This is a genomic window from Veillonella sp. 6_1_27 (genome assembly GCF_000163735.1).
GTDB lineage: Bacteria > Bacillota > Negativicutes > Veillonellales > Veillonellaceae > Veillonella > Veillonella parvula_A.
In genome coordinates, this window is record NZ_GG770217.1 from 316,895 (window position 1) to 374,565 (window position 57,671).

Here is a 57,671-nt window from a genome sequence, read left to right on the forward strand (position 1 = left end):
CAGACATAAGTACATTAGAAACAGAGGATTTATCTATTTTCTTTGCTCACCCGTACTCGCCTGGGGAACGCGGTTCAAATGAACGACATAACGGACTATTACGCCGCTTTATTCCAAAAGGAACGCCCATAAAGACTGTGTCAGAAGAAACGATTCAGCGGGCGTTAAATTGGTGCAACAATTTACCCCGAAAGCTGTTGGATTACCAAACGCCTCAAGAAGTCTTCATTGAAGAAGTTAATAAAGTTATGGATTTACAGAGTGTTCAATTTCATATTGCAATTTAAGAGATAATTTTGACCTTAAAACTCTACACTAATATATTTATATCCCTCTATTATCAAGAATAAGTATTTCTTAAAATTAATATTTACCACCATGTACAATAAACAATAATTTAATTGTCTGTAGTTCATGTTGATTTATTATATATTAATTTGTGATACATCAAGTTCACCAGACAGAAGACATGGAAGTAAATAATCTCTAAGTTCAGCAAGTTTGGTATTTTCCATTAAATTTGTCTCATACTTTTTCATTAGTTGACCAACAATTGATTCAAACTCCGTGAGTATTTGATTATCAGGAATAAGAATGTCAACTTTATTCATATCTGCTTGAGTGATAAGTGGCTGTGTTGATCCTCGATTCATAGCGTGATAATTAATTTTTTGAAGAATTTGAAAGGTGTACTCATAAAGTTCGCTTGTTATTACTAGTGTGTTATCAGAAGCCCAACATGGAAAATTAATACGTTGAACTATACCATGTGTCCCTACTCGACCAATCACAAGTATTTTATTAGTATAATTTGCTTCATTGGTAAAACCTACAATAGAAGTTGCCCCCAAAAGTGGAATTTCAAAACCATTCTGTTTCTTAGTAGACTTTTTCGGAGGTCTTTTCCCACTCGTTATATTAGCTATATCGGCTAATATACCTCGTTTCCATGTAGGTGGACAAGAACCATTCGATAAAATGAATTTTTCAAACCAAGTTTGATATATCGTTTTTGCTTGCTGAGCTAAATTATTGTTTATCGCATTATTTAACGCAATCTTATCATCCAGTGATTTCAGGAGTCCGGATATCCTTCTCTGCTCTTCATAATCCGGAACCATTATCTCCAAATTCTGAACCACATCCGTCTGAACTCTCTGCCTTCCAGACGATCCTACCATCGACTTTATCGCTGGCTCACGGACAAGTGGGCTACAAACCAGATAATAGATAAAGTCCTCATCCACACTATTTTTAGCACGAAACACTATGTATTCTGTAGAGCCAAAACCTACTTCTCCATCATCAAGAATGCTGACCTTTGCCGTCTTTCCATTCTCCAAGCACGGAGTAATTCTGGCCATAATCGTATCTCCATTGCGGAATTTTGTGCCGCCGGAGAATTGCTCCAGATCATATCCCAGTACATCCCGGCAAAAAGGCTGCAGCTTATCCATACCGATTTTTTTTGCAACTGTCCCTTTTGCAAGGGATTCTCTTGGATTAAAATCCGCTATATCTTTCAGCTTTTTCATTACCCATTCAGCCATATTTTCACCATCCTAACCTATATATTTTCTATGTGCCAATTTTACATTGCTTTGTTTTACCATCGCATATTGTAGCGTCGTATCAATCCGTTTATGGCCAAGCAGTTGCTGCAATTGTTCAATCGGCATTCCTTTATCGATTGCCATCGTAGCAAGTGTGCGACGGAACTTATGCGGATGCACCTTCTCAATATCCAGCTTCTTTCCGAGTTCCCGGAGCCTCCGCTCAACACCACCGCTCTGCAGTCTCTCATGCGGAGCACGAAGCGATACGAATAACGCCGGATTATCATCAGTGCGTTCCTGCAGGTAGTTCTGCAAATGAATTTTAGTCCGTGCGTCGAAGTACACCATCCGTTCTTTACTGCCTTTACCGAACACGACACATTCCCGCTCCTCAAAGTTGATATCATCTCTATTAAGAAGGACCAGTTCTCCAACACGCATTCCGGTTGAAGCAAGCATATCTATCAATGCTAAATCTCTGGGCTCCTCACAGCTATCGCGCATTTTCTCCAAGGCCTCGTCGGTATATGTTTCCTTGATTGTCAAGGCCGCCTTCACCTTATGGATTCTTCGAGCTGGACTCTTCAGAATATAATCCTCATCCTCCAGCCAAGAAAAGAAACTCGACAGTATTCTACGGATGTTATCAACGGTAACCTTGCTGGAGTTTTTCTCCTGTTGATACTCCGTCAGGTATGTACGCAAATCGTCCGTTTCTGTCTCTCGGACGTTCTTTTCCACCTTAGCGGTCATAGCATCAATCGTAGTCCTGTAATACGCCAGCGACTTTTCTGAGCATCCCTCTATTCGTTTTGCCGCGAGGAATCTTTCCAGAAGCTGTTCATTTGTTAGTGCTTCATTGACTTCTTCCTCCGTCTCGCTTATTTGTTTATGGAACAACGCATGTTCTAGTACTTCCTGCAGCCTCTCCAACTGCACATTGTTGAGGCAGCTGAGCATACCCTGCATAACCTCGTTGATTACTTTCTGTTTCATAGTCTGTTCTCCTTTTCTATCGTAGAGAAAGACTACGGAGTGGCAATCCCTCTTTTTAATTCTTGCCACTCGCAAGAGTTATGGTTGTATGTTAAACAATAATTTAGAGTATCAAGCAGAAGCTCTTTTTCACTCATTGTTTGTTGAGAATGTTAATCCAATATGGAAAGATGGTGTACTTTCTGACCTTGGAACTATTGTTGCAGGTGGAACCCCCTCCAAAACAAAGCCAGAATATTACTCCGAGAAAGGCATAGCATGGATTACTCCAAAAGATTTATCTCTTAATAAGTCAAAATTCATTTCTCACGGTGAAATTGATATTTCAGAATTAGGATTCTCCAAGAGTAGTGCAACTAAAATGCCAACCGGAACAGTTCTGTTTAGTTCCAGAGCACCTATTGGGTACATTGCCATTGCTGCCAACGAAGTAACAACTAATCAGGGATTCAAATCGGTAGTTCCAAATGAAAATGTTGGTACAGTTTTTATTTATTATCTTCTAAAATTCTTATTGCCGACCATCGAGGGAATGGCTTCGGGTTCAACTTTTAAGGAAATATCAGGCGCAGGAATGAAATCTGTCCCTGTTGTAATTCCCGATAACGAAACTATCGATAAATTCAATGCCTTTTGTACTCCAATCTTCCAGCAACAGGAAGTGCTTGAAGCAGAAAACTCACGACTTGTTGATATTATAGATGCATTATTACCTAAGCTGATATCTGGCGAGCTTGATGTTTCAGACATAGAACTTTAAGCTGCTAAATTATTGTTTATAGCATTATTTAATTCAATCTTCTTATCTAATAACTTTAATATACTTACTATTTTTTTCTGGATCTTTATATCAAATAACTGTAGTTCATACTGCATTATTGATTTTTTATCCCCTCTTGGCATTTTTGTTCCTTTAGATGTCGCCATTGAGTATGCAAAAAAATCATCATTAGCAAGTATATAGTAAAGGAAGTCTTTATCTACATTCAAGTTTCCTTGAAAAACCAATACATCATTCGAACATCCACCATCATGTTTTGCTTGCCAAACCTTCTTGAAATAAGGCCTTATATTTGAAACAAGAGTATCATGTTCTTTATATTCTTGAACTAATGTAGTAGATGGCAAAGAATTAGCTTCAACAACTCCAGCCTTATCAGGTAACATATTCTCAGTTGATATATATGTTTTTAACGTTAAATTTGAAGTATTCACTTTCCCTTTTCTATACTCACAAATATCCGATAATTTACACTTCATCTCCACCACCTCTATTTCTTAATGGGAAATATATCTAATATCAAATATTTAGAATCCATAGCTAAACTTTACCTATTTAAAATTAATCACCATCTATACGGTAAGCATCTTCTAACATATAAGTACTCTCATCCCATACTGTAACATCCAATCCTACATCTATCTCTTCTGCGGTTTCTGCACCATCCTTGAATTTATATATAAGTTTAAGTGTTAGTTCAATATAATAATTGTGTATTTCCTCATTCGAGCTTAAATATTCAATATCATTAATATTAATTAAATATGCAGACACAGAATTAATCAGGCGTCCCCTTTCAATAAAATCAAAATTACCTTCAGTTATTTGCCTAAAGAAATCCTCAGAATTAAGCCAATCTATGATTTCCTTATTTTCATCAAAACTTTCAATAGGGTGATATGAATACTTATCAATTTCCTGTGCCCACGCTTCTAATCGTAGTTTAACTTTATTTTCATTTTTACATATGAATAACGATGATTTATCTACAACTTCCGAAAACTCTTGAATCAAAAATTCTCCAAAAGCATTATCTTTCGAGTAATATATGATTTCCGATTTAGGTTGATTTAACGCAAATTCTAAAATACTTTCCCATAACAATGCATCCTTAAACCCTTTATCAGACTTCTTATCTTTTCCTTCAAATGGTGGACGCTTGCCAAATGCACGATCTATTATACTTCTAAATCTGCTATTGGACGCATTTTGAATTTCTATTACTTCACTCATACCTTGTTGAATATCATTCTTATATTTTTTAATTTTTGTTTTTATATATTCTGAATAATCTATTGGAGGATTCTCTTTTATAGAATATTCAGGAAAAGCCTTATTTTTTATTGTATTTATATACTTTGATATTAATTCATCATGTTTTTCTATAATCTGTTGTTCTAGTTCTCCCCAAACCACAGAAGGAATCACTAATACTACTTGACTATAAATATCCAATTGATTAATCATATCAATGATATTTTCATATGTTGAATTAAAACTAAATGAGGTAAAATCAGCTTTTTTTTCGTACGCTTGAAATAAAACATTTGTATCAAAAATTAAATAATATTTAACGTCATCATTTAATGTCATATCCAATCGCCCCTAGCTTTTCACGAATTTCCGTCTCTAATTCACGGGATTTTATAAACATTTCTGATAGTTCAGAAGTAAGCCGACTCATTTTTTCCTCAAATGGCTCATTATCTTCCTCAACCGCTTCAATACCAACATATCGACCTGGAGTAAGAATATAATCTTGTTCTTCAATCTTCTTAGTATCAACAACAGCACAAAAGCCTTTTACATCCTCTAAAGTACCATCTTGAAATGACGAGAATGTATCAGCTAATCGTTGAATATCATCATCAGTAAAATCTCTATGTTTACGATTAACCATATAGCCCATATTACGTGCATCAATAAATAGAGTCTTTCCTTTTTGTTTTTTATTCATTGAAATAAACCATAAGGTAACTGGTATAGTAACACTATAAAATAACTGAGTAGGTAAAGCTACAATACCTTCCACGAGATCCGCTTCAATAATATTTTTTCTAATATCGCCCTCACCACTAGTTTGTGATGATAGTGCACCATTTGCCAAAACAAGGCCGATTTTCCCATTTGAACCAAGATGATGTATCATATGCTGAATCCATGCATAGTTTGCATTTCCTGCAGGAGGTAAACCATATTTCCAGCGGACATCATCCTTTAGCTTTTCCTGTCCCCAATTAGAGAGATTAAACGGTGGATTTGCCATAATAAAATCGGCTTTCAATGTTTTATGTAAGTCATTAAAGAATGTATCTGCCTGATATGGACCAAAGTTTGCATCGATACCACGAATTGCCATATTCATTTTTGCCATCTTCCAAGTGTCAGCATTAGATTCTTGACCATAAACAGAGATAGTTCCTCGGTTACCACTATGGGCTTGTACAAATTTCTCACTTTGCACAAACATGCCACCACTACCACAACAAGGATCATATACGCGACAATTATTAAATGGTTTTAAAATAGAGACAATAGTTTTAACGATACTTGACGGTGTATAAAACTCGCCACCCTTAGTACCTTCATAAGAAGCAAACTGAGCAATACAATATTCATATGTTCTTCCTAACAAATCCTTACTCGCCTCGGTACCATCCATTTTGACTTCATTAGTAAAAAGGTCAACAACTTCTCCGAGAACTCTTTTATCTAAATCAGGACTAGCATAATTCTTAGGTAATACATTTTTAAGTGTTGTATTCTCTTTTTCAATAGCTCTCATTGCATTATCAATAACAAGTCCAATTTCAGGTGTATGTGCAGCAGATGCAATTGTAGTCCATCGAGCTTCTTCTGGAACAAAGAAAATATTTTCTTCTGCATATGCATCTCTATCATTTTCAAATCCGTCGCCTTCTTTTATAAGCTCTTCATAGCGTTTCTCAAAAGCACTCGATATGTAACGAAGAAATATTAACCCTACAATGACTTTTCGATATTCTGCAGCAGGAATATGCCCCCAAAGAACACAAGCCGCATCCCATATTTGTTTTTCAAACCCAATATCTGTATTGTTTTTTGCTGCCATAACTTATATACCATCCTTATTAAAACTTACAAGTCAAGATTATTTTTATAAAATCCGTATAATCTAGTAAATATACTATAAATCCTAATATTTTTTATTATAACATCTTAAATATTCAGAATATATCTTTAATTCATTTATTTTTCATAGTACAAAAAACTATCCTACTTCTACCACTGTAATCACTAAGACTAAATATCTATTAACCATTTAAAAATACATACAAAAACGATATAAAAAAGTCATCCAAAGACAGACTCTTTGGATGACTAAATTATATTATGTATTTTTATATGTTACCTATATTAAGCAAACAATCTTATTCCCACTCAATTGTAGCAGGTGGTTTAGATGTAATATCGTACACGATACGGTTGATGTGTTGTACTTCGTTTACGATACGACGGGAGATTGTATCCAATACGTCGTAAGGGATGCGTGCCCAGTCAGCAGTCATGAAGTCTGTTGTTGTTACGCCACGCAATGCCAATGTGTAATCGTATGTACGGAAGTCACCCATAACGCCTACGGTACGTGTAGATGTTAATACTGCAAAGTATTGGTTGATGCTGCGATCAAGGCCAGCTTTTGCAATTTCATCACGGAAGATGTAGTCCGCATCACGCAAAATGTCGAGTTTTTCTTTAGTGATTTCGCCCATTACGCGGATTGCAAGACCAGGACCTGGGAATGGTTGTCGCCATACGAGGTAATCAGCCAAACCTAATTCAGAACCAAGTTCACGCACTTCGTCTTTGAAGAGGTTGCGCAATGGTTCGATAAGACCTTTGAAATCTACCACTGCAGGCAAGCCGCCTACGTTATGGTGAGATTTGATAACTTCAGCTTCCCCAGTACCAGACTCGATAACGTCAGGGTAGATTGTACCTTGTGCTAAGAAATCAACGGAACCGATTTTACGGCCTTCATCTTCAAATACGCGAATGAACTCTTCACCGATAGCTTTACGTTTAGCTTCTGGATCTTCAAGTCCAGCCAATTTATCTAAGAAACGTTTTTCTGCATCGACGCGGATGAAATGCATGCCAGAATCTTTGAAAGCTGCTTCTACTTCGTCACCTTCGTTTTTACGCATCAAACCATGGTCAACAAAGATACAAGTCAATTGGTCGCCTACAGCTTTAGAAATAAGAGCTGCCGCAACGGAGCTATCTACACCACCAGACAATGCCAACAATACTTTGCCGTCACCAACGGTTTTGCGGATGTCTTCAATAGCAGATTTCGCATAGTTTGCCATTGTCCATGTGCCTGTGAAGCCACAAACTTCATACAAGAAGTTGTGAAGCATTTCTTTGCCATGTTCAGTATGCAACACTTCTGCATGGTATTGCATAGCATATAGTTTACGTTCTGTATTTTGCATGGATGCAACAGGGCAATCCTTAGTATGTGCTACGATTTCAAAGCCTTCTGGAACCTTTGCTACATAGTCAACATGGGACATCCAAACAACTTGATCTTCTTCCAAGCCTTTGAACAATGGAGATGTAGTGTCCACTTTAGTAGGTGTTTTACCGAATTCACGGTTATCTGCAGATTTAACTTCGCCACCTAATGTATGCGCCATAAATTGCATACCATAGCACATGCCAAGAATAGGAATACCAAGTTCAAAAATCTCTTTCTCAATTTTTGGAGAGTTTTCTTCATACACGCTGTTAGGACCGCCTGTGAAGATGATACCTTGCGGTTTTAATTCCTTAATTTTATCCAGCGCTTTGTTGTATGGATATACTTCGCAGTATACGTGATTTTCACGAACACGGCGCGCGATCAATTGGTTATATTGACCACCAAAGTCAACAACAATTACAAATTCCTTGTTTTCCATGCCTTCCTCCATATGCATCTATTTGTGAAAGTATATTCACTATTTATTATGCCCATACATATCTGTACTGGGGGTGCGTTTTTCCGAGCCAAACGCTAATTTTTCATTACATTTTATTATACCATAGGAAGTATAACGACTCCATATATTCCGTATATAGATTATAAATAAGAATCCAATGTTCGGATTTCTAGTTATCACTTTTTAGGGTCCTCTCTTTTATACATTTTTACGGCCCCCACGGGACAGATCGAATAGCAGTCGCCACAACTGATACAGCCTTTCCCAATGATAAATCGAGTCTTCCCTTCGGTGATGCATTGAACAGGACAATCCTCTGCACAAGCTCCGCACTTAACGCAAGTATCATCAATATTAAACTTTAGATTTCCCATTATACATCACCTCCTATCTACTGTGTACCTATTAGCCTTTACAAATCTACGTAATCATAAGCACCTATTACGATTCATGTATTTTTGCAATTAAATAACATATATATTTTCAAATACTACCAGTTAAAAGTATTTATTTTTAATTGGTAGTATCTGGAATTTAGCACAACAATAACTATCAAAATTATTTTTTCTTATTTAGTTCACTATTATACGCAATAGCGGAATAGATTGCCTTTGCCACGCCTTGGTGGTTATTGTCTGTCGTTTCGTAACGTGCCGCTTCTTTAATATTCGGCTTGCTATTACCCATGGCTACGCCAGCGCCCGCAAAGCGTAACATAGATAGGTCGTTTTCGCTGTCCCCTAGTGTCATTACCTCGTCAGGGCTTAAGCCCCAATGTTTTGCCAACGCTTCTACGGCTGTGCCCTTTGTAGTATGGGGCAAGACGAATTCTAAATTGCCTTCACTAGAGAGCAGCACATCATAGAATCGTTCACGACCTGTACCGTCGTGGGATAAACCTTGGTATTCATCGCGCAAGTCTTGCAAGATACGTTGACGCATTGGTTCATCACCGTAGAAGATTTGAATCTTCTCAGGCCCTTCGTCTAAGGATTCCATATGGGCTAGTAAATCACATACCATGGTCCGCGTAGCCAAAATAAATGGACGAATATTGGGCCTAAAGAAGAAATTAGATTGCTCTATTTCACATTCAGACATCTTTACCTTTGCTGCTTCATTGCCTTCCGCCAATGCATAATGATCGTACGTTGCTCCTGGCAGACGAGTGTCTCCTATACCAGAAATCTGATTTTTAGTATTAGGCAGATGATTATCCATTATGCCATGCAAAGTCTTTTTATCTTCTCCATTACGTTCACTAGCACATACCCCTAAGCGTTCAGGTGTAATACATCTAGAGGGTGGATACATGCCAAAGATTTGATCTTTCACATAGGCCTCTACATATACGCCATAGGTTAATAGTTTACGTAACAAGTGTAGAGCTTGCTCCTTATCAAAATTTACATGGAATAGACTGCGGTTTTCATCCTTGTCCATCACGTAAGCACCATTGGTGCACATGAAATAGCGTAAGCAAGGCAATTTTTCGATGACATCATTCATCTCATTCCAAGCGCGGCCAGAAGCAATGGCTACGCGAATGCCGCTTTCACGAGCCGCACGAATCGCCTCAATGGCATCCTCAGGAATTGCTTTCGCATCATTTACCAAGGTACCATCTACATCGGATGCGATAAATCGAATGGGCTTATCCCCTGTGAGGCCTATATAATTTTTTATTTCTAATGTTTCAGTCGTGGCCATACATCCTCCTTCTGTTCCTTCTATTCCCTTTATTCTTTCTATTCCTTTTATTCCTTCTATTTAGAATTATTAAATTCGGCTACGATTTCTTCTAAAATTTCTGGGTGTTCTACCAATCGCAATACTGTGCCACCAATGATGTTTGCACCGTCGATAATGGTTTGTTCAATAGTAGGCTCTAACATAGCAGCTGCAAATTCTTTAGAATGGCACACCTTCGGCTCGCCAGCGAGGCGCAATTTAGGATGGAATGCCGCACATTGATAGCTTACATTGCCAATATCTGAGCTACCTCCAAGGGCTGCTGGACCGGGCTCAAAATCGAGGCCCATATTGGCCATTACCTCTTCGATAAGCGCTGTGCCACGATTGTTTTGATTCATATCATCATAAGGATTTCCATAAAACTCTACATCCACAGTTGTGCCTGTACAAAGGGCAGCCCCTTCAAAGATTTTTTTGATTTGCTCAGATAAACCATTCAAATACTCACGCTCCGTATGACGCACGGTAACCTCTAATTCACCGAAGGCAGGAATCACATTGGATGCGGTGCCTCCCGCAATGATCCACGTGCCGATGCGCGTTTCAGGACGCACCTGTTGGCGCATCATATCCATAGCATGGATGGCAAGTTGCACACCGTTTACCGCATTGACACCATTCCAAGGTTCTCCTGCCGCATGGGCTGGCTTACCGTGATACTTAGCGCGGAAACAGTCGAGTGCCAAGAATTGTGAGTTAGGACGCGTTTCCTCGCCGTCGAGGTGGACCATAATGGCAAAATCGTATTCTTTGAACACCCCTGCGTTACACATGTCTACCTTGCAACCCATCGCTTCTTCGTCTGGTGTGCCGATAATATCGATGTCCATGTTGAAAGCTACGCCCTCTTGTTGCATTTTATGTAGTGTCAACGCCGCTAACACACTCATAGAGCCGCTAGCAGAGTGACCGCACGCATGGCCTACCTCTGGCAGTGCATCGTATTCACATAAAATCGCCAAACGACCTTGAGGGTTATCTACTTTCACAGCAGACGCCTTAAAGGCAGTCGGCAAACCACAGAATTCATAGGTTACGTCCATGCCATATTTTTCGAGAACAGCGCCTATGGTTTTGACGGACTCAAACTCCTGACTGGAAATCTCAGGATTCTTGGCTAATGTGTAATTAATGGCAAACGCATCAGGTGCGAAGCTTTTACAAAGATCAGCAAAAGTAGTTGTAAGGGACATATTGCCTCCATGTATATAACCACATTATTGTAAAGGATTATGATACTCTACAATAAAGAATAGAAAACTCGTTTACTCTTAATTATACAATGTTATTGCCTATTGGTGTAAAATTCCGTACAATATAAACAGAAATGTATAAACCATGTATATGGATGTTTGAGGAGGATACTATGTTTAAGTTCAAAAAATTGACAGCCATCGCCCTCGTAGCGATAGCAGCAATGGGTTTATTGGCTGGTTGTGGCAATGACAAACCAAAAATGACACAACAAGAAGGTGTATTGCGTGTAGGTTCTGAAACTACATTCCCACCATTCGAATTCACTGAAGGCGACAAATACGTTGGTTTCGACGTTGATTTGTCCGAAGCAATTGCTAAAAAACTTGGTTTAAAAATGGAATTCAAATCCATGGGCTTCGATGCTTTGATTCCAGCAGTTCAATCTGGCGATATCGACATGATCGCAGCAGGCATCAACGCTACACCTGAACGTGAAAAAGCATTGGACTTCTCCGATGTATACTTCGACCAAGGCGGTTTCATCACAGTTGTTCGTAAAGACAACACAACAATCCACAACATGGATGAATTAGCAGGTAAAACTGTAGGCGCTCAAATCGGTACAATCCCGGTTGAAATGGCTCAAAAAATTCCTGGTACAACAGTAAAACAAATCGATTCTAATGCTAATATCTTCATGGAATTGAAAGCTGGTACAATCGACGGTGCTATCATCGATAATGCAGTTGCTATGTACTACCTCAAACAAGGTGCTGATCAAGACCTTAAACTTGTAGGCGAACCTACACAATCTCCGGGCACAGTGCTTGGCGTGAAAAAAGGCAACAAAGCTTTACAAGAAGCTGTTAACAAAGCTCTTAAAGAACTTAAAGAAGACGGCACTTACCAAAAAATCTACGACAAATGGTTCGGCGATTACAACAAAAAATAATATGTATTGCTAAGAACTAGGATACATAATAACCCCTCTGAAAGATTGCAGACATCACATAAAATTTGTGACAACAGATTTTCTTCAGAGGGGATTTTTTTATCATTTAAATCCAATACATGCTGAAGATTCTGTATTATGCATAGATATAGAGTAAAAATAGGCTAGTATACTATAAAAGCAGGTAACCGATAGCAGTATGATATCAATGGAGAACATACAGATATACTAGTATTTTCTCTTTTACGGTACCTCGCGTTCGTTATATAATAAATATGTATTTACTGTATACATGTATAAAAGGAGGCCTAATGGCACAGTACTTTACGGAACGCCTGCAAAAGGTCTTCCACATGATTTTTACATCCTATAATCAAAACATGGCTCAAGAAGGGTTACGTCAATTAGAGCTCATCGTCAATAATCAGCAAAATCCCAGTCAACTAAAAGATAGAGCCTTACGAAACGACAAGACAAGCCGTCTTGAAAGTGATATAGACACTAAAGAGGATGCTCTCAAGATAGCCAATGATTCAGAGGCTCGAGAGCTAGGTGATGCGTATGCCCTCTTGGCGCGCGTCTATGCAGGGCCTCGCTTTACCTGGGAAGAGTCTAACTTCCCAGAGGACAATATGCGCACTTATCAGTGCTTACACGATAGCATTCGCCGTTGTAGCCCTATCGGTACATTACAAGCCTTGCGTATCAAAGGCTCCATCACGCCTACCGTGGAGAAGGATATGCAAATCTCCTTCGACGATGCTTTCCGCATTGTCTATGACCATGCGAATCGAGGCGATGCCTATTGCCAATATGTTATAGGCAATGTCTTTTTCTGGCGCGATGATAATCGCATCGACTCCGCTGAAGCTATGCTAACACCTCCGCCCATGAGCTGGACTAAACGCATTCAAAGAAGCCTTACAGCAAACTCTGTACGGGATCGTATCGCCGCCTTACAAGGCACCGTGCCAGACGAAAAATTGCAAAAAAATGCATCTAACCTGGCGAAAGAATGGTTTAATAAGGCTCTCGACAACGGTCTTGCCATGTTCCAAGGAAACTTGCGCAATATCTATATCGACGAAGCTGACTTTGCCAATGCGCGCCGCGTCGCCAAGACTGCGGCCGAGCTTGGCAACCCTGCCATGATGCTATATACAGGCCTCGACTGCCATGAAAACGGTAAATTCGAGGATGCTTTCACGTGGTTCACTAAAGGTGCCGCCTTAGGTCAATCTGAAAGCATCGCAGAATTAGCAGATTATTACTATCATTTCTATGATGCCAAAAATTTACGTTGTACTATCCCCTATGATCCGGTAAAAGCCATAGGTCTCTACCGCCGTGCGGCAACGAAAGAGTTTAGTGATGCAGGCTACACCGCCTTACAGGCGGCCTTTGGATATATCTTTCACATAGGCCACCTTTCTCTCGACTGGGGTCTCATTGCAGACTTAACGCATATGGCGGCCACAAAAGATCGCTTTATGTTCGCCTTGCCCTATATCGGTTACATGCGAATCCACGGTTTAGGGGTGACGAAAAACATTCGCTTCGGTGTACAATCGTTACTGCGTGTCTTAGATGAGGAGCAACGAGCCTTTGAAGAGGAGAATCGCGTTCTTTTCTACGATATTACGCGCGCTTTAACACGTGTTGCCTTGGGCTATGCCTACGAAAAAGGCTATGTAACAGGCAAACCAGATTTAGATCAAGCCGTATCCTATTACGAGCAATCCCATCAATATATCTTGTCTCACAAAGCCAATTTGGATCCAGAGATAAAAGATATTCCCATCGATGACGAAGCAGAAGAACGATTAGCGGCCTTTGAAGAGGTTGATGGTCACTGGCAATACAAAGAAGGCATTGCCGAATCCACTACTACGGTGCGCCCTGCACCTGCCGCCTGGCCTCAAGATGCGGCCCGTTTATCTGTGACCATGGACGACTTCCTGTGGGATACGACTTTGTACGACTGGCAAACCATTGAAACCGCCTTAGAGTCACAGGAAGAAATGAAGCTCAGCTTTTACAATCGTTTCCTATCCATTCCAGATGTATTGCGCAATATCTTTAAGCTCGATGTAACGCGGATGCTACGAAATCATTATCAAGTAAGACTGCACGGTTATGATCCAACAGAAGGACAGGAAATCGTCTATAAGGCCCTATTCAACAAAGAAAATACCTTAAGCCTATTAAAAGAGCTTTACCATAATCGTCACTTGCCTAGCCTCGAAGAGAACTGGTCCATCGAAAAGAATGAAGAAAAGCCGACCTGGCACTATGTGCTCGATGTTGATCAACAGCCATTCTTGTTAGAGGAATACGACGATGCGAACGCTATGATTCAGACTGCCTTGCAAGGGTTGAAAGAGAAAAAATACGAACAAATTAATATTCGCACCCATGACTTTGTGGGCCCATCCTATTTTATTTTTAAAGGCAATCAGTCGACCCCATTTAGAGTGCAGCTCTATCTGAAAGAGTCGGCCCGTCACACCATCGATGACGATGGAAACCAACGAGACACGCCTGGTAAGACCTACTTATTCGAACAATATGTAGGAAATGAAGTGTCCTTAAACTATTGGATTCAAAAAACAATAAATACCTTGGAAATACCTGAGCTAGATAATTGGAAACAATTAACGGTGCCAAAGGATTTACAAACATAAAAAGACCATCCCCAGTGAACTGCACCCCAAAAATTGGACACAATTTTTGGAAGTAAAGCTCAGGAGGATGGTCTTTTTTTATTATAGTGTTTTTACAACATCGGCACAGCGTGCACAAAGTGTAGGATGTTCGCTATTTTGGCCTACTGTATCGCGGTGGATCCAGCAGCGTTCACATTTTTCGAGATTAGATGCAACAACAACTGTCGCTACGCCTGTTTCTTCGTCTTTTACAGCCTCTGCCGGTGCAGCGCCGTTCACGATGTGAGCTTCGGATACGATAACGAGTTTAGCCAAGCCTTCTTCACCAAGAGCATTCAATGCATCAAATGCAGCGCCTTCAGCGTATACCGTAACGGATGCATCCAATGGGTGACCAATTGTTTTGTCTTGACGCGCAAGTTCCAAAGCTTTTTGTACGGATGTACGCAAGTCTAACAATTGGTTCCATTTGTCAGCCAATTCTTGATTGAAGTGTTCTGGATGACCTTGTGGCCAATCTTGAAGCATAACGGATTCGCGCATACCCTCTTCTTTAGGCATGTATTTCCAAACTTCTTCTGCTGTAAAGGAAAGCACTGGAGATACCATAGCTACCAATGTTTTCAAGATTTCATACATCGCTGTTTGAGCAGAACGACGAGCTACGTTGTTTTTGCTTTCAGCATACATAGTATCTTTCATTACATCAAGATAGATGGAGCTCAAGTCTACGGTGCAGAAGTTATGAATTGCATGGTATAACATGTGGAATTCATAATTTTCGTACGCATCAGTAACCTTTTGACGCACTTCTTCTAAGCGCAACAATGCCCATTTATCGAATTCGGACATAGCTGCGTAAGCCACTTTATCAGTATTTGGATTGAAGTCATCCAAGTTGCCGAGCAAGAAGCGGAATGTATTACGGATCTTACGATATACTTCAGATAATTGTTTTACGATGTCTTTGGACAAACGTACGTCTGCTTGGTAATCCGCAGAGGATACCCACAAACGCATAACATCAGCGCCGTATACGTCGATGATGTCGCTAGGTGCCACTGTATTACCTACAGATTTGGACATCTTGCGACCTTCGCCGTCCACAACGAAGCCGTGAGTCAATACGGAATTGTATGGTGCTTTACCAGTTGTTGCCACTGCAGTTAACAAGGAAGAGTTGAACCAGCCGCGATGTTGGTCGGAACCTTCAAGGTACATAGCGCATGGTACTTCAAGATCGTTAACTTCAAGTACACCAGCCCAAGAGGAACCAGAGTCAAACCATACGTCCATGATGTCAGTTTCTTTTTTGAACTCATCATGACCGCAATGAGGACATTTGAAACCCTCTGGTAACAATTCTTTTGCACTGTGAGCCCACCATGCATCGGAGCCTTCTAGGGCTACTTTTTCTTGTAATGCTTTGATAGTATCATCGTTGATGATGTGCTCGCCACAGCTTTCACAATAGTAAATAGGAATTGGTACGCCCCAAATACGTTGACGGGAAATTACCCAGTCACCGCGGTCGCGAACCATGTTGAAAATTCGGTCGTGGCCCCATTTAGGAATCCATTGCACTTGATTGTCGATTGCATCAAGTGCTTGTTGACGATATCCATCTACAGAGGAGAACCATTGTTCTGTAGCACGGTAGATTACAGGATTTTTACAACGCCAGCAGTGAGCGTATTGGTGACGCAAGCTAGATTTGTGAAGCAATGCATTATTGTGCGCCAAGATTTTGATTACAGGCACCTCTGCATCGTGGATTTCTACACCAGCCAATGGGAATTCGGTATCGCCATAACGGTTGTCGTCTACTTGTTTTGTGTAGTTACCAGTTTCATTAACAAGAGATACGATAGGAAGTTCAGTTTTGCCTTCCTTGTTATAACGCATAACGATGTTAAAGTCATCTTCACCGTGTGCAGGAGCTGTATGTACGCAACCAGTACCTGCTTCAAGCGTTACATGGTCGCCACATAAAACAGTAGATTTACGTTCTACGAATGGATGTTTAAATTCAGCCAATTCTAAGTCTGCCCCAGAGAAGCGATTTACGATTTCATAATCTTCGATGCCGATATCTTTCATAGCTGCATCAACGAGTTCAGTAGCCATCAAGTAGTATTCTTCGCCTACTTTTACCCAGCCATATTCAAGCTCAGGGTTAACGGAGATTGCTACGTTGGCAGGCATTGTCCAAGGAGTAGTTGTCCAGATAACGGAGTATGCTTGTTTTGGATCTACGCCAGCTGGCAATGTTACCTTTTTCTCGGATACGTAAGGGAATTTTACGTAAATGGAGAAGGATTTTTTCTCAGCGTATTCGATTTCTGCTTCTGCCAATGCAGTTTCGCAGTGTGTACACCAGTATACAGTTTTAAGGCCTTTATAGATGTGGCCGCGTTTTGCCATTTCGCCGAAGATACCAAGTTGTTTTACTTCGAACTCAGGGCGCAATGTCAAATACGGACGATCCCATTCGCCTAATACACCAAAACGAATGAAGTCTTGTTTTTGTGTTTCTACACACTCCAATGCATATTCCTTACATTTATTGCGCAAGTCCAATGGAGCCATTTCATGACGGTTAAGACCTGTGTTTTTGATAACCGCATGCTCGATTGGCAAACCATGCGTATCCCAACCTGGGATATAACGCGTATAGTGACCGGTCATAGTCTTGTATTTCATGATGATGTCCTTCAACGTTTTGTTGAGGGCATGACCAATGTGCAATTTACCGTTCGCATATGGAGGGCCATCATGCAAAATGAATGGCTTTGCGTCTTTACGCAATTCCAAACGTTTTTGATAAATCTTGTTATCTTCCCAGAATTTTAAGATTTCTGGTTCGCGCTTAGGCAAATTGCCGCGCATTGGGAATTCTGTTTCAGGCAAATGTAACGTCTTACCGTAATCCATGATGTGCTCCTTTTACATAAAAAAAATCGCCCGCCCCCCGAAGGGACGGACGTCATATCCGTGGTACCACCCTACTGACTCTCGTTACTTGTGAAAGCTAACGCCACCGCATTTCTGCGATTGTCACACCATGCTAGCACATGATTGTAACACATAAGACGCAACTCATCTCTCATATTGTGAAAGCCACTTAGACATATAACGGTGTTCACCGGCGGCGTTGCCGCTTGCTCCAAAGTGATCCGCACATCTCTAGATTTCCAAACCTTTCAGCCCATGAGTTTGGTCTCTACTAAATCCGTCTGAGACATGCCGTCTTTTTCAACGCAATATTCATATAATAGATAATTATAGGACTCACGAGGGAGAATTGTCAAATACTTTATTTCTAAGTTTAACAAAACTTTTTTCCCCATTAAGCAAAAGAAAAAGCCTACTTATGTAGGCTTTATTGTAGATACAATTATTAGATTGCACTCATGAGAATTAATTCAAGAATAATAATTGCAATGCACACGTACATGAATTTACGATCCATGTCATCAGTTGGAGTTTCTTTAAGACCAGTGCGAGCAGCTTCTTCAGCAGTGACAACTTCATAGCTCATTGGAGATCCGTATTGATTATCACCTTCATCACCCTTTTGAGCAAGTAGATAAATAACATAGATAATACCAAATGGAATCAGGCTAATCAAAAGCATCCAACCACTTTTACCAATGTCATGTAGACGACGAGCAGCAAGACCAATGGAAGGTAATAAAATTGCTAGATTATATACTACAGAAATAAGCCCTACAACACTTGCTAGCGCAGTATCCATTACAAGGGCACTTAATACATTGAAGATACCAGCAATAACAAATAAATTCTACTTGAAAATATTATATCATTACTGTTGACGATTTTGAAAATCAATGTCTATATGTTTTGAGAATAACCTATGCATTATATTTCATTATAGGATACATCATAGCCTACATCGCACTAGTCATAAGTAGTTTATCTACCAAGAACCAAAGCACAAAGATAGCGCAGAATAGTCCTGCAGTTAGTCCCATAGATGGCGTAGTATCAATAAGACCTAATTCACGGGCCATTTGTTTTGTTACAACCACTTGACCTGTAGGGGAACCAAAGCGATTTGATTGGCTTTCACCAGGTAGAGCCATAAGGATCAACAGAATAATGGTCCCTACCGCCGGGATGAATCCAATAAATACAAGTCCGCCTGATCGGCCTTGATCGTGTAAGCGTCGTACTGAAACGGCCACGCCAGGAATAACCATAATCACGGACAAAAGAACAAGAATGACCAAGCCAAAACCTACGCCTACTACACTAGACAGTGGGCTAATATAGCTCAAAAAAGCACAAGTAAATAGAATGGCCACAAACAACAATTGATAGACTAACAAGAAATGCCAATATTCACTACGACTTGCACGACCATCAAAATCAGCATATTTATAAACCAAACATTGTTTAAAGTTTTCAATCAAGCCTAGATTGTATTTATCTAACGAGATTTGTGGTCTACTAACATGCCCACATTCTGGGCAGTAACAATCTGTTTTCAACACTGCATGTCCACAATAGGGACAAGATTTCATAATAAACTCCTTCTAGCTACAAACAGGAATCAGCAAAGATTACGAGGTCCTGCTGTACTTAACACATATAACAACTTAGATATTTTTTATTTATTAATATCTATATTTTTGAATTCATCTTAAATTCATTTTACTACAAAGTGTTATATTGTCTATAAAGGAGATGTTAAACTTTTATAAAATAAAATAATGAGATTGTTAATAAATACAGGTATCTATTACATGTATCCATTCCCATTAATACCATACCATAATATCTCTCTAATGATATCAGCAATAATAATAGATTGGATAATAAAGATGGCAATCCCCATCGCCCAATCTTGATGACGGGATGGAGTTTCTTCTAGTCCTGTAGCCTTGCTAACCTCAGGAGTAATAGGTGTATAGCCGGTTCTTTCACCATATGAATTCTCTCTTTCATCGCCACGACGCAATTCGTAAACGAGGAATATAAAGAAGCCTATAACAGGAATAAATGAGATTAACTGCGTCCAACCACTCCGGCCAATATCATGCATACGCCGTGTTGTGATAGCTATATTGGGAACTATAAAGAAAAGGGATACCCCTACAGTAACATTATCGATAAGCGCTTCATAATTAGGAAAGCCCAAGTTACTACATAGTAAAGCCAAAATCCCAAGTAATCCTTGTATCAACGTAACGCCTGCCACGAATCGCCAATATTCACTACGACTAGCACGACCATTAAAATTAGCATAGTTTCTAATGCCTAATTTGAAGGCATCGGTATAATTCAAATCATATATATTTATGGTTGACATAACCTAATCCTCCTCCGCGGCTTCAATAGCAACAATGCCCCAGCCTTTGCCTTCATTATGCAAACGAACTAATACGGGCTCTAGATTATCTTCAAAGGTAATGGTAAAGCCCATATAGTTTACAACAATATCATCATCTTGGTCTTGGGAAACATAGTCAAGCTGTATCGCTTTCACCTTAGGAACCTCTTCCTTAGTCATGGCTTGTTCCCATAGTTCAAAGGTACCATATCGCTCCATAGCACGAGCACTCAAATAACGATATGCACCATGATAATCCTTTTTGTTGAGGACTTCATAATAATTACTTACCACAGTACGCCCCTCTGTTGTAGCCGTTTCACTTTGTAAAAGACGATTTGCTTGTTTCGTTAACGAACTAGGTTCCAAATTGCCATAAGCAGTCTCTTCTACCATAAAATTATGATTAATCATTGTACTACCTGCACTAGTGGCTAGGCATCCTAATACTAATATGGACACAATAAAGAGGCCCGAAACGGAACGTTTTTCCTCTAATTCATTAGATACAGGCGATGTGCGCTTACAGAATAGATACAATAATGCAAGCCAGCCTAAAATAGGAACCAATAGTAAAATCATCAACGTTGGATCATTATTAGAATCTCGTAACCGTCTTGCCATTAACATAATCTTCGGCAAGCATAACAGGATGGACAATACAAATAATACGCCGCCACCGATAGAGACAGCATAAAGAAATCCATACGGTATGTAGGTTGCAAGACCTGTAATACATATAATTAAGCCATATACAAAGGATATAGCACTTATGGTGAGCCAAAAATCGGCTGTATTGGTACGTCCCTTACTGTTCGCATAGTTTTCCACTAGCTCACGATAGAGGATTTCGTATACTCTCTGTTTCATAAAGCTCCTACTATAATCTTAGATAATATTAAATAATAAACATATATAGATATTCCTATTATACTATGATTTATCAACTTAGTTGATTCATTTTTTGTTCATGAAATCTACCTATACTACAGACATATTTCTTACAACTAAAATTCGTGCAATTAATTATGCAGGAGATAATTATGAAAGCTAAATTAATTAAAGCAGTAGCCTTGGCCAGTTTAGGTGTCTTCTTAACAGTTGGTATTAGTGCCAATGTATCCCAAGCCAAAGATTATCACTTCAAAATCGGTGAAAACCATCGCATGGTAAAAAATGATGATGGCACAGTAGATAGCAGCGATCATCCATGGTACAAAGTAAATGATAAAAAGAAAAAGCACAGAAAGTATAGAATATCTGAACGTGAAAAGCATGATAAAAATACAACAGCAAAACGCAGCGAACGACACCAACGTTCTGAATCCTCTAATGACTAAGCCTTGCGCATAATACATATTACTAGCCCTAAAAACACAAAACTAAATTAACCAACCAATGAAAAGGACGTTATACATTGTATAACGTCCTTTTGTGTTATCCCCTATATAATTTTTCCCAAGGCTATATGAGTTATTATGTTATGCGCCAGCCTTTAGAACAGCTTGTTTCATGGATTGTACGTAATCAAACAACGCTTGATCCGCATGTTCACCGTGTTCTGCCACGATTTTAACGATGGCAGAGCCTACGATAGCACCGTCGGATACGCGCGCCATAGCTTCCGCTTGTTCTGGCTTAGAGATACCAAAACCAACAGCTACCGGGATATCCGTATATTTGCGAATCATTTCAACAATGGATTTAATATCCGTCTTGATTTCACTGCGCATGCCTGTAACGCCAAGTGAGGATACACAGTATACAAAGCCTTCTGCGTCTTTCGCGATCATTTCGATGCGGTTTTCAGATGTTGGCGCAATTAAGGATACAACTTCAACACCATGCTTATGAGCCACACTAGCGAGCTCGCCTTTTTCTTCAAATGGCATGTCTGGTACGATAACACCAGAGATTCCCACCTCTTCACAGAGGGTAAAGAATTTTTCACGACCAAATACATAAATAGGATTCAAATAGGTCATGAATACGAGCGGTATAGTCACCGCATCATCACCTGTACGCAGACGACGCACCATATCGAAGATATCATTGATTTTTACGCCTGTAGATAATGCGCGTGTACTTGCTTCTTGGATAACTGGGCCTTCCGCTGTGGGATCGGAGAAAGGAATACCGATTTCCACCATGTCTGCACCGGCTTTCACCATAATGCGAATATAACGTTCTGTATTTTCAATACCGTGGTCACCAGCACTAATGAACGGGATGAATGCCTTGCCCTTTGTGAAAGCGTCTTTAATGTTACTCATGAAGATCCACCCCTCTATATTTCGCCATAGCCGCTACGTCTTTGTCACCGCGACCAGATAAACAAATAATAATGATGTCGTCCTTGCTCATAGTAGGAGCAATTTTACGTGCATGTGCCACCGCATGAGCACTTTCAATCGCAGGAATAATACCTTCCAAGCGAGATAAATATTCAAAGGCATCTACTGCTTCGTCATCTGTAACAGGCACATATTCAGCACGCCCGCTATCGTGCAAGTACGCATGTTCAGGACCGATGCCAGGGTAATCAAGACCTGCAGAAATAGAATATACTGGAGCAATTTGGCCATCTTCATCTTGGCAGAAGTAAGATTTCATACCGTGGAAAATACCAACAGACCCCTTCGCGATTGTTGCTGCATGTTCCTCTGTATCGATGCCGCGACCTGCTGCTTCACAACCGATGAGACGAACCCCTTCATCTGGAATGAAGTGATAGAACATGCCCATCGCATTGGAGCCACCGCCTACGCAAGCCATAACAGCTGTTGGCAATTTGCCTTCTGCTTCGAGGATTTGTTCACGCGCTTCACGACTGATAATAGATTGGAAATCACGAACGATCATAGGGAATGGATGAGCACCCATAACGGAGCCCAATACATAGTGCGTATCGGACATGCGGTTTGTCCATTCGCGCAACGCTTCGGAAACCGCATCTTTCAATGTACTAGTCCCTGTTGTTACTGGATGCACCTTAGCGCCTAGCAATTCCATACGATATACGTTAAGCGCCTGACGTTCACAGTCCTCTGCACCCATGTATACTTCGCATTCCATGCCCATCAATGCAGCGATAGTAGCCGTTGCCACGCCGTGTTGACCTGCGCCGGTTTCAGCAATAACGCGTGTTTTACCCATCCGTTTTGCCAATAACATTTGACCGATTACATTATTCAACTTGTGGGAACCCGTATGGTTCAAGTCTTCCCGTTTTAAATAGATTTTGGCACCCCCAAGATCCTTTGTCATACGTTCTGCATAGTATAAAAGGGATGGGCGACCTGTATATTTTTTATGTAAATCCTCAAGTTCGCGTACGAAATCAGGATCATCTTTGTACTTGTTGTACGCCTCTTCCAATTCGATGACTGCATTCATCAATGTTTCTGGCATAAATTGGCCACCAAAGGAGCCAAAATAGCCATGTCTTTGTTCACTCATATAACTTACCTTTCTATATACCATTCCTGCTAGCACGCCATACTATGGCATTGCTATTGTTCTCACAATGTTAGTGAAAGCTTTTATCTTCTCATCGTCCTTCACGCCTTCTGTTTCAATGCCGCTACTGATATCGATGCCGTACGGTCGAACCGTACGAATGGCACGCGCCACATTGGTGCTATCGATACCACCAGCCAGCATAAATGGTCGTTCAAACTCGTCTAAGCAAGACCAATCGAACACTTCCCCCGTACCTCCGCGCTCGTCTTTGTGGTACGCATCAAATAATAGCATATCCGCACTGCTATCGATCCACGCCTCTGCATCTGCAGCGCTACGGATTTGAACAGCCTTCCAAACCTCTACATTAGTACGTCCTTTTAAGGATTGGATGAAAGCTTCATCTTCATCGCCATGCAATTGCACCGCATCAAGATTTACTTCTGTGGCAATCGTAACGAGATTATCTAGCGTTTCATTGACAAAAATGCCTACCGTTTTAATAAATTCTTGATGTATAAGTGTCGGACTTATATTTTCTGTACTAGTCAGTGTCCCTTCATGCGCATCACCAGTTGCTGTTTCTTCTTGCAATGCGTTAATTATTGTTCCATCTTGTACTACATCATTACTGTATTGTTCTGCGTTTCTGTTATATCGATTTGCGTACTGTTTATGTAGTTCTTCAACTAAGGTTTTTGCTTGGTCAACAGTGACTTGACGTTTGCTTGGTGCAAATACAAGGCCCATATAATCAGGCTTTGCCTCTACTACAGCAGGGATAGTCTCCACCTTAGAGATACCGCACATCTTAATCTTAGGTGTATAGTATGTCGGTCCATAAAGATAGGCTAATTTTTCAACCTTATTAGGAGAACGCATGAAGGTTTCACCCATCAAGGCTACACCGATATTGTTATCGCGCAATACTTGAATATCCTCCGGCGTTTCAAGGCCACTTTCAGATACAAAGATTACATCGTCTTCAACGAGATTGCGCAAGCGCACACTATTTTGTACATCTACAGTGAAGTCCTTGAGGTTACGATTGTTAACTCCAATAATGCGGGCACCGCAATCGATGGCCATTTGCACTTCTGCTTCGTCATGGGCCTCTACCAAAGAGGATAAGCCAAGAGAATCAGCTAACTCACGGAACTTTGTCAGCGTAGGCACATCGAGGCATGCACAGATTAATAGGATTGCACTAGCGCCCCATACCTTTGCTTGGTAGATTTGGTATTCATCGATGATAAAGTCTTTACGAAGCACAGGAATTTTTACGGTGCTTGCAATTTCTTGCAAATATTTTTTATCACCCTTAAAGAAATCTGGCTCCGTCAAAACAGAGATAGCCGCAGCACCAGCCACTTCATATTCTTTGGCGATGTCTAAATATGGGAAGTGCTCAGCGATGATGCCTTTTGATGGAGATGCCTTTTTCACTTCACAAATGAAATTGAAATCTTGCTGACGAAGGGCCGCTTCAAAAGGAAATCCTGTATCAGATGGTAATGCTAAAGCCACTGCTTTCACAGACTCTGGAAATTCCACCTGTTTTTCTTGGGCTACCCGAATTTTGGTCGCCTCTATAATCTTATCTAAAATCAATGGTCATACCTCTTGGGTTGCTTTCACAAACTGTTCCATTGTCGCAAGCGCCTTGCCAGAGTCGATTATATGTTTCGCCTCTTCGATACCCTCTGCCAATGTAATGCCGTCTTTCGCAAGGTAAATCGCCATGCCAGCATTGAGAAGAACTGCTGTGCGTTTACCACCTTGCTCACCACCGAGAACGCGACGTGTAATCTCAGCATTTACCGTAGCATCGCCACCTTCAAGCTCAGTTTTATCAGCGTATTCGAAACCATATTCCTTAGGATCGAATTCGTAGTTTGTGAACGTCCCATTATTAATTTCACATACGTACGTTTTATTGGTAGCCGTAATCTCATCAAGGCCGTCGAAGCCATGTACCACGGCACCGCGTTTAACACCAAGATTAGCCAATACGCGAGCCAACGGTTCTACCAGAGATTTATCGTACACACCCATCAACTCCACAGTAGCACCTGCTGGATTTGCCAAAGGGCCAAGGATGTTAAACACCGTACGAACACCCAACGCCTTACGTACAGGGCCAGCATACTTCATGGCTTGGTGATATACAGGAGCAAACATAAAGCACATATTGGCTTTGTTAAGAACCGCTTCGTTTTGCTCGCCGTTAAGCTCTAATTTAGCGCCCAACGCTTCAATCAAATCTGCAGCGCCACATTTACTAGATACACTGCGGTTACCATGTTTCGCTACAGGAATACCTGCTGCAGAAATGATAAAACCAGATGTGGTAGAAATGTTGAATGTATTAGCTTCATCACCGCCAGTACCTACGATTTCTATAACAGTGCCTTCGTGAGAAACAGAACCGGCCTTTTCGCGCATAACCTCAGCAAACGCCGTAACCTCATCTACAGTAGGGCCCTTCGCTGCAAGAGCACACAAGAAACCAGCCATAGGAACCTCGGCTACATCGCCGCTCATAATCTTGTTCATTGTATCTTTAGCAAGGTCGTAGGATAAATCTTGACCATGCGTTACTGCATATAATGCGTCTTTAATCATTTTATAGCTCCTTACTTGTTGTTCATTTTCTTTGGTTCAACGTTAATAGGGCATATACCTACTTTAATGCTACATGTGATTCACGTGGACCTATGCCCTCCACTGGCCGGGTCTGACTACGGCCTGCGGCCTTCGCAGGGCCAAAGTCGGGCCTAGAACCCCGTGAACTCACATAAACACTAGAACACTTAATCTTTTATATGCCCTACTCACTGTCACACGCACAATAAAATGAACAACAATTTAATATCTCTTAAATGATCCTGCGCATTATATGGAGTAACGCACAGGTCATTTCTTTATAGGGTGGTGGGAATAGTGGTGCTTTGCACCACCTCTTTCTATATTAGAGGTTCTGATTCGCATATTTCTTTAGGAAAGTATGGCTATAGTTTACGATATGTATTGTAGAGGGGCTATTATAGGTACTGCCAAGATTGAGTTGGCAGGAAATAAGGTCTTAAGGAACGACTTGGCGGCCCCACGTAGTGGGGCATTGTCCACTTGGAGTTCCGAGAGATCTTATTTCTGCCCTATCGTTCAAGGACTTATAAATAGCCCATCGAATACACAACAGTGATTATTTTTCTAAGAAATTGCGAATCATTTGTTCCCCGTTCGGTGTCATGATGGATTCCGGATGGAATTGTACGCCGTAGATTGGGTAGTCTTTGTGTTCTACGCTCATTACTTCGCCGTCGTCTGTAACGGATGTAACGATGAGTTCGCTTGGGATTGTTTCGTCTACAATCGCCAAGGAGTGGTAGCGTGCCACTTCAAATTGTTCTGGTACGCCTTTAAGGATTTTGGATGGGTGTACTTGTTTGGCTACGCTTTGTTTACCGTGCATCACTTGTTTTGCGTAAGATACGGTGCCACCGAATACTTCACCGATGGCTTGGTGACCAAGGCATACGCCGAGAATTGGGAATTCACCTTTGCATTCGCGCAATAGGTCTTCGTATACGCCCGCATCAGCTGGTCTGCCAGGGCCTGGTGAAAGTATCACATAGTCTGGTTTCAAAGCACGAATTTCTTCAACTGTTAATTCATCGCTACGGATGACTTTAATATCTGGATCGATAGAGCCTACTAATTGATATAAATTAAAGGAAAAGCTATCGTAATTATCTATAAGGAGTACCATTATTCTACCTCCTGTGCATCTGTAATTGCGGAAATCATGGATTGGCCTTTGATCAAGGTTTCATTAAACTCGCTTTCAGGAACGCTATCTCGAACGATGCCTGCGCCAGCGCGAACATAGACCTTACCACCTTTATTCATAGCCATGCGGATGCCGATACATACGTCCATGTTACCGGAGAAGTCGATGTAACCTACGGCGCCGCCGTATACGCCGCGCGGGCTTTTTTCAAGTTCGTGTAGAATTTCGATAGCACGAATCTTAGGAGCCCCAGACAAGGTGCCTGCTGGCAGTGTAGCCCCGATAGCATCGAGTGCATCTTTGCCGTCTTGCATGTCGCCGCTTACAGTAGATGTAATATGGATGACATGGGAGAAACGTTGCAACATATGTAACGCCTCTACTTTCACAGTCCCAAATTTAGAGATTTTACCTAAATCGTTACGACCAAGGTCAACAAGCATATTATGTTCAGCCAATTCTTTTTCGTCATTAATAAGTTTTTCTTCAATAGCAAGGTCCTCTGCTTCGTTTTTACCGCGACGCATCGTACCTGCAATTGGGAATGTGTACATTTTACCGTCTGTCAGTTTCACCAAGGTTTCTGGAGATGCCCCTGTGAGCTCTACATCGCCACCAGATAGGTAGAACATGTATGGAGATGGGTTCAACGTACGCAATACGCGGTATGCGTTTAACAAACTGCCTTCAAACTCGGCTTCGCGGCGGTTAGATACAACACATTGGAAGATATCCCCTTCCTTGATGTAGTGCTGTGTCTTTTTAACAACTGCTTCAAACTCGTCCTTTGTAAACTCAGAGGTAAACTCTGTTTTAAGCACGCCTTTTGGCACATCCGCCTCTTTGCCGTTTACAACGAGATCAGCAAGAGTTTTCAATTCAAGCTCAGCCTTGTTGTAGTTGCGTTCTAAATCATTTGTGCTGATGTTAGCGATTAAGTAAATTTTATTTTTATAGTGATCAAAAGCGATTACCTTATCAAAGAGCATAAGGTCTACATCGTTTACCATCACAGAGTTATCATCTGGCGTTGGGAAATCCAATGTTGGCTCGATATAGCGGATGTATTCACAAGCAAAGTAGCCTACAAAGCCACCTGTGAAGGTTGGTAACTCTTCTAAACGAGGACTTTTATATTGGCTCAAAATATTACGAATTTCTGCGGCTGGATTAGAGCACTCAAAGGTACGTGTTGTACCGTCTTTAATAGTCATTTTATGGTTTTTGCAGAATAGCTCGATCTTAGGATCATAGCCCAAGAAGGAGTAACGACCCCAATGATTACTATTATCCGCACTTTCAAGCAAGTACGTATGACTGCTCACTTGTTTTAACGCTTTCAACACGCTAATCGGTGTGCGTACGTCGGATAAAATTTCCATATATACAGGCACGATATCGTAGCCCGGTGCGATAGCTTTCACACGGTCAAGACTAGGGAAAATCATGAGAACCTCCATCTGGCATTTGCCAATAAAAAAACTCGCCCATGACAATGTAACGTCAAGGACGAGTCTATAGTTCTATTTTTACAAGAGTATTAGAAAATACTTGTATTATGCTATAAATCGCGGTACCACCTTGTTTGAATGCAACGCATTCCCCTTTCGCAGGATACTAACATATCCCTCACGACTAACGCTCGTGTGACGTCGCACCATACTAGGAATGAAATTCATTCTTTTCCATGCGCCCTCGGTGGTCCATTTAATAAGCTGCGTACTACGGGTTCTCAGCTAATCCCGCTCTCTGTGAGTGCATTTCCTATTTTTATCTCCACCTCATCGGTTTCTTTAGGCGAGTATAAAATTATAATCTGATTATAATGTTTCTATAGAATGAAAGTCAAGGAAAATCTTAACTTTCACCTTATCCTTAGATTCATCAACCATATAATATCGCTACTTGTGATTAAATAATATATCCCTATTCACCTTAGCAAATTCAGAATATTTATATTGTTTTCCTCTAAACACTAATAGTATACTGAAATTACATATGTTGTCAGCTTCTACTGATTATTATGCGGAGGAGAGAGAATGAGTTTTTATTTTACTGATCAAATACAGCAGTCTTTCAATAAAATATTCCATCAATGTAATAAAGATATTGCTTGGGCGGGCAAGGCTGAGCTTGATGCCCTTGTGAAATTGGACGAGGAAGGTCAAAAGATTCCAGGTATCGGCGATGTGTACGCTATTTTGGCGCGCGTCTATTCTGGACCTCAGTTCACGTGGATTGAAGCAGGCTTCCCTGAGGATGACACAAAGGCGTATAGTTATTTACATACGGCTATTCGCAAAGGCAGTGCCATCGCTATTTTACAAGCTATGCGTACCTCTGGTGCCCTTACACCAACTATTGAAAAAGAGTTGCCTATGACGAAGGACCAAGCATTCCAGCGCGTCTATGAGGGCGCCCAAAAGGGTTGTTCCTACTGTGCCTACGCCATTGCCAATGTATACCAATGGGGGGATTACCACATCTTACCATCGGCTCGAAAGGTGGCTAACGAAGGTGAACCATCTACCTTTGTCCGTTTCTTAAAAAGCTTATTTGTACAAGCAGATCAACGTAGATCGACCAATAAAATAAATGCTATTGCTCAACAATGGTTGCGTAAATCTGCCGATGCAGGCCTTGTTATTGCATACCGAAACTTGCGCATTACCTATGTAGAGCAAGATAATAGGGCAATGGAAGAACAAGTCATTTTTGAAGGTGCCAAAGCAGGTTTGCCACTCATGATGTATTTAGCAGGCGATATTTGTAAGTCTCGCGGGGAGCATGAACGAGCTCTCGAATATTTTGAGCGTGGTGCGGCCATGAATAATGGCATGTGTTTGCGTGAAGCTGCCGAGTACTATGCAAAACCATGTGAGTCTAACAAAAGAATTCCTCAGAATATTCAAAAGGCCCTCAAATACTATGAGCGTGCTGCTATAAGCCCAGATTATTTAGACTTTAACGACCACGCTTATGCTACCATGCAAGCCATCATTCTTCGCACCTTGAATATCGATGGTCAGTCTCAAGACTGGTCTCGCATCGCTCACTTATTGCAACAACCAGCTATTTACACGCTCGATGCTATTTGGCCGTATCTCGCTTATGTATTTACTTTCAAAAAAGGTAATACCCCTGCTATAAGAACCGCCATAGAGTGCGTCAATCAGGCTAGCAAATGTTTCGATAGATACGGTAGTTATGACTATGCGGACCATCTATGGCAACTGGCCGCCGGCTATTGCTACGAAATTGGTGCCATTACAAAAGAACCTGATTTAGACCAAGCCGTTACGTTCTACGAGCATGCTCGTGAAAGCATCAAACGTCTCAACACAAGAAACGATAATTGGTTAGGTACTGGTGAGCCGTTGGCAATTCCTGACGAAGCCTCTGAGCGATTAGAGGCCTTTGAACTCGTTGATGGACATTATCAGTACAAAGAAGGGATAACGCAATCTTCTACAACATGTAACCCTATGCCACCTGCATGGCCGCAAAACTCTGTCGATGTATTAGAAATCTTCGAGAATTCTACTACTGGTTGGCGCACGAATAAATACGACTGGAATTTCATTCAACGGGAATGGGATACACAAAAATATCTCAGCTTTATCATCTATGATAATCGTCAATCCATAGAAAACATCATTTACGATGTGTACAGTATCGTTATGTTCCACAATGAAGACAAAAACTCTTGTACTATCTATCTATACGGCTACATTGAGGAGCCTAGCGAACTAGATGAAAACGTGGATCCTAGGGTATATGAAATAAGATACTTTAAAGAAATGTCCATTCCTGCAGGTCTCGCTTTAATTAAAGACTTCTATGATAATGCTACATTGCCTGTGATTGATGAAAGCTGGGAGAAACAGTACAAAAATACTACGCCTCCTAGAGAATATGTATTAACTTGTGACAACGATATCTTCTACCTCAATCAATATGAACTTTCCAATCAAATGATTAAGGATGCCTTAGAAGGCGTAGCCAATGGCAAGTACGATATCATTGCGGTTCGCCCATCTAACCTCGACGATCCGGGTATTAGCTACTTCATCGAGCGCGGAAAAGGTAAAAACTTACATATTTCTCTCTATATCACTATAGAAGACGACGTAGAAGATGACATCGTATATGGCTTTAAACGGGAATCTAGCAACTTAACCTCCATTAATTACTGGATCCAAGAATCTATAGCAAGCAATAAACTTCCGGACTTAAGCGATTGGGAAGAAGTTAAAAAGAAAGACTAAAGGAGGGATACTTTGGAAACGTGGAAACGAACGGTGTACATTTGCGCATTCTGCATATTCTTCATGTCCCTCGGGATTAGTCAGGTAAGCCCTATTCTCCCTCTATACTTCCATGAAATGGGCTTAAGCGATACAGGATCGATAGCACAATGGTCCGGTGCCTCCATGGGCATCACCTTCCTCATTGTCTGCTTAGCAGCTCCCTTCTGGGGCCGATTAGCAGACCGTAAGGGACGTAAGATTACCCTCATACGCTCTAGTCTTGGTATGGCTATATGTAGTATATTATTGGGCTTTCAGACTACACCAGAAGGTGTGTTCCTCGTTCGTACATTGCAAGGGTTAGTAAGCGGTTTTTACCCCGCATCGGTAACACTTATCGCGTCAGAAACACCGCAAAACCATACAGGTTGGGCTCTAGGGATTATAGGATCCTTTAGCCTTGCAGGCTCACTAGCCGGTCCGCTTGTAGGAGGGTATCTCAGTGATGTAGTAGGTATTCGAAATGACTTCTTTATCATCGGGGCCCTTATGCTTATCTCCTTTGGCTTGACGGCAATGCTGGTACATGAAAACTATGTTCCAAAGCCACTTGTTGAGAAGCAAACCTTTAGAAATCTAAAAACTCACTTACCTGAGTTTTCTAGTTTAGTCGCTTTATCTGCAACCTCCTTCCTGTATGCCATTTCGGTTACCGCCATCTCCCCCATTATGACGGTTTACATTAAAGGAATGCTACCAAGCAATACGGAAAATATAGCCTTCATATCTGGTGCTGTGTTCTCTGCCATGGGTATCGCCCAATTCTTTAGTAGCTCTCCACTCGGGAAATTAGTAGACCGTATAGGCCCTAGAAAGGTGCTCATCTACTCGATGATCTATGTAGGTCTACTCAATATACCGCAAGCCTATGTGGACTCTGTGTATGTACTTGGGTTTATCCGTTTCTTGCAAGGTTTTGGGCTAGGTGGTATGTTACCTGCGCTCAATACCTATTTAGCATCAAAAACACCTAAGGAATATACGGGACAAGTATTCTCGTACAATCAGTCTTGTTTGTCTATGGGTTACTTTCTAGGCTCCTTTGGTGGTTCCATCGTAGCCGCTCAATTTGGCTTCACAACCCTTTTCTGGGCATGTAGCCTTACCTTTATCGGCGCTGCCCTATGGGTTGCGTTAAAACTAAAGTAACGCCGTAATACAACGAAAATAGTGCAAATGCATTAAAGAAACTATATAAACAAATAAAAAGAGCTGTTCTCAGAACTCAGATGTGTACTGATTCCGAAACAGCTCTTTTATTATATTTTTTGTAAAAGTTTAGAAAATTTCACTAGCTAGGGGATGATCATTCTATATGTATAGAATAACTATTGTCTCTAGTTAGGTATTATAGGATACCGAGGATTTCCCACCATGCGTAGCCCACTGTAAGGTTTACGATGAAGCACATGATAGCGAAGATACCGCCGATAATCCACCAGCTCTTAACTGTGTTGTAACCTGCACCGAATACGATTGGAGCCGCTGCACCGCCGTAGTGAGTCAACGCACCACCGTAGGAGTTTGTAGCAGCTAGTAACAAGGACAACGCCATTGGGTTTACACCCGCTACTTTACCTACAGTAAGGAATACTGGAAGCATGGCTACAACGTACGCACTACCAGAGGCGAACAAGTAACGAACAGCGATACTGATAGCGCCGATGATAATAAGAGCCAGCATTGGGTTGTCGCCGAAGTTGAAGTGTGTGCCCATAAAGTCAGCTAGCCATTCAAAGAATTTAACCTTGGACAACGCACTGGACATACCGATGATACCACCGAACCAGATCAATGTGTTCCAAGCACCTTTGGATTCAAGCATATCTTCCCATTTGATTACGCCTGTTACAAGAGCTGCTACCATGGCTACGATAGCTACTGCTGTTGCATCAAGGGAGAATTTAATGCCAAAGCCTTGCGTCAAGATGGAAGGCAACGCCCAACCAACTAAGGCAAGGATAAAGATAGCAATAAGAGATTTCTCGCGACCAGACATAGGTCCAAGTTCTTTCAAACCTTCATCAGCAATCGCATGAGAGTCGATGTGTTGAATAGATGGTTTGTCTAAGTAGTATACCAAAGCAGGTGTAATGAGAAGCATCACAAGACCTGGTACTACGAGTGCTAATGCCCAAAGGCCCCAGTTGATATCTACGCCGAGGATTTTGTTCATGTAGTCAGCAGCCAATAAGTTTGGTGCCATTGCTGTAGCGAACATCAAGCTTGTTACCTTAGTCACCATGTATGTGTTAACCATGAGGTAAGAACCAGCTTTTTTAGCGCTTTCACCAGGCTCAGAACCTAACGCTTTTGCTACAGAGTTCATGATTGGGAACACGATACCGCCACAACGTGCTGTGTTGGAAGGTGTTACTGGAGAAATAATAAGGTCTAATAAAGCAGTTACATAGCCAAGACGCAATGTAGTGTGACCTAAGGATTTAATCAATAGGTACGCAATACGACGGCCAAGGCCTGTTTTTACGAACGCCACACTGAGGGAGAACGCAGAGAATACTAACCATACTGTGGTAGATGCATAACCAGACAATACGTTTTTCGTAGCATTCAAGAAAATTGCAGAACCTGCAATAGATAATAACAAGATAATTGGTGCTGGCCAAGGTTTAACAACAAGACCAACGATAGCCATTAAATAGAAACCTAGCAGTCGCCAAGCTCCAACGCTCAAACCTTCTGGTGGTGTAATGAACCACATTGCCAGAGGAATGGCAAACATAATTGCAATTTTAAGTAGCTTATTCATTCTTACTCTCCTTTTACATAAGCTATGCCTTTCATGATCGGTCGCGCTGTTCTAGCGACGCCCGCCTTCTCCACATGCCAACCCTTATCTTTGGTTAGGCATATTTCGAAATCAAATTTCCCTGATGGATGCGCTAAAGTAACTTGATTCGTTTCTTTAGCACGTTCGCTCACTACTTCGTTCGCCACAGTCCCCGTAATAAGCGCTGCTGTAGCTGTACAAATACCACCTGTAACAGCATACGCTTTATGCATTACAGCGAGTGCCTTTGTACGAGCCACGATGTCTATACTATTCCCCTCGATAGTTCGACCATCGCTTGCCACGTAGGTTTGTGGTGCGGACACCATGCATACCTTTGGAACTGCAGGACTAGCAGCCTCTTTCGATGGAGCAAGTCCCATCATTACAGCTGCAGTAGTGCGAATATCTTCAAGTGTATTGAGTAATACACCGCCATCCGTTTCTGTGAAAGCCGGTAACTCCGTGCCTTCATAACCAAGGTCTGTAGCCTTTACAAATACAGCTGGATTAGCTGCATCTACGAGACTGACTTGGATTGTGCGCCCATCAGCCAATGTAATTGTATCTTGTACATTGCCTGTTGGTAGTAGCTTACCCGTCTTAGAACCGCTAGGCTCCAAGAAATATAATGTAATACGAGCACCTGTACCAGGCACGCCATCGATAGCAAAATCACCGTCAATAACAGGTTTACCATCTCGTACTGGCACATGTGCTTCAATAACCTTATTTGTATTTGTGTTAAAGATACGAACCACTGTTTCTGGTTCTATGGCTTTCACAAAGCCTTCCATAATAGCAAATACCCCTGCACCAGCAGAAATATTGCCACAATTACCTTCGTAATCTACCACCGCATCAGCGATACCGACATAACCAAAGGTGTAGTCGATATCCGCATCATCGCGGTCAGAAGAATTTACGATAGCCACCTTGCTCGTCAATGGATCAGCACCACCGATACCATTAATTTGACGCGCATCGGGAGAGCCATATAAATCTAAAATCATACGATCCCGAGCAGCTTGGTCAGTTGGAAGCGTATCTTTTAACAGATACGCCCCTTTACTAGTACCGCCGCGCATATAGGTAACAGGAATTTCTTTATACCCGTTCATAACTTACTCCTTTATGTTCACCACTTACGCTTTGCTATTTGCATAGTAGTTGATGAGACAACCTGCTGCGATAATATCTTTTTCTTCATCGCTGAGGTGCCCTAAATGTAATGTGATTTCTGCTTTCTTCGCACCTCCACTGATAACATATGCTGTGTAATCATCGGAGTCAGAGAATAATTGGTCACGCACATTTGGCACATATACATAGTCGCCTACGACCATAGTTTTAGAGTCTTCTTCGCTAGTTACGAACGGTAACATGCCCCAGTTAATTACATTGCTGCGATAACGTTTTGTAGCATATTCAATAGCGATATTAGCACCGCCACCCAATACACGTTGACAGGATGCTGCTTGCTCACGAGCAGAGCCATCACCCGGACGATTAGCATATACCATGCTGGAAACAGCTGTAGACTTAGCCATATCTTCTACAGATTCTGACAAGCCAAGAGCTTGCTTAACCTCTTCGTATGCAGCGACTAACTCTACTGTACTTTCACCTTCTTGACGAGATTTTTCCCAATCGCGAACGGTTTTAGCACGACCTACATATTCAGGAACCTTACGGCTCAAGGCAAATTCAGACAATGCATATGGATCTGAACGGAAGGAAGATGTTTCACCAGATGGAATCAACTCATCCGTAGTCGTTACAGGGTCATCGATATAGGCAACTACTTTGAGCAATACATTTGGGGTCAATTCTTTAATAGCTGGCCAAGGTTTAATGGATGGTCCATAAATGAGTTCAGTATTTTTTTTAGGCTCATTGAAGCCGCTATATACTTTGCTTTCATAAGGTTTATCATCATAGTGGTAAGCTGGTACTACATCATCATAATCGATATCAGTAGCCGCAGTTAATGCACCACCGTTAATAGCAGTAGCCGCTACGGAACGGGAGTCGAGAAGTGCAACGGAAGAAATTTGTCCGTTACCAGGTTTAGAACCTTCGCGATTCGGGAAGTTTCGTGTCGCATGACGACCACTGAGTCCAGTATTGTTAGGTGTATCACCTGCACCAAAGCATGGCCCGCAGAAAGCTGTACGCACGATGGCACCAGCACTCATAAGATCTACAAGAGCACCATTTTTCATAAGTTCTAAGTAAATTGGTTGGCTAGAAGGATAAACGCTAAATGCGAAACGACCGGAACCTACGCTCTTACCGCGTACGATGTTAGCCGCTTGCATAATGTTTTCATATAAACCACCAGAGCACCCTACGATGATACCTTGATCTAAATGCAATTTGCCGTCAAAATGTTTTTCAGGCAATTGTAAAGACAAGGATTTATTATCTAATTGCTCTACCGCTTGACGTTCGATTTCTGCTAATAAATCGCGACCACCTTCGTTGATTTCTTTAATTGTATATACATTGCTTGGATGGAATGGCATAGCAATCATACTTTCCACTTCCCTAAGATTAACTTTTACTAGGCCATCATAATAAGCTACATCACCAGGGTTAAGCTCTTTGTACGCATCACCGCGACCATGAAGTGTCAAGAATTCTTTCGTTGTACTATCTGTTCTCCAAATAGTTGTAAGGCATGTAGTCTCTGTAGTCATTACATCGATGCCGTTACGGAAGTCCATGGATAAATGTTCAATACCAGGGCCTACGAATTCCATTACTTTATTTTTCACAAAGCCGTTTGCGAATACAGCTTTTTCAATAGCGAGTGCCACGTCTTGTGGACCTACGCCGTGTTTAGGTTTTCCATCGAGGTAAATAGCGATAACTTCTGGACGTTGTACATCATACGTACGGCCAAGCAATTGTTTTACAAGCTCTGGACCGCCCTCACCAATCGCCATAGTACCAAGAGCACCGTAACGAGTATGACTGTCGGAACCGAGAATCATTTTGCCACAGCCTGCCATTGTTTCACGCATATATTGGTGAATAACTGCAAGATGAGGAGGTACATACACGCCGCCGAAGCGTTGAACTGCGGATAAGCCGAATACATGGTCGTCTTCGTTAATCGTGCCCCCTACTGCTGCCAAGCTATTATGACAGTTTGTCAAAATGTAAGGAATTGGAAATTTATCAAGACCACTGGCAATCGCCGTTTGAATGATGCCAACATAGGTAATATCGTGAGATGTTAAGGCATCGAATTTGATGCGTAAATCTTGATCACCTTCATGTTGTTGGTGGTCCATTAAAATACGGTACGCCATCGTTTCCTTATAGGCGCGCTCTTTATTAAAAACTTCTTGTTGATCAAGGGCTGTACTAGAATCTGCAGGAACGATATCCGTACCGTGATATAAAAATACACCATTTGAAATTAACTTAACCATGACTTACTCCTTTATTACTTTCAGGCATGTGTAAACCTTTACAAACACTATATTTTCACCATGTTTATTGGTGAAAGTTCCATTCCTCTTACTAGTACCTAGTCTTTAGTTATATCTAATCTGTATAGCCCTAGCGTCCCCTCGTCTGTACCAACTCTATGGGATAGAGTACAATAATACATATGTAAAGGAGAGTTTATGGATACGAAAGATTGTACAATTTTAAAAACCTTAGCAGAGGAAAATAATATTACTTATGCGGCGCGTCGTCTATTTATGACGCAACCTGCATTGAGTGAGCGCATAAAAAAATTAGAAAAGGAATTTAACTGTCCCATCATCAACCGACAAACTCGTGGTGTAGAGTTTACCTATCAAGGTCAACGCCTTGTACGATACGCCGAAGATTTGCTCAATTCCTATACTTCGGTACGCCAAGAGCTATTAGCTATGGGTAGTGAACCACGCGGTACATTAAACCTAGGATGCTCAAATGTATTCGCAAAGTATCATATCCCCCATATCTTATCCACCTTTAAAGAAACCTATCCACACATCGATATCATCATGTATACTGGACTCAGCTATAAGCTGTACCACGACTTCCTCGAAGGTCACCTACATGCTGCCATCATCCGCGGTGCCCACACTTGGGCAGAGTCGAAAGAACATATCTGGTCTGAACCATTTTGTTTCTTCAACAAAACACCATGTGCTGTAGAGGATTTACCTCGCTTGCCATATATTCACTATCAGACAGATCCGAATCTACAGCAGACCATTGATGATTGGTGGTATTCCCACTACTCACAACCTCCAATGCGCACCATTGAGGTGAACGACATCGATACATGTATGAAGCTCGTCAACCAAGGACTTGGTTTTACCATCCTCACCCAAAGCTGTGGTAATGATTACCCTAACCTATTTAAGGAAACCATGAAAGCTCTTGATGGTCATATCATGACTCGGGATACGTGGATGTACACCCGTCATAGTGCCCTTGAGTCCAAGCCAGTACAGGCTTTTTACTCATTTATGAAAACATGGGCTGACACAAAGGTATAGTAACTATTCCTTTAATACATATAATATATTATGAAAATGCAATAAAAACAAATTGCGTTTTTCTTTGGTATCCATAAATATTACTTATATCTCAACTTTCAATATATGCGTAAAAATCATATAATTAGCCGCTTACATATAATCAATTGATTAGTCTCTTATATACAATCATCTTGATTACCATGCTAGTTTAAATCATATGAATTGGTGCTTTGATACAAATATATTGATTGGCTATTAAAAGTTATAACAAAGAAAACCCGTCATGATCACAACAATCATGACGGGTTTTCTTTTACAATATAGTTTTATTGAACTAGAGTAACAATAGCATGATGACTACAGTCGCAATAATACATGGGACGGCATTGCGTTTCGCCATTTCCATAGGGTTGATACCTGCAAGTCCCGCAATGATGATACCTGCTCCTGCTACAGGACTCATACTTCGACCGATACCAGCACCGATTTGAGCCATGGATCCAAGTTGCATAATACCATAACCAAAGTCTGCTGCATGCGGTGTTACAGCACCGTTAAAGGCAAGAGCTGCCGCATTACCAGAACCAGAAATAACCGCCAATAAGAACGGACCAAAGGCTGCCCCGATTTGGGCGATTTGTTGAGAGTTCTTCATTCCATCAATAAGGGCACTTGTAAGTCCAATGAGTTGCATCCCTGCTGTAAAGCATGCTGCTGCAGCCATAAGGCCCACTACATCACACATACCATCTCCAGTACCACGGAAGAACTTCTTAACAGCTTCTGCCACATTAGGACGCACGGCAATGATACCAATAGCAGTACCGATGAGCATAGATACAGGAACGGAGATTTCTGGAATCACCGCTACCTGTTTACTACCTAATACAAGTAAAACAAGAGGAATAATTGGAATGATTGCATAGAAATAATTTACTTTGAACTCTTTGCCTTCCTCTACAGTATCGTTTTTCATTACATACCCTGTATGCTCCTTCTTAACGATAGCTACAATATTAAGCAAAATAGCGGCTACTACGATACCGATAATTGCTTGCATGGAGAAGCTGGCAATAACTGTCATTACGTCTACCCCCGCCAGTTGTGCCACTTGAGGGTTAAACATAAGGCCTGGACTCAAGGAGCTGCCCCATGTGCCTAAAAAAATAGCAGAACCAGCCATTGCTGGATGTACTCCAGAACGAATGAGGGCAGGAATTAAGAGTGCACCTACAGCCGCAGCACAACCTGCCGCTGTAGGTAGTGCAATGTTGATTAAGAATGTAATAATAACGGCACCTGGGATGATGATTTTAGTCATCTTTTTAAGCCCTGCAGAAATGAAATACACCATATGCTCCGTACATTTTGTATATTCCATAACATAGCTAAAACCTAACACCGTACAGATTGTAGGCACAAGGCCTGGATTTGTAAGTTCTTTCACAAAGGCCGTCGTACCAGCGCCAAGCTGCCCACCAATAAAGCACATTAATAAGCCTGATAATAATAAAACGAGCCGCGTTTCAAACTGTTTAATAATAGCGATAAACGTCGCTACTACGATAACAATACCTGTAATAACCATAACTCTCCTATCCGTGTACATAGGATGCAAGATAGCTATATCCCCTCTATAAACACTTTACACCCAATACACAACTAACAACACTAAATACAATAATCCTATCTATGTCTTACACCTAATAGGCCTAACAATAGTAAAAGTAATCACTTAATTATATTCAGTATAATCATATAACTATATAACTACTTATCTACATAACTACATAACTACATAACTACATAAAGAAGTATATTAAACAAGCTTTGTTTCTTCCAAGCTAAGTTTTCTAAGCACCTTATCAAGCACCGCTGCACCCGTTACGATATCATCCATTTCAGCAAATTCTGCAGGATTATGACTGATGCCGTCACGGCATGGAATAAAGATCATTCCCGTCGGAACTACCTCCGCCCAATGCATCGCATCATGACCGGCACCGCTAGGCATTGTCATGTACTCCACACCAACAGACTTAACAGCCTCTTCGATTTCTCGAATCATCGCTGGGTGCATCTCCACTGGATAGTCCTGTGCAATTGTTTCAATTGTATACGATAATCCACGTTTCTCGGCAGTAATGTCAATAAATTCTTTAACAAGAGTAACTACAGAATTACGAGCTGCCTTAGATATGCTACGAATGTCTACCCCTAGCTTTACAGCACCAGGAATGACATTCATCGCCCCTGGTGTAACCTCCACAACGCCAACAGTTCCCACCACGGGTGGTTCCTCTTGCATAGATGCAATCTCCTCGATGCCGAGGATGATTTTTGAGGCTCCACATAGGGCATCATGGCGTAAATTCATCGGCGTAGCGCCACTATGATCGGCATTGCCCCGAATGGTCACATAGAATCGCTCTGGCGCTGCAATACCAGTCACAATGCCAATCGTTTTCTGTTCGTGCTCCAGTACCTTTCCTTGTTCTATATGAATTTCTGTGAAAGACTTTACAGGTCGTTTATATTCCATTGCTTCAATCCCATCGGGATTTAAGTTGCGACCTTTCAATGCTTCGTATAAGGAAATTCCTTGTTTATCTACCAATCGGTGTAAGTCTTGTAATCTTAATTCACCACGCATGGCCTTACTACCTAGTGTAGCATCCCCAAAGCGACCGGACTCTTCGCACATGAAGGATACCACAGCGATGGTATGGTCATGTTCATAACCATCGTCAATCATACTACGAATTACTTCAAGGGCAGATAACACGCCCACCACACCATCGTAATTGCCTCCATTGGGTACGCTATCTGTATGAGACCCTACCATGACAACTGGTAAATCTGGTTTCTTACCAATCTTATAGCCAATGATATTACCAAAATCGTCTATTTCAACGGATAAACCCGCATCAATCATGCGATCTATAATATATTGACGCCCCTCCCAGTCTGCATCGGTGAAAGCAAGGCGATTAATGCCCTCACCAGGTGCTGTCAATTGGGCCATAGCATCAAAATCTTTAACTAATCGCTCTCGTTGAATCATATAACACCTCACAATCCACTACATCATTTACCGACAAACTATATGGTGGCTAGTCAGTAAACCTTATTTTAAATAGTGAGCCGCAATAGTACCCAATGCGACAATACCATTTAACATATCCTCTTCATCGATATCAAAGAGTGGATTGTGATGTGGCGCTTTAATAGCAGAACCTACTACCATGTAGGTTGCTCTACCGCCGCGATCAATGACACGGTTCAAGAAGTACGCACAGTCTTCACTTCCCCCACCGCTGTAATCGAATGGAACCTCTTTAAAGATACCAAGTGGCTCCACGATAGCTTGCACCTCACGAGCTAAATCATCGCTGATGCGACCTGCAGGAGTTTCACCTTGTTTTGTGATTTCAAAGGTACAATCGTGCATTTCTGCAGCACCTTTAATGATAGTCTTTGCTCGTTCAATCATGTAGTCATTGATTTCCGTAGTAGCTCCACGAGTTTCCAGTTTAAGAACTGCCACATCAGGCGTCACATTGCGACCTGTACCGCTTTCAAAAACACCTACATTCATGCGAGAGGCCCCTTGACTATGACGAGCGATAGCTTGTAAGTTAAGCACCGCAGTACAACCTGCGAGCATTGCATTTTGTGCTTTTTCTGGAGAGCCCCCAGCATGAGCAGAATAACCGTGGAACACCGCATCAAGTTTTGTTGTCGCTAAGAAGCCATGATCGCTACATGCAAAACAATTGGATAGATTTTCATTAAACCCAATATGCATGCCGAACATCAAATCTACATCATCCACAACGCCCGCTTCCGCCATCGCTTTAGCACCGCGCACGCCTTCCTCCGCTGGTTGGAAGATGAGTTTGATAGTGCCTTTGAATTCATCCTTATGAGCAGCCAAGTATTCCGCTAAGCCTAGCCCCATCGTCATATGTGCATCATGACCACAGGCGTGCATCGCCTTATCGTGACAAGAACGGAATCCTTCCTTTGTAGGCACATGGCTATCCTCTTTAGCTTCGATAACATCGTTAGAGTCCATGTCTACACGAAATGCTACTACAGGGCCTTCGCCGCCGAACTTCATAGTTGCAACAATGGCCGTTTTACCGTAGCCCATCTTTTCTACAAGCTCAGGATTAGCACCTTCTTTGATGGCGCGATCCATAGCGGCTTTCATAACCTCATCACTAGGCAAGCCCATACGAGAATCTAAATCGAGTACATCTGCGCCTAACGCCACATCATAGCCCAAAGAAATAAGCCTATCCGCCACTTTTGCAGCAGAGCGATACTCAAGCCAAGCAGGCTCAGGGTACATATGAAAGTCGCGACGCATAGCGATTAACGCATCGCGCCGTTGTTGCACGAAATCTTTTACAGACATAAATACCTCCGTAACAAACTAATAATCACGTATATATTTACTATATGAATAGATAGGTAAATAGTCAACTAAATGGCGCATGTATACAGTATCTAAAATATACTGTATGTTATAACAAAAAACACATATACCACGAAATGATTTCTGTGATATATGTGTGCTTATCGGTTTATTCTAATATTGTTTTATTCAATTTTGTCAGCACTTCTCGTTTAATAGTTCGTTGTCTATCCCAAGCAATAATAACAACGGTGGCAATAATCATAGCCATACCAATTAGCCCTAATAGACTAAATTCATTTCCTAAAAAAGCCCACCCAAAGAAAGCCGCCGAAATAGGTTCAATAGATGACAAAATAGATCCTGGTACGGCCCCAATTCGTTTAACCCCTTCTAAATAGGCATTGAAAGATACTATCGTCCCGAGGAATATGACATTGAAACAACCAATAATAGTCCATGCGTCCCACACTGCATATGAATTCGGTTGATGGAATAATATAGCGGCTACAATACCACTAATGAACATCCCGAATCCCACAATAGGCAACGTGCCATATTTGTAGAGTAAATCAACAGGAGAAATACTATATACGGCTACACCGACAGCAGATAAAAGCCCCCATACGAGAACCGCCATCGGGAAGCTTTTAATAGAAAGACCATCACCATTCCCCATCAAACAAATGGTCCCCACTAAGGCAAGTATAACAGAAACCGTCTCCCCCTTGGATGGTCGTTTACCATAGCGAACCAGCAGGTAAATAATAATCATAGACGGCGCCAGATATTGTAAAACCGTTGCAATGCCAGCTCCAGCTAAAGCAATGGATCTAAAGTATGTATATTGGCATAATGCCATTCCAAATACGCCAAAAATAATGAGTCCTAGCGTATCCTTTACACTATGAAATACATTAAAGATAGAATTTCCAAATCTAAACCATGCATAAATAACAGTTAGTAAACCTGCTGTAATCAATCGCATAGTTACTAGCCATTCCAAATTCATATCTCTAAAATTGCTTAAGAACTGTACGGATGCACCTGATACACCCCATAAAACAGCGCCTAATAAAGTTATAATAACACCAATAACTTCATATTGTTTCATGCTAGTCACCGAGCAAAGATACGTGAACTTTCACAACCACCTTACGGATTTTGATGGGTTTATCGTTTACAGCAAGCAAGGGCCGATGAACATCAGAGGGGAAGAATACGGTGTAGTACCCTTCTGGGCAATGGATTTGCCCTTCATCAACCGCTTCATTAGGATAGAAATAGCAATCTCGATCTGGATAGGACTCCACAGGTTTAACGAGACCTTTATCTACGAAAAAGCCCATGTTTTCCTCGCCGCTCACCATAAATTGGATATCTACATAATTACGATGCGATTCTGGTTTTGTAGCTTCAAATAGTTTTGTTTCTACATCATCTACGTTAGCATACATCATGTCACCCTCGATGGCATGACGCCCTCCAGGCAACGCTTTCAAATCTGTGTTTTTCAAGAAATCCAAAGCGCGCACGATGGCTTTAGGATAGCCCATTTTTGTATAATCTGCGGTAATATTAGAGAAAAACATACACAATCCTTTCACAATATCTATGGATATGGCACCACAATAAACCAATTATATTACCTTTTATGTTAGCACATATATACATAAAGAACTAGCTATTCTCTTATGTAAAAGCCCTCCATACGCTACATATATGGAGGGCCTCAGTAAAATACTATTCAAATTTATGACTTACGTCAATCATTACACTATGAAATTGTTACAGTATTAAATTGTTACATTATGCAATTGTCTATTCAGTTGTAGTGATTCAAACTGTATTAAATACAGCATGTGGCCATTACCTTATTCTTGGGTTTTATGAGCAGCGATAATTTCTTCCGCTTGCTTATGTGGAACCTCTTCATAGGTATAGAACTGACGGTTAAATACGCCTTGTCCTTGTGTAATGGAGCGCAATGCAGTCACATAATCGGACATTTCAGCCAATGGTACTTGTGCTTTAACAACGGAAATACCGGTTCTTTCACTTTGTTCCATGCCTAATACACGACCTCGACGGCTATTCAAATCACCCATAATGTCGCCCATGAAAGCATCTGGTGCAAACACGTTGACTTCATAGATTGGTTCTAATAGTACTGGTTTCGCCTTAGGAATCACATCCTTGATAGCCTGTGACGTAGCTACTTTAAATGCTAACTCTGAGGAGTCTACGCTGTGGTAAGATCCATCCAAGAGTGTCACTTGCACGCCAATCATAGGATATCCTGCAATTAGGCCTTTATCTAGGGTTTCTTTGGCACCCTTTTCCACTGCTGGTATGTATTGCTTAGGTACAGCACCACCAAAAATTTTGTCTACGAATGCAAATTCGCTACCATCATATAATGGATCCACTTGAATCTTAACGTGACCATATTGACCATGACCGCCACTTTGTTTCTTATACTTAGACTCGGTTTCAGCAGAGCCTTTAATGGTTTCGCGGTATGGAATATATGGAGCCACAAGTTTAGCTTGTACGCCGTATTTACGGTCCATTTTGTTGAGGATATGCTCAAGATGTACTTCGCCCATACAATCGATTTGTAATTGGCGAGCTTCAGCATTTTTCACTACTACGCAAGTAGGATCTTCTTCTGCCACTTTAAGAACAGCACTAGCTAATTTTTCCTCCTCACCTTTTTTCACTGGCTCCATAGCCACTGTATATAGAGGTTGAGGGAAACGAATAGCATCGTATGTTACTTTAAAGTCAGGAGCCGTTAATGTATCGCCGGTCTTAGCATTGGCCAATTTCGGTATCACTACGATATCGCCAGCTTTAGCAGCAGATACAGGGATTTGTTGCTTCCCGATAAGGGTAACCATCTTGCCCCATTTTTCTTCTACACCTTGGTTTACATCATAAAGGCGATCGCCTTCTTTCAGTTCACCAGAGAAGATACGTACAAAGCTTTGTTTGCCTGCGAATGGGTCTAACAATGTTTTAAATACGAATGCAGTTAATGGTTTATCTACATGTACAACACATTGTTCGCCGGTTTCCGCATCAGTTGCGGTCATCACTTTTTTAGTTGCATCCGGCATGTAACGGATCATACGATCCAATACTTGATCTAAGCCAATACGAGATGTGGCACTGCCACACATGATTGGGCACACACGGCCACTAATCATCCCTTCACGCAAGCCTTGGCGGATTTCCTCTAAGGATAATTCTTCGCCTTCTAAATATTTTTCCAACAACTCATCGCTACCTTCAGCCGCGGCTTCTACGGTCATTTCCCGAATTTCTTGAGCCTTTTCGATAAGGTGAGCTGGTACAGCGACCTCTGTTGGTTGGCCGTCCTTATAAGTAAACGCAGTCATTTTCGCTACGTCTACAACGCCTTCAAAATCGGCACCTTCACCGATAGGAATCTGCAATGGCATAATGCCTTTGCCAAATAATTCCCGCATTCTTTCAATAGTGCCAAAGAAGTCAGCACCATCAACATCCATTTTATTGATAAATGCCATGCGAGGCATTTGTAATTCAACTGCATAATCCCATGCGCGAACTGTGTCAGTTTCTACACCAGATGTGGAGGATAGCACCATCAACATACCATCACAAGCACGCAAAGCGGCACGAACTTCGCCATGGAATTCGTTATAGCCTGGAGTGTCTATGAAGTTAACCTTATGGTCATGCCACTCACATGGCGCCATGCCCAATTGAATAGTTACATTACGTTTAATTTCTTCCGGTTCAAAGTCCATAATATGTTTATTATCTTGACCTTTACCTACGAAATCAACCGCACCAGAAGTTAACAACAAGGATTCAACAAGAGCTGTTTTGCCCGCACCATCGTGGGAAACAACAGCAACGTTTCTAATTTTATCACTACTGTACTCTTTCATTGGAATCGCCTCCTTACTGGCAAATTACGGCTTTGCTAATACATTTCGACACTACAATAGAAAAATCCTCTTTTTCTGAGAAAAATTTCTCCAAAAAGAGGATTAATATAATTCTTCAATCTATATTTGACGAATAAAGACTCAAATTTACCAATAAGGACTTAGAAGAGTTCCGTACCCGTACAGAGTATAACTAATATTGCAATACTAGTCATCTATAGTTTCGACGACTTTCCTTCTATTCCTAAAGAATTTTAGTATTTCTATGTTTATAATGAAGTTAAAGATCTATTAATAAAGCTTTATTCGTAAACCTATATAGATGGGACTAGTGCCCTCACAAAGTTATAAAAAAGACGGTCTGTACTTGTGCAGCGACATCAGGAACGAGGAGCAAGCAAGTATAGACCGTCTTTTTTAATTAAGTTGTCATTATGTAACGGGGTCCCATCTATATATAGGCAATACTAGTGGTAAATATATAATTCACTAAAAGATATAGGTAAATCATAGAATACTAAAATTCTCCCGTCCGTTTACCGTAGTGTTTGGAGTCCCCATTTTGTTTCCAACCTACTGTATCACCGATGGACATTACGCGGCGCGTCAGGCAGTCTTTACATTGTTCTGCATTGTCGTCCACGCAAGGTTTATTATCATATAGCAAATATTTTGCACGGTGTTCAGGAATGGTGATGATAGGCATTAGGATATTCGCCCCAGCCGCTAAACCTTTTTCACGGCCTAGTTTATCTAGTGCTTGTAAGGCAGTAGTTGCCGCAATGTTTACGTCTTTCAAGAATAAACGAGTTAGGGCAATCATCTTGAGGCCCAGTTGAACTCGTCGCAACTTACCCTCTTCATCATCAATGCCCATTGCCAATGCTTCTTGGCCCAGAGGCGTATCATGATGCACCACATAAGGGCCCATACCGATCATGTCGATATCCATATCGCGATAGAACAAGATATCATTTACGAGATCATCTTCTGTTTGCCCAGGTAGACCAATCATAACACCTGTGCCAACTTGGAAGCCTACGCGGCGCAAACGACGTAAGCATTCTACGCGCGTCTCAAAGGAATGTAATTCATCACGAGGATGAATCTTATGGTATAAATCTGTATTGGTTGTTTCAATGCGTAATAAATAACGACTCGCACCAGCTTCACGCATGCGACGGTACGCCTCTTCGCTTTGTTCCCCTACACACATCGTTATGCCAAGAGAACCATCACCAATGGCTTTAATATCGCGAATTAAATCCACAACATAGTCCACAAAGGCATCATCACAGCGTTCACCAGATTGGAGTGTAATGGAACCATATTCATGATCGTACGCCCACTGTGCCATCTTGATGATATCTTCGCGATTCATATCAAAGCGTTCCGCCTTATCGTTTTCTCGGCGGATACCGCAGTAATTACAATTCTTAATGCATCGGTTCGAGAACTCGATGAGGCCACGATAATACGCTACAGGCTTTACGTATTTTGCCTTCACTTCGTAGGCCTTTTTATATATCAACTGCAACTGCTCTTCATCAGTTACAGACATGAGAAATCTTAGTTCCTCCTCGGTCAGCCATTCATCACCGACAAGGTCTTTTGCAAGAATGTCTTGCACTTGCAAACAATCACTTCCTTTCGTAACGAATCGTCATCGATTCGCTTGGTATGGTAATGGATTCAATGTCAGAGACACAGGTAAATCCATTAATTTCGCGCGGCAAGTCCCGCACATGTTTCACTTGTCGTGTTAAACATTCGTGAGCCATCACACCTCGACTCATTTTGGAGGACGTACTCATCTGCTTAAACGTGTTGCCCCGTAATTCCCAAAATTCAATGGTTACCACCTTTGGATGGTTCACCATTTTTGCATATTCTTTAGATGCTAGGTTTAGGATCCAATCTTCCTTGTGAAAGTATGCATCCACTGCTTCACGCCATGTATCGTATAAATTAACGCCTACCTTATCAACCATATCGAGTCGATAGTTGCGCACCCCCATATTAGGTTCAACGACACCATACAACGCGGACATCACAACGAGGTGGCTTTCACCAAAGGTCTTGGCTTCATCAGATAAGTTCAACCAGTCTAAATATTTGAAAGCAATACCATCGTAGCTTTCACAAGCGATACCTACTGGATGGGACTCAAAGTCCTGGTAAAAATCAAAGACAGCCTGTGCCTTATCAGCCTTTAGCTTTAGCGCCTTTCCAAGAGCTGCTACATCAAGAGATTGTACATGATTTATAATCTTTTTCGTGATGTTCGGCTGAAATTGGCTGTCTCGGACTGCATGATGTACTGCCTCATCATTTCTAGCAACATCGGTAATCGTTTTTGTCTTACTAGGAGAGAGGACGATTTTCATGAGATAATTCCGCCTTAATAGATTCCTCTGTCAAATTATCGATCAATTCTGGGTTCCACAACATGAGAGGCACCGCCACTACGTGGCTTGCTTTCAATTCTTTACATAATTTAATGCATTCTTTGAGATAATTAGAATCTTCATCTACAAGGTCGCATACGATAACCACGTGACGCCCTTTAAGGTTTACACCTTCATAATCGATACTTTCAGCAGATACTGTAAGCATGCCTGTTTCCAAGCGGCCTTCACTCATGTCGTTCAAACGAGACATCAATACATGCTCAAGCATAGTAGATACAGGTGTCACTACGCGGCCTATGCCAATAAGAGCCTCAGGTTGTGCATGAACGATAACCGTTTTCTTGCGTTTATCCGTTCTGAACTCAATAAGAGCTTTTTCTAAAGCGCCAAAAAATACGAATAACTGCCAAGGATCAAAAGAGCCTGTTTGGAACATATCGATAACAGAACCATCCTCATCCATATTGAGGCGCGTCAATAACTCTTCAGCAATGTCGTTAACCACAACACTAAAATCAGATTGTATTGTCTCTTGCACTTTGATTTCCTTTGCCATTAGGGCCTCCTAGTTTTCCATATATCACACTGCTAAGGAATATCCCCAACAGATATTATATTAATCTTAATTATACTATTTTTAATTGTACCATATTTTATACCCCTCTTGGGTATTCAAAGATACGCTTTTCACATAATAGATACGTTAGCAACATGACAAAAGGACCGCCATAGCGGTCCTTTGCATTTTAATTTTGTATTCTAATGTTGTACTCTAATATTATACTCTAATATTGTACTCTAATGCTGTATTCTAATTATGATTTTATAATAAACCTTTTGGTAACTAACAAAGAATGTTCTATTAGCCTACAATCAATAAGTAGATATTCATGATCGTAACGATGATACCTATGCTCCATAAGAGAATATTTGTAAATTTACGGTTCGCGTATTCTCCCATGACCTTGCGGCTACTTGTCATGTAAAGTTGCAAGAAGATGGTGATTGGTAATTGCAAGCTCAAGAACATTTGAGAGAACAATAATGCTTGGAAGGAATCTGTAATAAACACGATCAACAATAATGCTGGAACATATGTTAGTGCCAAGCCTAATCGCGTATGGAAGTCTTTCATATCGTAAGACTCGCCAAACATTCCTGCAAAGATACTTGCCCCCGCCATACCTGCTGTAGCGGATGAGGCAAAACCTGCAAATAACAATGCTATTGCAAAAATAATACCCGCTGCGGGTCCAATGAGTGGTCGCAACAACTCTTCAGCCTGTTCAAGCTCTGTTACTTCAATACCATGAGCAAAGAAGACAGCCGCCGCCAATATAATCATGGCAGAGTTAATCATCCACCCAATCCCCATAGATAACAAAGTATCGAGGAATTCATAGCGCAACTGCCGTTTCATAATCGCTGGGTCTTGTGTATTAAACTGGCGACTTTGGATGATTTCAGAGTGTAAAAACAAGTTATGAGGCATAATTACAGCCCCTAATATACTCAAAATAACGAGCATCGATTCATTAGGTATATTAGGATCCACCCAACCGATACCAGCCGTTGCCCAATCCACGTTGACCATATTTACCTCAACGAGGTACGCCAATGCGATGAGGGATACAAAGCCAGCAATGATTCGCTCTAATTTACGATAGGAGTTCGTAATGAGCATGACCGTACAGATAAGAGCCGTCAAAATGCTGCCTATCAAGATAGGAATACCAAAGAGCATCTTCAAGGCGATAGCGGCGCCAATAAACTCAGCCAAGGCCGTCGCTGCCGCCGCAATTCCTGCCGTGCTAAGCACAAAGCGAGATGCATAACGCGGTAAGAATTCATAGGCACATTCCGACAAGCATTGACCGCGTACAATGCCTAAATGTGCCACATTATGCTGTAATAAAATGAGCATAATCGTAGATAGTGTGACTACCCACAATAATTCGTAACCATAACTGGCACCAGCTGCCAAGTTAGCAGCCCAGTTGCCCGGATCGATAAATCCAACGGTTACGATTATACCAGGTCCTATATATTTAAAGACCTCACTTACCTGCTGCTTACCATTTTGATGGACAGTAAACAACTGTTTCTTTAAAAAATCAATCATTATAACCCCTTACTAAGAGTTATAGAGTGAAGGTCATCTCCGTCTGCATACGAGCATCTGTTTTGGACTTTTTATCCTTGGAATCAGCGTAACGAATACGCACTTCATTATTTACCTTAACGCGAGAATCATCAATTTTGAATTTCTTCATTTTTTCTTTGATTTGTTCATCTGTTAAAGCGCGTTCTTCCGGTTTTGCTACTTCATCACCAGCCTTATCAAGAGCCTCTTGTTGATCCTTGGATACTTGATACATCTTACCAGATTTTTTAGCCTTTTCAGCACGCTTTTCATCTAGTTTTTGACGGCGCTCGTCAGTAACTTTTTTATCGCGAGCAATACGGTAATCCATTACATCACGCATATTTTCTTGGTAGATACGCAATGCATATTCCCGATCATTGTCGTTCATTTGCTCACGTTTTGTGACTACCTCATCGATAAGTGGCATAAGCTCATCCTTTGTGTAGCTAGCACCATCAAAAGTAAATCCGTGGGTATCTGTAATAGCACCATGTTTAATGAGTCTTTGTAACGCTGTATACGTCCAATCATTAGGCGTAATAACATCTGAGTTTACATGCTGTTGCCCTTTACTAGAACTACTAACAGTCTCTACATCAGCACTTACGCCATCCACCATAGGACGTGCACTTGGAATGGCAATACTTTCAGCATGACTAAAGCCAACAGACGCAACGAGGCATAATGTGCCAATGCCTAACGCTCGACGGATACGATTCATTTGACGTGTATGTTTTGTATTCATAAGAGTCTCCTTAAAATTACATTTTATACAATCTATTATATGAAACCCCTAGACATACGTCAACTCTATACCCTTACACACCTGTGTCATTCAATACTAATAAGGCCTTGGACTCACTCGAATCCTCACAAATTAGGCCTATATAAATAATATAATAAATTAATATATTATACAAAAAGACCCCACATCGAGTGATGTGGGGTCTTTACATGGCGGAGGATTAGGGATTCGAACCCTAGCGACGGTAACCCGCCCTAACGATTTAGCAAACCGTCCTCTTCAGCCTCTTGAGTAATCCTCCATGCTTTACTGGGTAATCATATCATACCCAATAAGGCATTGTCAATCGTCTTATTTCAGCATAGATTCGATGAACCAGATCTGTTTTACATAGTATGCAACGTGATCTTCCATCATGCTTACGAGCAAGAAATCACCTTCTTCATCAGCGGCTGCACGAATTGCTACAGCTTGATCATTCATGTATTTAAAATCTTTAAGAAGGATATCAATTACCTTTGCTTGAGGGATGTCTTCTTGACCAAGTTCTTCGATTTTAGTCAATTTTGTGTATTCTGCAGAATTTACCAATGGAAATTGACCTTGCATTTTCACATGTTCTGCTACGGCATCAAAGTATTCAAATGCTTCATCATAGATGGATTCCAAGTATTCATGGATGGATTTGAATTGCGGACCAGTTACATTGAAGTGTAAATTATGTAATTTTACATTCCATACGGAAAGATCTGCTAAATATTGATTTACTTGTTGTACGTTTTTCATAATAAAACTCCTTTTTTCACTTAATTCTCAATTATAGTTTATTCTAAAAGCAGAACAAACACAGTTGGTTTCTACGCCATCAATTCGTTTATTTAATTTATAATCAATATTGATTATGTTTATATTCTACCAATAATGATTTTCCATGTCAATACATGAGCAGATATTTTTGTATAAAAGTTTAATGAAAATATTATAACCATACTAAATCAAACTTATCCCCAATACAATACATACCAAATCTAAATCCAATAATTCGAAGAAACATGTTTCTTCGAATCATAAAAAACCCCTAACTACTAGTTAATCCAATAGTTAGAGGTTTGTATGATTCTTTGTATGATTCTTTGTATGATTCTATATTAAATATGATTATATATTAAATACGTTTCTATATTAAATATAGTATTCTATGTAATTATCAGGGATTTTTTTCTCCTCTGCTTGTGCAGCGGTTGCATTGCGACTAAGTTTACGAACATACATATTTTCTGGGTCTGTTTCAAAAATTACCATATCTTTAGGAATATCATGTTTGATAACGAGATTACAGCCAATCTTCGTGCGCGCCCCAATCGTAATATCCCCTAAGATTTTTGTACCCGTACCGATGAGTACATCATCTTCAATGGTCGGATGGCGCTTTACCTTTTTAGAAGACATCCCACCTAGTGTTACTTGATGGAACAAGGTTACATTATCGCCTACAATAGCCGTTTCACCAATAACAACCCCCATACCGTGATCAATAAAGAGGCCGCGACCAATCGTCGCACCTGGATGGATTTCAATGCCCGTTACATGACGAGAATGGAGAGCCACACGACGAGCCAAGATTGGCCACCCCGCCTTATATAAACGGTGGGCAAAGAAATGCCAGAACAAAGCCGTAATATGTGGATATGTCCATATAACCATCCATACACTTGTGGCAGCTGGGTCAGAATCCATTACGCGCTTAATATTATATTGAATTTTGCCCCATAAATCGCGCAAACCTTGCATCATAGTGACTCCATCTCAAATAACTCTACTTACATTCTACAGAAATATAGATATATCTAGTATACAACATATTTGGTCTATATTCCTATATATAAGGCTATATCTATATAGAACCTATTCTTTTATCATTCAAAATCTCGTATTTTATCTATCTAAAATCTATTATTTAACGTATTCATTATTGCCGAAGTCCAAAAGGGATAAATATTTCTCTACTCCATCAGGTGCAATAACAACGATGTTCGCCTTAGGTAATTCACGAGCCATGCGTTTTGCCGCTACAATGGCCGCCCCCGCGGAAAGACCAATAGAGATACCACTTTCACGCATAAAGGTTTGCACCTCGCTAAAAGCTTCTTCATCACTTACAGTTTGCACGCCGTCCATCAAGCTTTGGTCAAAGTTTTCAGGAATGAAACCAGCCCCAATACCTTGTATTTTGTGAGGGCCGCCCTTACCTTCGGTAATAGCAGGAGATCCCGCTGGCTCTACAGCAATGGCTTTTAGATTAGGATTATGTTCTTTCAATCGTCTTGTAACGCCTGTGAAAGTACCACCTGTACCGATACCCGCTATAAATACATCGACATTTGGCACTTGTTCTACAATTTCATTACCCGTCGTGCGGTAATGCATATCTGGATTTGCAGGATTTACGAATTGGCCCAAGGTGAAAGCATTTGGATACTTTGCTAAAATTTCATTTGCCCGCTCAAGAGCCCCCTTCATACCTGTTTCTTTTGGTGTTAAGATGAGCTGCGCCCCATACGCCTTAATAAGCTCACGGCGTTCTTTACTCATACTTTCAGGCATGATAATTACTGTTTTAATATGTAAAATAGCGCCTACCATAGCAAGAGCGATTCCCGTATTACCACTTGTGGCTTCTACAATGATGCTATCCTCATGGATGCGACCCTGCTCTTTTGCAGCCTGCAACATACCGAGTACGGCACGGTCTTTTACAGATCCACCTACATTATATTTCTCAAGCTTTACATAGATATTAGTATTTTGTAATTGATATACCGGTGTTTTACCGATAAGTTCAGTTGTTTGGTTTGTTACTATACTCATCTAATTCTCCCTCTAGCGATAGATGATAAAAATCGTCCTTAGGAACATCCCAAGGACGATATTATATTGCACCTTGTTATTCACCATACACGGGGTATAACCGTTTATGTATTCCAATTAATACAACCATACTCTAACATTTGAATCATTTCATTGTCAAGAGAATGAGAACGACTTTTAAAACCCTAAAAATACAGGAAATAACTAGCTTTATCTATTTTGTTGTAAGTGCATTAAGTACCCCATCCCATGTGATGGGTACCATTATAATGATGAGGGCCAATCCTATAAAGAAAACCGCTCCTACCAAAACTGTAAGACGAGGGATAAGATATATAGCCATGCTACTAGCTAAGTGCGATACTTTAGTTACATCATGATGTAATGCTACATGACCCCATAAGAAACCAGCAACTACATAGGTGATAATATATGGGTCGAAAATGATTAGGGTCGTCAATTCATTATCAGCATGCATAATTCGGTTAATACTCGGAGACACTAATACATTTACAAGTATAGCTAGGATTTTAAACCACACTAGGCACACGATATAAGGCCACATTGTTTTTATCGTCATTCTCAGCATATAGAGCAAACCCACCAAGCTCGCTCCAAGAAAGCCTCTTTGACTCCCCATGTACCGCTCCATCCAAGATGACTTCTGTTTACCCTCATCTACTTGGTCATAATAAAAGGATAAATCCCGTTCTCCATGAGCTAAATCAACGAGCCCTAACACTTGAAATAACACAAGCGAAAAGACTAGAATAACAACTATTTGAAAGCTTTCACTAAAGAACATGTCCATAGGATTGAAATCATGATAAACAATGTTCAAAAGATTACCATACACATCGTGAAACGCAATATATATACCATTCGTTACGAGCATATCTAACACAAATAGGAGCAACACAAACATGATATATCCGTTCCAGCGAGTCCATTTACTTTGTTCTCTTAAATGAGTGTGAGCCCCTACGATTATTGATGCAGGTTGTAAAGACAAGGTCACACCCATCATAAAACAAGTAATAAAGGATGCGACCATTGTTAAATATTCGTATGCCATATTAACGGTATGCTACGCGCTCTGGCTGCATGTCGTGGAAATGAAGGCGCTCTTTTGCCGTCTTTTCCCACTCTGTACCAGGCTTGCCGTAATTTGCGTATGGATCGATAGACAAGCCACCGCGCGGCGTAAACTTGCCCCATACCTCGATGTACTTAGGATCCATCAACTTCACAAGATCTTTCATGATAATGTTAATGCAGTCCTCGTGAAAGTCCCCATGATTGCGGAAACTAAACAGATACAACTTCAAGGACTTGGACTCAACCATTTTCTTATCTGGTACATAAGAAATGTAGATTGTGGCAAAGTCTGGTTGCCCTGTCATAGGACACAAGCTAGTGAACTCAGGACAGTTAAACTTAACGAAGTAATCATTGTCAGGATGCTTGTTATCAAACGCCTCTAACACCTGTGGTGCATAATCAGTTGGGTAATCGGTCTTGTGACCTAACATCGTTACCCCTTGTAACTCTTTTTCAGATCTGCCGGATGCCATAAGGAACCTCTTTCTATAAAATATAAATTCTGCGAAATCATTCAATATAAATAAATTATATCATACGTAGTGCTAAAAAAGTCCTCCCCCAGGTCTAGTTAAACTGTTAGTAGCAACTAATGCATCTAATAACATGCTCTCGAACATCAAATCCATAAAAACTAAAAGGACACTATGGCTCCAACCCATTCAGTAATACCGCTCACTGAAGATTAGACTATAGTGTCCTTTTTTAGATTCATATGCCTTATATTAGCATTATACGTTAATCAATAGATCCTGCTATATGTACGGTCAGCGTATCTAATAATAGGTCAAAATATATAAATATATGTATAAGGCTACTAGAAATAACCAAACATATACGCCTGCTTTAAAATTAAAATGATATTTTTCTACTTTATCACTTTCAAACTCATCATTTTTAAGCATAAAGTACATTCCAACTAAAGATATCCCCATACAAAATATCCACCAAAACAACATAG

Annotated in this window: 47 protein-coding genes and 1 tRNA gene; 8 read left to right on the forward strand and 40 right to left on the reverse strand. The window is 41.0% G+C overall.

Annotated features, from left to right (window positions below; genetic code table 11):
* A partial coding sequence (locus tag HMPREF0874_RS10100) for an IS30 family transposase (protein WP_008603130.1) occupies nt 1–287 on the forward strand: 287 nt, incomplete at its 5' end.
* 138 nt (nt 288–425) lie between these two features.
* On the opposite strand, the gene HMPREF0874_RS09970 is transcribed toward HMPREF0874_RS10100, so the two are convergent.
* Both HMPREF0874_RS09970 and xerA read right to left on the reverse strand, forming a co-directional pair.
* A complete protein-coding gene (locus HMPREF0874_RS09970; RefSeq protein WP_008603131.1) occupies nt 426–1,550 on the reverse strand; it encodes a restriction endonuclease subunit S in 1,125 nt (374 codons plus the stop codon).
* 12 nt (nt 1,551–1,562) lie between these two features.
* Nucleotides 1,563–2,552 (reverse strand): site-specific tyrosine recombinase/integron integrase, encoded by a 990-nt coding sequence (gene xerA, locus HMPREF0874_RS08475; RefSeq protein WP_008603133.1) that lies wholly within the window; start codon nt 2,550–2,552, stop codon nt 1,563–1,565.
* An 88-nt stretch (nt 2,553–2,640) separates the two neighbouring features.
* Here xerA and HMPREF0874_RS08480 point away from each other — a divergent pair, with 88 nt between their 5' ends.
* The gene (locus HMPREF0874_RS08480; protein WP_008603135.1) at nt 2,641–3,312 is read left to right on the forward strand and encodes a restriction endonuclease subunit S; all 672 of its coding nucleotides are present in this window, start codon (nt 2,641–2,643) and stop codon (nt 3,310–3,312) included.
* On the opposite strand, the gene HMPREF0874_RS08485 is transcribed toward HMPREF0874_RS08480, so the two are convergent.
* The 7 genes from HMPREF0874_RS08485 to HMPREF0874_RS08515 form a co-directional block, all read right to left on the reverse strand.
* Nucleotides 3,309–3,812: a restriction endonuclease subunit S gene (locus HMPREF0874_RS08485; RefSeq protein WP_008603136.1), complete on the reverse strand. Its 504-nt coding sequence runs from the start codon at nt 3,810–3,812 to the stop codon at nt 3,309–3,311. The genes HMPREF0874_RS08480 and HMPREF0874_RS08485 overlap by 4 nt on opposite strands.
* Nucleotides 3,813–3,894: 82 nt before the next feature.
* Nucleotides 3,895–4,926: a PIN domain-containing protein gene (locus tag HMPREF0874_RS08490; RefSeq protein WP_008603138.1), complete on the reverse strand. Its 1,032-nt coding sequence runs from the start codon at nt 4,924–4,926 to the stop codon at nt 3,895–3,897.
* Nucleotides 4,913–6,424 carry a class I SAM-dependent DNA methyltransferase gene (locus tag HMPREF0874_RS08495; protein ID WP_008603140.1) on the reverse strand — a complete coding sequence of 504 codons (1,512 nt, stop codon included), beginning with the start codon at nt 6,422–6,424 and terminating at the stop codon, nt 4,913–4,915. The genes HMPREF0874_RS08490 and HMPREF0874_RS08495 overlap by 14 nt, the downstream gene beginning before the upstream one ends.
* Before the next feature lie 319 nt (nt 6,425–6,743).
* Nucleotides 6,744–8,279 carry a glutamine-hydrolyzing GMP synthase gene (gene guaA, locus HMPREF0874_RS08500; RefSeq protein ID WP_008603142.1) on the reverse strand — a complete coding sequence of 512 codons (1,536 nt, stop codon included), beginning with the start codon at nt 8,277–8,279 and terminating at the stop codon, nt 6,744–6,746.
* 197 nt (nt 8,280–8,476) lie between these two features.
* Nucleotides 8,477–8,674 carry a 4Fe-4S binding protein gene (locus HMPREF0874_RS08505; protein ID WP_008603144.1) on the reverse strand — a complete coding sequence of 66 codons (198 nt, stop codon included), beginning with the start codon at nt 8,672–8,674 and terminating at the stop codon, nt 8,477–8,479.
* 184 nt (nt 8,675–8,858) lie between these two features.
* Complete coding sequence (locus tag HMPREF0874_RS08510; RefSeq protein WP_008603145.1) at nt 8,859–10,010, reverse strand: HAD hydrolase family protein; 1,152 nt, start codon at nt 10,008–10,010, stop codon at nt 8,859–8,861.
* A 56-nt stretch (nt 10,011–10,066) separates the two neighbouring features.
* Nucleotides 10,067–11,248, reverse strand: a complete 1,182-nt coding sequence (locus HMPREF0874_RS08515) for an amidohydrolase (protein ID WP_008603147.1) — start codon at nt 11,246–11,248, stop codon at nt 10,067–10,069.
* A gap of 173 nt (nt 11,249–11,421) precedes the next feature.
* Here HMPREF0874_RS08515 and HMPREF0874_RS08520 point away from each other — a divergent pair, with 173 nt between their 5' ends.
* Both HMPREF0874_RS08520 and HMPREF0874_RS08525 read left to right on the forward strand, forming a co-directional pair.
* Nucleotides 11,422–12,204 (forward strand): basic amino acid ABC transporter substrate-binding protein, encoded by a 783-nt coding sequence (locus HMPREF0874_RS08520; RefSeq protein ID WP_008603148.1) that lies wholly within the window; start codon nt 11,422–11,424, stop codon nt 12,202–12,204.
* Between the two features lie 311 nt (nt 12,205–12,515).
* Nucleotides 12,516–14,888, forward strand: coding sequence for a tetratricopeptide repeat protein (locus HMPREF0874_RS08525; protein WP_039965411.1), 2,373 nt, complete (start codon nt 12,516–12,518; stop codon nt 14,886–14,888).
* 81 nt (nt 14,889–14,969) lie between these two features.
* Here HMPREF0874_RS08525 and ileS read toward each other — a convergent pair whose 3' ends face one another.
* From ileS to HMPREF0874_RS08550, 5 genes are all read right to left on the reverse strand, one after another.
* Nucleotides 14,970–17,804 carry an isoleucine--tRNA ligase gene (ileS, locus tag HMPREF0874_RS08530; RefSeq protein WP_008603150.1) on the reverse strand — a complete coding sequence of 945 codons (2,835 nt, stop codon included), beginning with the start codon at nt 17,802–17,804 and terminating at the stop codon, nt 14,970–14,972.
* A 466-nt stretch (nt 17,805–18,270) separates the two neighbouring features.
* A complete protein-coding gene (locus HMPREF0874_RS08535) occupies nt 18,271–18,663 on the reverse strand; it encodes a DUF805 domain-containing protein (RefSeq protein WP_287533393.1) in 393 nt (130 codons plus the stop codon).
* 118 nt (nt 18,664–18,781) lie between these two features.
* A complete protein-coding gene (locus tag HMPREF0874_RS08540; protein WP_038125751.1) occupies nt 18,782–19,417 on the reverse strand; it encodes a DUF805 domain-containing protein in 636 nt (211 codons plus the stop codon).
* 218 nt (nt 19,418–19,635) lie between these two features.
* Complete coding sequence (locus HMPREF0874_RS08545) at nt 19,636–20,205, reverse strand: DUF805 domain-containing protein (protein ID WP_008603157.1); 570 nt, start codon at nt 20,203–20,205, stop codon at nt 19,636–19,638.
* Between the two features lie 3 nt (nt 20,206–20,208).
* Nucleotides 20,209–21,096 carry a DUF805 domain-containing protein gene (locus HMPREF0874_RS08550; protein WP_008603159.1) on the reverse strand — a complete coding sequence of 296 codons (888 nt, stop codon included), beginning with the start codon at nt 21,094–21,096 and terminating at the stop codon, nt 20,209–20,211.
* A 173-nt stretch (nt 21,097–21,269) separates the two neighbouring features.
* Here HMPREF0874_RS08550 and HMPREF0874_RS08555 point away from each other — a divergent pair, with 173 nt between their 5' ends.
* Nucleotides 21,270–21,566: a hypothetical protein gene (locus tag HMPREF0874_RS08555; RefSeq protein WP_038125750.1), complete on the forward strand. Its 297-nt coding sequence runs from the start codon at nt 21,270–21,272 to the stop codon at nt 21,564–21,566.
* A 141-nt stretch (nt 21,567–21,707) separates the two neighbouring features.
* Here HMPREF0874_RS08555 and trpA read toward each other — a convergent pair whose 3' ends face one another.
* From trpA to HMPREF0874_RS08590, 6 genes are all read right to left on the reverse strand, one after another.
* Nucleotides 21,708–22,499 carry a tryptophan synthase subunit alpha gene (gene trpA / locus HMPREF0874_RS08560; protein WP_008603162.1) on the reverse strand — a complete coding sequence of 264 codons (792 nt, stop codon included), beginning with the start codon at nt 22,497–22,499 and terminating at the stop codon, nt 21,708–21,710.
* The gene (gene trpB / locus HMPREF0874_RS08565; protein WP_008603164.1) at nt 22,492–23,685 is read right to left on the reverse strand and encodes a tryptophan synthase subunit beta; all 1,194 of its coding nucleotides are present in this window, start codon (nt 23,683–23,685) and stop codon (nt 22,492–22,494) included. The genes trpA and trpB overlap by 8 nt, the downstream gene beginning before the upstream one ends.
* A 42-nt stretch (nt 23,686–23,727) precedes the next feature.
* On the reverse strand, nt 23,728–25,299 hold the full coding sequence (trpC, locus tag HMPREF0874_RS08570) for an indole-3-glycerol phosphate synthase TrpC (RefSeq protein WP_008603166.1): 1,572 nt from the start codon (nt 25,297–25,299) through the stop codon (nt 23,728–23,730).
* Nucleotides 25,300–25,302: 3 nt separating this feature from the next.
* Nucleotides 25,303–26,313 (reverse strand): anthranilate phosphoribosyltransferase, encoded by a 1,011-nt coding sequence (gene trpD, locus HMPREF0874_RS08575; protein WP_008603168.1) that lies wholly within the window; start codon nt 26,311–26,313, stop codon nt 25,303–25,305.
* 580 nt (nt 26,314–26,893) lie between these two features.
* Nucleotides 26,894–27,460, reverse strand: a complete 567-nt coding sequence (locus HMPREF0874_RS08585) for an aminodeoxychorismate/anthranilate synthase component II (protein ID WP_008603169.1) — start codon at nt 27,458–27,460, stop codon at nt 26,894–26,896.
* The gene (locus HMPREF0874_RS08590; RefSeq protein WP_008603170.1) at nt 27,460–28,929 is read right to left on the reverse strand and encodes an anthranilate synthase component I; all 1,470 of its coding nucleotides are present in this window, start codon (nt 28,927–28,929) and stop codon (nt 27,460–27,462) included. The genes HMPREF0874_RS08585 and HMPREF0874_RS08590 overlap by 1 nt, the downstream gene beginning before the upstream one ends.
* A gap of 591 nt (nt 28,930–29,520) precedes the next feature.
* On the opposite strand from HMPREF0874_RS08590, the gene HMPREF0874_RS08595 reads away from it, so the two are divergent.
* Both HMPREF0874_RS08595 and HMPREF0874_RS08600 read left to right on the forward strand, forming a co-directional pair.
* Nucleotides 29,521–31,749 carry an SEL1-like repeat protein gene (locus HMPREF0874_RS08595; RefSeq protein ID WP_008603172.1) on the forward strand — a complete coding sequence of 743 codons (2,229 nt, stop codon included), beginning with the start codon at nt 29,521–29,523 and terminating at the stop codon, nt 31,747–31,749.
* Nucleotides 31,750–31,761: 12 nt separating this feature from the next.
* Nucleotides 31,762–32,940, forward strand: coding sequence for an MFS transporter (locus HMPREF0874_RS08600; protein ID WP_008603175.1), 1,179 nt, complete (start codon nt 31,762–31,764; stop codon nt 32,938–32,940).
* 199 nt (nt 32,941–33,139) lie between these two features.
* Here HMPREF0874_RS08600 and HMPREF0874_RS08605 read toward each other — a convergent pair whose 3' ends face one another.
* From HMPREF0874_RS08605 to HMPREF0874_RS08615, 3 genes are read right to left on the reverse strand one after another with little or no spacing between them, the layout of a single operon-like run.
* Complete coding sequence (locus HMPREF0874_RS08605) at nt 33,140–34,561, reverse strand: anion permease (protein ID WP_008603176.1); 1,422 nt, start codon at nt 34,559–34,561, stop codon at nt 33,140–33,142.
* Between the two features lie 2 nt (nt 34,562–34,563).
* Complete coding sequence (locus HMPREF0874_RS08610; RefSeq protein WP_008603178.1) at nt 34,564–35,703, reverse strand: 2-methylaconitate cis-trans isomerase PrpF family protein; 1,140 nt, start codon at nt 35,701–35,703, stop codon at nt 34,564–34,566.
* A gap of 24 nt (nt 35,704–35,727) precedes the next feature.
* Entirely contained in the window at nt 35,728–38,025 is a 2,298-nt protein-coding gene (locus HMPREF0874_RS08615) for a hydratase (RefSeq protein WP_008603183.1), read from the reverse strand.
* A 198-nt stretch (nt 38,026–38,223) separates the two neighbouring features.
* Here HMPREF0874_RS08615 and HMPREF0874_RS08620 point away from each other — a divergent pair, with 198 nt between their 5' ends.
* On the forward strand, nt 38,224–39,093 hold the full coding sequence (locus HMPREF0874_RS08620; RefSeq protein ID WP_004697870.1) for a LysR family transcriptional regulator: 870 nt from the start codon (nt 38,224–38,226) through the stop codon (nt 39,091–39,093).
* A gap of 316 nt (nt 39,094–39,409) precedes the next feature.
* Here the strand turns inward: HMPREF0874_RS08620 and dcuC are convergent, their stop codons facing one another.
* The 17 genes from dcuC to queF all read right to left on the reverse strand — a co-directional run bounded on the left by dcuC (nt 39,410) and on the right by queF (nt 57,183).
* Nucleotides 39,410–40,663, reverse strand: coding sequence for a C4-dicarboxylate transporter DcuC (dcuC, locus tag HMPREF0874_RS08625; RefSeq protein ID WP_004697950.1), 1,254 nt, complete (start codon nt 40,661–40,663; stop codon nt 39,410–39,412).
* Nucleotides 40,664–40,894: 231 nt separating this feature from the next.
* Entirely contained in the window at nt 40,895–42,139 is a 1,245-nt protein-coding gene (locus HMPREF0874_RS08630) for a M20 family metallo-hydrolase (RefSeq protein ID WP_008603186.1), read from the reverse strand.
* A 63-nt stretch (nt 42,140–42,202) separates the two neighbouring features.
* Nucleotides 42,203–43,498, reverse strand: coding sequence for an amidohydrolase (locus HMPREF0874_RS08635; RefSeq protein WP_008603188.1), 1,296 nt, complete (start codon nt 43,496–43,498; stop codon nt 42,203–42,205).
* A gap of 169 nt (nt 43,499–43,667) precedes the next feature.
* A complete protein-coding gene (locus tag HMPREF0874_RS08640) occupies nt 43,668–44,612 on the reverse strand; it encodes a DMT family transporter (RefSeq protein WP_008603190.1) in 945 nt (314 codons plus the stop codon).
* A gap of 1 nt (nt 44,613) precedes the next feature.
* Nucleotides 44,614–45,090 carry a YhcH/YjgK/YiaL family protein gene (locus tag HMPREF0874_RS08645; RefSeq protein WP_008603192.1) on the reverse strand — a complete coding sequence of 159 codons (477 nt, stop codon included), beginning with the start codon at nt 45,088–45,090 and terminating at the stop codon, nt 44,614–44,616.
* Nucleotides 45,091–45,372: 282 nt separating this feature from the next.
* Entirely contained in the window at nt 45,373–47,439 is a 2,067-nt protein-coding gene (gene fusA / locus HMPREF0874_RS08650) for an elongation factor G (protein WP_008603194.1), read from the reverse strand.
* 517 nt (nt 47,440–47,956) lie between these two features.
* On the reverse strand, nt 47,957–49,075 hold the full coding sequence (gene hydE / locus HMPREF0874_RS08655; protein WP_008603196.1) for a [FeFe] hydrogenase H-cluster radical SAM maturase HydE: 1,119 nt from the start codon (nt 49,073–49,075) through the stop codon (nt 47,957–47,959).
* Between the two features lie 4 nt (nt 49,076–49,079).
* Nucleotides 49,080–49,826, reverse strand: a complete 747-nt coding sequence (locus tag HMPREF0874_RS08660; RefSeq protein WP_008603198.1) for a YaaA family protein — start codon at nt 49,824–49,826, stop codon at nt 49,080–49,082.
* A complete protein-coding gene (locus HMPREF0874_RS08665; protein ID WP_008603200.1) occupies nt 49,804–50,406 on the reverse strand; it encodes a hypothetical protein in 603 nt (200 codons plus the stop codon). The genes HMPREF0874_RS08660 and HMPREF0874_RS08665 overlap by 23 nt, the downstream gene beginning before the upstream one ends.
* A gap of 306 nt (nt 50,407–50,712) precedes the next feature.
* Nucleotides 50,713–51,972: an Nramp family divalent metal transporter gene (locus tag HMPREF0874_RS08670; RefSeq protein WP_008603201.1), complete on the reverse strand. Its 1,260-nt coding sequence runs from the start codon at nt 51,970–51,972 to the stop codon at nt 50,713–50,715.
* A 19-nt stretch (nt 51,973–51,991) separates the two neighbouring features.
* Complete coding sequence (locus tag HMPREF0874_RS08675) at nt 51,992–52,741, reverse strand: hypothetical protein (RefSeq protein WP_008603203.1); 750 nt, start codon at nt 52,739–52,741, stop codon at nt 51,992–51,994.
* 210 nt (nt 52,742–52,951) lie between these two features.
* Nucleotides 52,952–53,042 (reverse strand) — tRNA-Ser (locus tag HMPREF0874_RS08680).
* 50 nt (nt 53,043–53,092) lie between these two features.
* On the reverse strand, nt 53,093–53,527 hold the full coding sequence (locus HMPREF0874_RS08685) for a DNA starvation/stationary phase protection protein (RefSeq protein WP_008603204.1): 435 nt from the start codon (nt 53,525–53,527) through the stop codon (nt 53,093–53,095).
* A 396-nt stretch (nt 53,528–53,923) separates the two neighbouring features.
* Nucleotides 53,924–54,535 carry a serine O-acetyltransferase EpsC gene (gene epsC, locus HMPREF0874_RS08690; RefSeq protein ID WP_038125748.1) on the reverse strand — a complete coding sequence of 204 codons (612 nt, stop codon included), beginning with the start codon at nt 54,533–54,535 and terminating at the stop codon, nt 53,924–53,926.
* Between the two features lie 159 nt (nt 54,536–54,694).
* Complete coding sequence (gene cysK / locus HMPREF0874_RS08695; RefSeq protein WP_008603208.1) at nt 54,695–55,609, reverse strand: cysteine synthase A; 915 nt, start codon at nt 55,607–55,609, stop codon at nt 54,695–54,697.
* Between the two features lie 214 nt (nt 55,610–55,823).
* On the reverse strand, nt 55,824–56,684 hold the full coding sequence (locus HMPREF0874_RS08700) for a hypothetical protein (protein WP_008603210.1): 861 nt from the start codon (nt 56,682–56,684) through the stop codon (nt 55,824–55,826).
* Nucleotide 56,685: 1 nt separating this feature from the next.
* Complete coding sequence (queF, locus tag HMPREF0874_RS08705; protein ID WP_004697960.1) at nt 56,686–57,183, reverse strand: preQ(1) synthase; 498 nt, start codon at nt 57,181–57,183, stop codon at nt 56,686–56,688.
* Between the last annotated feature and the right edge of the window lie 488 nt (nt 57,184–57,671).

Bases quoted from the DNA above. Each gene is read 5' to 3' on its own strand.
- HMPREF0874_RS08590 (WP_008603170.1), bottom strand. From the start codon at position 28,929: ATGATTTTCCCTAGTCTTGACCGTGTGAAAGCTATCGCACCGGGCTAC.
- ileS (WP_008603150.1), bottom strand. From the start codon at position 17,804: ATGGATTACGGTAAGACGTTACATTTGCCTGAAACAGAATTCCCAATG.
- cysK (WP_008603208.1), bottom strand. From the start codon at position 55,609: ATGAGTATAGTAACAAACCAAACAACTGAACTTATCGGTAAAACACCG.
- HMPREF0874_RS08540 (WP_038125751.1), bottom strand. From the start codon at position 19,417: ATGAAATCTTGTCCCTATTGTGGACATGCAGTGTTGAAAACAGATTGT.
- HMPREF0874_RS08595 (WP_008603172.1), top strand. From the start codon at position 29,521: ATGAGTTTTTATTTTACTGATCAAATACAGCAGTCTTTCAATAAAATA.
- HMPREF0874_RS08665 (WP_008603200.1), bottom strand. From the start codon at position 50,406: ATGGCAAAGGAAATCAAAGTGCAAGAGACAATACAATCTGATTTTAGT.
- HMPREF0874_RS08505 (WP_008603144.1), bottom strand. From the start codon at position 8,674: ATGGGAAATCTAAAGTTTAATATTGATGATACTTGCGTTAAGTGCGGA.
- HMPREF0874_RS08700 (WP_008603210.1), bottom strand. From the start codon at position 56,684: ATGGCATACGAATATTTAACAATGGTCGCATCCTTTATTACTTGTTTT.
- HMPREF0874_RS08630 (WP_008603186.1), bottom strand. From the start codon at position 42,139: ATGATTCAACGAGAGCGATTAGTTAAAGATTTTGATGCTATGGCCCAA.
- HMPREF0874_RS08685 (WP_008603204.1), bottom strand. From the start codon at position 53,527: ATGAAAAACGTACAACAAGTAAATCAATATTTAGCAGATCTTTCCGTA.
- epsC (WP_038125748.1), bottom strand. From the start codon at position 54,535: ATGATGCAAGGTTTGCGCGATTTATGGGGCAAAATTCAATATAATATT.
- HMPREF0874_RS08480 (WP_008603135.1), top strand. From the start codon at position 2,641: ATGTTAAACAATAATTTAGAGTATCAAGCAGAAGCTCTTTTTCACTCA.
- HMPREF0874_RS08605 (WP_008603176.1), bottom strand. From the start codon at position 34,561: ATGAATAAGCTACTTAAAATTGCAATTATGTTTGCCATTCCTCTGGCA.
- HMPREF0874_RS08635 (WP_008603188.1), bottom strand. From the start codon at position 43,498: ATGTCTGTAAAAGATTTCGTGCAACAACGGCGCGATGCGTTAATCGCT.
- queF (WP_004697960.1), bottom strand. From the start codon at position 57,183: ATGGCATCCGGCAGATCTGAAAAAGAGTTACAAGGGGTAACGATGTTA.
- HMPREF0874_RS08525 (WP_039965411.1), top strand. From the start codon at position 12,516: ATGGCACAGTACTTTACGGAACGCCTGCAAAAGGTCTTCCACATGATT.
- guaA (WP_008603142.1), bottom strand. From the start codon at position 8,279: ATGGAAAACAAGGAATTTGTAATTGTTGTTGACTTTGGTGGTCAATAT.
- HMPREF0874_RS08620 (WP_004697870.1), top strand. From the start codon at position 38,224: ATGGATACGAAAGATTGTACAATTTTAAAAACCTTAGCAGAGGAAAAT.
- HMPREF0874_RS08545 (WP_008603157.1), bottom strand. From the start codon at position 20,205: ATGTCAACCATAAATATATATGATTTGAATTATACCGATGCCTTCAAA.
- HMPREF0874_RS08675 (WP_008603203.1), bottom strand. From the start codon at position 52,741: ATGAATACAAAACATACACGTCAAATGAATCGTATCCGTCGAGCGTTA.
- HMPREF0874_RS08515 (WP_008603147.1), bottom strand. From the start codon at position 11,248: ATGTCCCTTACAACTACTTTTGCTGATCTTTGTAAAAGCTTCGCACCT.
- HMPREF0874_RS08550 (WP_008603159.1), bottom strand. From the start codon at position 21,096: ATGAAACAGAGAGTATACGAAATCCTCTATCGTGAGCTAGTGGAAAAC.
- HMPREF0874_RS08555 (WP_038125750.1), top strand. From the start codon at position 21,270: ATGAAAGCTAAATTAATTAAAGCAGTAGCCTTGGCCAGTTTAGGTGTC.
- HMPREF0874_RS08485 (WP_008603136.1), bottom strand. From the start codon at position 3,812: ATGAAGTGTAAATTATCGGATATTTGTGAGTATAGAAAAGGGAAAGTG.
- HMPREF0874_RS08510 (WP_008603145.1), bottom strand. From the start codon at position 10,010: ATGGCCACGACTGAAACATTAGAAATAAAAAATTATATAGGCCTCACA.
- dcuC (WP_004697950.1), bottom strand. From the start codon at position 40,663: ATGGTTATTACAGGTATTGTTATCGTAGTAGCGACGTTTATCGCTATT.
- HMPREF0874_RS08610 (WP_008603178.1), bottom strand. From the start codon at position 35,703: ATGAACGGGTATAAAGAAATTCCTGTTACCTATATGCGCGGCGGTACT.
- trpD (WP_008603168.1), bottom strand. From the start codon at position 26,313: ATGATTAAAGACGCATTATATGCAGTAACGCATGGTCAAGATTTATCC.
- HMPREF0874_RS08670 (WP_008603201.1), bottom strand. From the start codon at position 51,972: ATGATTGATTTTTTAAAGAAACAGTTGTTTACTGTCCATCAAAATGGT.
- xerA (WP_008603133.1), bottom strand. From the start codon at position 2,552: ATGAAACAGAAAGTAATCAACGAGGTTATGCAGGGTATGCTCAGCTGC.
- HMPREF0874_RS08645 (WP_008603192.1), bottom strand. From the start codon at position 45,090: ATGTTTTTCTCTAATATTACCGCAGATTATACAAAAATGGGCTATCCT.
- trpB (WP_008603164.1), bottom strand. From the start codon at position 23,685: ATGAGTGAACAAAGACATGGCTATTTTGGCTCCTTTGGTGGCCAATTT.
- HMPREF0874_RS08520 (WP_008603148.1), top strand. From the start codon at position 11,422: ATGTTTAAGTTCAAAAAATTGACAGCCATCGCCCTCGTAGCGATAGCA.
- fusA (WP_008603194.1), bottom strand. From the start codon at position 47,439: ATGAAAGAGTACAGTAGTGATAAAATTAGAAACGTTGCTGTTGTTTCC.
- HMPREF0874_RS08640 (WP_008603190.1), bottom strand. From the start codon at position 44,612: ATGAAACAATATGAAGTTATTGGTGTTATTATAACTTTATTAGGCGCT.
- trpA (WP_008603162.1), bottom strand. From the start codon at position 22,499: ATGAGTAACATTAAAGACGCTTTCACAAAGGGCAAGGCATTCATCCCG.
- HMPREF0874_RS08490 (WP_008603138.1), bottom strand. From the start codon at position 4,926: ATGACATTAAATGATGACGTTAAATATTATTTAATTTTTGATACAAAT.
- HMPREF0874_RS08615 (WP_008603183.1), bottom strand. From the start codon at position 38,025: ATGGTTAAGTTAATTTCAAATGGTGTATTTTTATATCACGGTACGGAT.
- HMPREF0874_RS08660 (WP_008603198.1), bottom strand. From the start codon at position 49,826: ATGAAAATCGTCCTCTCTCCTAGTAAGACAAAAACGATTACCGATGTT.
- HMPREF0874_RS09970 (WP_008603131.1), bottom strand. From the start codon at position 1,550: ATGGCTGAATGGGTAATGAAAAAGCTGAAAGATATAGCGGATTTTAAT.
- HMPREF0874_RS08585 (WP_008603169.1), bottom strand. From the start codon at position 27,460: ATGGTACTCCTTATAGATAATTACGATAGCTTTTCCTTTAATTTATAT.
- HMPREF0874_RS08495 (WP_008603140.1), bottom strand. From the start codon at position 6,424: ATGGCAGCAAAAAACAATACAGATATTGGGTTTGAAAAACAAATATGG.